Genomic DNA, 56906 nt, shown 5'->3' with positions numbered 1-56906 from the left:
TATAATTATATTTTCTTCTGCCCACTAAAACCCATCTCCTTTTTATATTCTCGCTATTTAGTGTATTCGGAGATATTAGATAAGCATAGACACATAAATTAGAACAAGTGCCTTTTTATGAAACAACTGATTTTTTTGTTTCATAAAAAGGCTTGATCCGTTCGTTGAATGGGTTTTCCAATGAATTAATAATTTAATTCATCATCTCTATACCATCCTCTTTTTAGGATAAATGTTTTCTCTGCTTCAGAATCTGGAATGTTAAAGCCAATTGGTTTTTTTATATCCGATTTCCTTTCCCATTAAGATACATTCATTACTCGAATTATTGAGTGCGAATAAAAAGAATCGTTCATCACGTTTACATTCTGCGTAGCTGCGATCTTATTCCTCTACGGTTGCATGTAACCCATTGTTCCTAATCACATCTTGATACCAGTAAAAACTATCCTTCTTAATCCGTCGCAATTCTTTGAGATCAAAATCATCTCTGTCAACATAAATCAAACCATAGCGTTTCATAAAGCCCTGGCGGGAGCTTAACAGATCCATTACTGACCATGGGCAATACCCAAACAGCTCTACACCATCGGAAATGGCATCATTACATGCCGCAATATGATCTTTCAAGTAGTTAATCCGGTAATCATCATGTATTTTACCATCTTCCGTTAACTGATCGCCGGTTCCCAAGCCGTTTTCTGTGATAATCATCGGTAATCGGTACTTTTCATAATAGTCATTGAGCAGGAGCCTTAAGCCTGTCGGATCTACTTGAATACCGTAATCTGTTACAACGAGATTTGGGTTTTTCTCGATTTTAAAGTATCCATATAAGTCGAAATCAATATCATTTACCTTTGTGCCGACTGGATGAGCTTCATCAGCAGGAAGGTAGCTGGCTACTAATGTACGATAGTAGTTTACGGCAATATAATCAGGTTTTGATGCTTTTAATATTTCTTCATCCTCTAGTTCTGTTTCTGGATAAATATCGCATTTCTTAAGGTACTCTTTATAATATCCTGGATATTCTCCAAAGCAATACATTTCTAAGGCATAATTTGTTTTAAAGTTATCATTCATTCTGGCTGCCCACACATCTTCCGGACGATTCGAGCTTGGATATGTCATTGTAGAAGAGACTGCCGGACCAATCTGGGCATCTGGAAGTATGTCGCGGCAGGCATTCGTAGCAAGTGCATGTGCTAAAAACATATGATAATCCATTTGTGCTCTTACTTTTTCTGCCTGTTCACCTGGTACGTCATACATATTCATTCGAATATCCACACGAATCATCAGGTTTTGTTCATTATGAACCTGCCAATGCTTTACGCGATCACCGAAAGCTTCAAAGCAGGTTTTTGCAAATTTTTCAAAAGCATAGGCACAATCACGATTTTCCCAGCCATTGTACTTATCGACAAGAGCAAATGGGAGATCAAAGTGGTACAGGGTCACAAACGGGATAATATCATTTTCTAATAAGAAGTCAATCACATTGTTGTAAAAATCAATACCCTTTTGATTTACTTCGCCATCCCCATCCGGAATAATTCTTGCCCAGGAAATCGAGAAACGGTAAGCTTTTAGGCCAAGTTCCTTCATTAAAAGAATATCTTCCTTGTAGTTATGATAGAAATCACTGGCAACTCTGGTGTCTGCTTGTACATCTGCTTTTTGGAAAGCATTGTAATCCGCTACTGTTTTACCTTTGCCATCTTCGTCCCATGCTCCCTCAATTTGGAAGGCGGAGGAGGAAGCTCCCCACCAGAAATCTTTGCTGAAATAATTTGTCATCATCGTCACTCCAATACATTTATTAAGATTAAGCAGTTCAATCTTTCTTACTTTCTACAATAGAAACACCTTGAAACTGCGAAGAATTGGTGATAACTATTGGGGTACAAAGATCATATCCTTTTGCTTCTATTTCTTCTATATTAAATGAGACAATTTTCGTCCCCTTGCTTATCTCATCTCCAGCACTTACATGGGCTTCAAATCCTTCTCTATTTAATTCTACGGTATTAAAGCCGATATGAATTAACAATTCAACGCCATTTTCCAGCTGTAAGCCGATAGCATGTAATGTCGGGTAAAGAACAGATACCTTACAATTGGCTGGTGCTGTCACTTCCCCGGCCGCCGGACAAACCGCAACTCCTGCTCCTAACGCGCCGGATGAGAATGCTTCATCCTTTACCTCAGACAATGGAATGAGCTTTCCCTGAATCGGTGAAGGAAGGCTTATTTCTGCGTCTGTTCCCGTGGCCGGAGTATCCTTGTTACTGTTTCCTAATCCTGCATCGGTAGCATCGTCTTCTTCAGGAATATCCTTAAAGCCCAATATCATTGTCATAGCTGCTGCTCCAAAGAAGGCAATGGCAATACCAATAATATAACATAGAAAAGCTTTTGTCCCGGCTTCGATATAGACCGGGATGGTTAAAAGTCCCTGGTTGGCAAAGGCTGTACCATAGGAGCCGCCCCAGCCCATCAGCCCGCCGCCTATCGCTCCGCTGATTACCGCATAAACCATCGGTCTTCTCAGGCGGAGGTTAACTCCATAAATAGCTGGTTCGGTAATGCCGAAAAGAGCTGTTACTGTTGCCGTTGCGGATAATGTTTTTAATTTCTTATTTTTTGTCTTTAAAAAGACACCCGCAGCTGCTCCCGCTTGAGAAAAGTTAGCTGCTCCTGCAAAGGCTAAAAGGTTTTGTTGACCTGTTTGTGCCACATCATTAATGCCGATTGGCACGATTGCTTTGTGAGCGCCAAAGATAACAAGCACACACCAGATGCCGCCAATGAAAGCTCCTAATAATGTTGGGCTGACATCCATAATGATATAATACAGCCAGTTAATAAAGTTACCTAAATGAATGCCGAGCGGTCCGAAAATAATTAAGGTCGCAGGTACCATCACTAACAGCGTAAAGGTTGGTACCATAATAATTTTCAGAACTTCAGGTGTTATACGCTCGAAAAAGCGCTGTGCGTATGCCATGAAAAAGACAGCAATAATAATTGGGATAACAGTGGATGTGTAATTTGCCAATGTTACGTTAATTCCCAAAAAGGTAACAGGTACATCACCTGTCATTAATGCAACCAGGTCAGGATAGCACAGGGTTGCTGCCAACACCATGGCAATTAATTCGTTTGCTTTAAACACTTTCGCCGCTACATAACCAATCATAATGGGGAAGAAATAAAATACAGCATTGGAAGTTGCATCTAATATACGATAGGTATTATATTCTTTAATATCCACATTCCAATAGTAAGCAGCAATCATGACAGCAAGAGCCAGGATTCCTTTTAACATTCCGGATGCAGCAATTGCCGGGATAATTGGGATAAATATAGATGTGAATGTATTTAAAATGCGGCTCCCGATCGACCCTTTATTCGTTTCTTTTTTATTTTCTTCATTGTTTAAATCACCTAAAAGCTTTTGAATCTGATCATGTACTGGCTTCACTTTATTCCCAATAACAACTTGAAATTGTCCGCCATTCTCCACAACGGAAATGACTTCATCCATGTTTTCTAAATGAGTCTTATTTGCTTTTTGGTTGTCATATAAAGTGAAACGCAAACGTGTATAGCAGTGAGTTAATTCGGAAACATTTTCTTTTCCGCCTACATTACTTAAGATGTCTTTTGCAGCTTGTTGATCGTTCATAATTTTTCCTCCATCGTTCATCGTTAAAAATTAATCTATGGGTCATCGGGATAAGAAAAAAACATCATAACACAAAAAAGACCAAACATACACCAAATATCCCTCCAGGAAAAATCGAAATTTCCTTTCCGCAGTTATTAAAGTGTACATTTGATCTTATCTGCATTCAGTAACAGGTCAAATGTATTCTGATATGAATCTTTGTGAACTCACTAACATGCTTTCATTTTTGAAGCAAGTGCTTTTTGGTTATTCGTAAAAAGCCATGCATAAATTAGGCCATTCATCAAAATCCATGGTTATCAATCTAGATTTAGATTGATAAGGGCAACCGCTACGGAAAGCGCCGTTTTTTCCTCTGGGAGCCTGGGACTGGGATTACTCGTCTCACCTAAACCTGTCGTTTGTTAGTCATCTCTATCATATTTATTCTAAGCATTGGACTCATCAATTAAAATAAACATTTTCACATTAAAACACACCCTGTACCAAAAACATATAAAACACCGTCCCGCCTGCAATAGACAGCAGCATACTCCGTTTCCAATAATGCAGGACAATAATTAATCCGATCGCCAGAAGCTCTGGCACAAAGCCATCCAAGGATGTGAGGCTTACATTCTTTAACGAATAAACAACCAATAATCCAAATACAGCCGGTGGTAAGACGTATCCTAAGTATTTAATGTATGATGGTGTCGGCTTATCCGGTTTAAATATCATAAACGGCAAGAATCTTGTTAATAGAGTGCCGATAACGACAGAAGCAATAATAATGATTTGCTGCGTTATTGTCATCATGATGAAATCACCTCGTTTTTGGTGATGAATTTTTTAATGAAGGTCAGAAAAATTAATATAATAAGCATGGCAGGAATAATAAAATGTTCTGTACCAAATATCATTAAACATAAAACGGAAGCCGCAATCCCGATCACGGAGCTGATATGATTACGCTCTTTTATCCATTGGTCTAAAAAGATCACCACAAACAGTGCTGTCATAACAAATTCCAGGCCATCCGTATTAAACGTAATCATCGAACCAAATAAACTGCCAATGGTCGTACCGCTGACCCAATAGATTTGATTTAACAAGGTAACATAGAACATAAACCAGCCCTTATTTATATTAGTGGGTATGCGGGAAGTATTATTAATAACAAATGACTCGTCACACATTCCATAGATGAGATAAACCTTTTTCTTGCCGCTTCCTTTGAATTTATCTAACATCGAGATACCATAGAAAAGATGTCTGGCATTTATCATTAAGGTTAATAGAAACGCACTTAACGGGTTAAATGCTCCTAATAATAAACTTCCAGCTACAAATTCCATCGAGCCGGCAAAGATGAGTATGCTCATTAAGATGGCATAGATTGGCTGAAACCCTAGGGAATGCATGTAAACGCCATAAGCAATGCCTAAAAAAGCGAACCCGGCCAAAATCGGCAGCGTTTTTGGGAAGGCATACTTCAATGTTAATAGATGATCGTCAAAAGACATTTTTCATTCACTCACTTTCAAACAATGGTAAATATTTATTTTGCATAGTAGATTAATACAAGAAGGTGAAGTACGTTGTCGCCGGTATTTCTATAAATATGTGTTTGATTTCCATCAAATATAATTGCTTCATCTTCAGCAATTGTTTCGACTGTACCGTCAATATCCATTTCTAATCGCCCTTTTTTGACAAATACATGCTCCTCGACACCAGGATTGTGCGGTGACGATTTGTGTTCATTTTTAGGGTCTATCTCGACCGCGAAAACTTCAAATTGCTTTTCAGGTGAAAACGGTACCACCGCATGCACCCTATAATGGTTTTCTTCTTCCGTAACCAGATGCCGGTCTTGCTTTGTGATCACTCTGATAGGATTTGTCTGTTGACTGATCAGGGATGAGAAGGATACTTTAAGGCCATTGGCAATTTTCCAGAGCGTTGTTACTGTTGGAACAGAGTCTCCTCTTTCTATTTGCGCGAGCATAGCTTTACTTACTTCCGTGATTTTCGCAGTTTTATCTAAACTCAAGCCTCGTTCTTTACGAATCGTTTGCAAGTTTTTACTGATATAATCAGTGATTTCTTTCATCGATTTTCCTCCAATATAACGATTATCCTTTCATTTAGGAATGCTATATTTGACAATATAACATATTTTTGTTTGTTATAACATACAAACGAAAAAATATCCAGGAAAATATATGAGTATCCCTAATAAATTATTGACCAAAGAATAGCTTATTTTCATAAAATCATGATAATCCTTTGTCAGATTCAACCCATTTTCTTACGTGATAAAATGATATGATATACAAAATGATATAAATATTTTTTAGCATATTCATCCATCCTACATTTTTCGTCATTATTTCCCCGGAAATATTTTTTATTAATGGAAGAACAGGAAAAAAAAGAAAGATTATTTCCCACTAGAACTTCTATTGATTCATCAATTTAGCAGTTTTAAAAAATTAAACAGGTTTAAATTGAGTATTTTGAATATTTGCTTATATTTCTCGAGTATACGTTGGATTCCTATTCCTTTTTAGTTGTAAAAAAACATCCTCTTTAAGAAAAATTTAAGAAATGCTTTAGAAATGGATAAGATATGCAAGGTAATCTTTTAATTATAGAAAAAATTACAGGAGCAGCGTATTTATATCTTATTCAGAAAGGAACAGATGAAAATGACAAATAATCAAGCAAAGCAACAAAATATAGCCCTTATTTTAGGTTTAGGAGCCTTAGCACTTATCAGACCACTAATGAAAATAACTGGATTCATTCATATCTTTGGCAATGAAGCCATTGGAAGCATTGCGATGACAGTATTGATTTCGATAGCCTGGATTCTGATAGTTATCTGGAAAAGGGTCCAAAATCCAATCAAAGTTTTAGTTTTTGCAGGTGTCAGCTATGCTGCTTTTGCTACTATCCTGAGCGGTATATTATCACCTATTCTCAATGGCAGTTTGCAAGGACCATTAACGAATCCTATGGCGCTCGTCAGTGTTTTTATGACCAATATCGTGTGGGGCTTGGTATTAGGCGCTATTGCTTTTGTGATACCTTATCAAAAGAATGTCAGCTGATAGCTGTTTGGAAGGGCGCTTTTTTTTCTGACTGGAGGAAAAGCGTCTTTTCATAGATTTGGGATATTTCGTCAAGACTGATAAGAACGAGCGGCTGTTTTTAAAAAGCATGGCTGTCTAAATTCTATTATAATGGAGAGGAAAGAAGGTGTATTAAGGTGTCTATCAGAAAACGGTTAATTTTATCCAATATAGCCATGATTCTTATCCCGGGTGCTTTATTATTGATAGCAGAGATTGTTTTGGGATATGTTTTATTTGTTATTTTTAATGGCAATCCGCAGGGGGAAGATTTAAGGATCTTTGTCCAATTTCGATTTATTGCGATAGCACTTATTTTAATACTGACCAATGGATTACTGACCTATTTTATGTCCAAAAGTATTATCAACCCTATTTCCAAATTATCTACGGCATCAAAGAAAATCAGTGAAGGCGATCTGGAATACAGCGTCCAGTCGGATAAAAAAGACGAGTTAGGTGAACTTGCTAATACATTTGAAACGATGCGCCTTAGATTAAAAGAAGCGGATAGGGAGCAAAAACGGTATGAACAGAATCGTCAGGAGTTGATTGCTAGCATTTCCCATGACTTAAAAACACCGCTGACCTCCATCAAAGGCTATGTGAAGGGGATTCAGGATGGTGTGGCGAATACGCCAGAGAAGCTGGACAGGTATATGGACACTATTTATAGAACAGCAAATGATATGGATGGTCTGATTGATGAATTATTTCTATATTCAAAGCTCGATTTAAAAAAAGAAGCCTTTCAGCTTGAAAAAGTAGATTTATACGCTTTTTTTGCTGACTTTATTGAAGAATTGGCATTTAATCTGGAAAAGGAACAAGGAAAAGCGATTTTATATGCTGACCAGGAGAAAGCCTATATTGTGGAGGTAGATCGGGAAAAATTAAGACGAGTTGTTATGAATATTATTCAAAACAGCCTAAAATATATGGATAAAGAACAAAAGGAAATCCAGGTGAATTTAACATCTGAGCCTGACAAAATAGTCGTGGAGATGAAGGACAATGGAAGCGGAATAAAGGCAGAAGATATTCCCTATATTTTCGAAAGCTTTTACCGGGCAGATGCTTCGAGAAACTCTGCGACAGGAGGAAGCGGTCTTGGGTTATCGATTGTTCAGAAAATCATTCAGGAGCATGGCGGGGAGATTTGGGCAGAGAGCCGGCCAAATCAAGGAACAAGTATCTATTTTACATTGAAGAAGGTGAAATAAATGCAGCGCATATTGATCATTGAAGATGAGAAGGATATTGCTGAATTGGAAAGGGACTATTTAGAGATTAATGGATTCCAAAGTGATATTGCTGCAACAGGAGAACAAGGATTAAAACTTGCAGCCGCGAATTCTTACAGTCTTATTTTAATAGACTTAATGCTGCCGGGGATAGATGGCTTTGATTTGTGTGAACAGCTGCGTGAGAAATTGGACGTGCCAATATTAATGGTGACGGCGAGAAAAGAAGATATCGACAAGATTCGCGGCTTCGGCAGAGGTGCAGATGATTATATCGTCAAGCCATTTAATCCGAATGAGCTGGTAGCAAGAGTAAAAGCGCATATGACAAGATACGACCGTTTAACCAATCGGAACAAGAAACCGAATGAGATTCATATAAAAAACCTGATGATGGACCATAATTCACGACGCGTTTTTATAAATCAGGAGGAAAAAATATTTACCGCAAAAGAATATGATTTATTGTATTTTTTGGCGTCTAATCCGAATATCGTATTTACGAAGGAGCATTTATTCGAGCAAATATGGGGATATGATGCGATTGGGGATAATACGACAGTGACGGTACATATTCGCAAAATTCGGGAGAAGATAGAGGAGAATCCTTCTTTGCCGCAATTTATTGAGACTGTTTGGGGTGTGGGGTATCGGTTTCGAGGGAGTTGAAACGGATAAGATGAGAGATTTGGCGTTTGGATGAATAGTGATACTCCGGAAATAAACATCCTTCACCATATGCTATACTAAGGTAAAATATATATTTATAACAAGGCAGGTGCAAAATATGCCCAAAAAACTGCTATTAACAGGGTTTGAACCTTTTCTCGATTTCTCTATTAATCCAACGATGAAAATCGCAGAAGAATTAAATGGTGCAACGATTGGCGAGTACAAGGTTATTTCCTATATCCTATCTGTAGATTTCCATAAGGCAGGAAAACAGCTCCTGCAATTAATAGACGAAACAAAACCGGATGCGATTATTTCTCTTGGACTCGCCGGCGGCAGATTCAAAATTAATCCGGAGCGTATTGCCATTAATGTGAATGATGGATCAAAGGATAACCAGGGGCACAAGCCGGATAATGAAGTGATTTGGAAGGATGGGGCAGACGGCATGTTCTCTACCTTGCCAATCAGCAGGATGGTCAAGCAATTGAAAGTACAGGGGCTTCCAGCAGAAATTTCTAACACAGCTGGAACATATTTATGTAATCATGTGATGTATCAGGCTTTATATTACACGAAAACGAATAATCTCCATCTTCCAGCTGGTTTTATCCATATCCCTGCATCACATGAGCTTGCCATCGAGCATGGAAAAATACCGAGCTGGAGTCATGATGATTTGAAGAGAGCTGTTACTATTTGTATTGAAATGTTGTCAGAAGCGGACAGCTGAAGCTTGATTTATCTTTCATATATTAGAGGGTGTATATCGTTTTGATAATGCTTGAGCAGTGGCAGAGTTTTCAAAGGAGGAAAAGCGATGAGCACTTGGATATACATGGTACGTCATGCAGAGTCTCCTTTTAAGTTTGGAGAAGAGAGGACGAGAAGGCTTTCTGCAGAAGGTGAAATAGATGCACAAAAAGTGTGCAACGTTTTACTAGACAAACAGGTTGATAGCATTGTTTCAAGCCCTTATACCAGAGCAGTTCAAACGGTACAAGTGCTGGCGGAACAAAAAGGTCTGGCTATAACAGAATATGAAGCATTGAAGGAAAGAGCTATTAAAGGATTGAATTATAAGCTGTCTGAACAGGAGCTTTTGAAAGCGGTTAAAAAATCCTTTGAGGATAAAAATTACTGCCTGTCAGGAGGAGAATCTACCTTTCAGGCGCAAAATCGTTCCATTCCAATTATCAAAAGGTTATTAGAGGATTATGCGGGAAAGCATATCGTTATTGGAACACATGGGAACATTATGACAATCATTATGAATTACTTTGATGATGCTTATGGCTATGATTTTTGGAAAAGTACCTCAAAGCCTGATATATACAGATTAGAGTTTGAAGGTGAACATCTAAAAGCAGTTGAAAGGCTGTGGCGTTCATAAGCAAGTATACTATTTAACATGAAGGAGATGGCTATGAAGCTTCGACAAATGGCAGTCGCTTTTCTTTTTAATGATAAGCAAGAGGTTTTACTTCTACAGAAAAAATCCAATAGCGCCTTTCTTTCTGGACGTAAGGTTCCGATTGGCGGGCATATGGAAGAGGCTGAAATAAATGCGCCCTATCATGCATGTATAAGAGAAATTGGAGAAGAAACGGGGCTTACAGCAGAACATTTAAATAATCTGACACTCCGCTATATTGTTCATAGAATCAGAAAAAACAGCGAGATTAGAATCCAATATGTCTATTTTGGTCATGTGTCAGCGGATTCCGGTCTGATTGAAAGTGATGAAGGGAAGTTGTCTTGGGTGGATCAGCAGGAGATAATCCACCAAGAGGTTACAGCTACAACGAAAGAAATGATGAAACATTATATTGAAACAGGCAGGTCAACAAATAAAATATATGTAGGCACTATGAAATCTTTGCGTGGAGAACCAGATATTACCTGGGGGGAATTAGAGGATTGGGAAGCATAACAGGAGCGGGATATAATAATAGCATGCATTATCTTAGCTCGATAACTTTTTAAGAAATGAGGAATAGTCCATGAAAAAAGCATTGATAAATATTGATTATACCATTGATTTTGTGGCAGATGACGGTGCTTTAACATGCGGTAAGCCCGGTCAGGATTTGGAAAATACGATTGTTTCGCTAACGGAGCAATTTATCAGGGCAGGCGATTATACAGTATTTGCTGTAGATGTTCATGATGAAGGTGATGCCTGCCATCCAGAATCGAAGCTGTTCCCACCTCATAATCTTCGCGGGACAAGCGGAAGAGATTTATATGGACGTTTGCAGGAAACATATGAAGAAAATAGCGACAAAGAAAACGTATATTACATGGATAAAACGAGATATTCCGCTTTTGCCGGAACAGATTTAGAAATAAAATTGCGGGAAAGAAATATTGAAGAAGTACATCTGGTTGGAGTATGTACAGATATTTGTGTGCTGCATACGGCGGTGGATGCCTATAATAAAGGATTTCGTATTGTTGTGTATAAAGATGCTGTTGCTTCGTTTAATCAGGCAGGTCATGATTGGGCGCTGGGGCATTTTGAAGGTTCACTGGGAGCGGCAGTGGAGAGGTTTGGGAATAAATAAAAATAGCCGCTATTTTCTCGGCATATTTGCGAAAGTATTGTTCACAATCCCTTTAATTCCCGTTAATAGCATAAGCAATGCTTTACAATTAAACAGTGATAGTATTTTTATTATAGATTCATATAATTAGGAAGATGCTCAAATATGCAAAATATTAATAAAATTACGGAGAGGGGAAAAGTTATGTATCAAAATATTCTGAGACACCCAGGTCCTACACCAATTCCTAAAAAAGTGGAATTGGCAATGGCGCAAAATATGATTAGCCATCGTTCAGAGGAATTTACCAGGCTATATCAGGAAACAACGGAACGTGTGAAAACCATATTCGGAACAAAGCAGGATATTATGCTTCTTCCTTCAGGCGGGACAGCAGCTTTAGAAGCGGCTGTAGCTAATACTGCTTCCGCTGGTGATGAAGTAGTCGTTGTCACGATAGGTGCTTTTGGGGATTATTTCGTTTCAATATGTGAAAAGCATGGGCTTAATGTTCATAAGCTTGAAAAAGGCTGGGGCGAAGCTTGTACAAAAGAAGAGCTCGCTGACTTTTTAAAACCCTTATCAAATATCAAGGCAGTTTTTGCTACCTATAATGAAACTTCTACGGGGATATTAAATCCGGTCGAGCAGTTGGCAGAGGCGGTACACGAGCACTCAGACGCTTTATTTATAGTTGATGGGGTAAGCTGTATTGGAGGAGCTCCTGCAGAGATGGACAAATGGGGTATCGATATTTTAGTAACAGGTTCACAAAAAGCACTCATGCTTCCTCCGGGACTTGCTTTAGCAGCTGTAAGTGAAAGGGCTTGGAGGGTCATCGAGGCAAACCGCACAACTGTCTATTATTTAGATTTATTAAGTTATCGTGAGTGGGCAGCAAAATCAATGACACCTAATACACCGGCAATTTCATTGATTATGGGATTATCTGCTGTGTGCGATTTAATTGAGGAGGAGGGTGGATTTTCGAAAACCGTAAAACGTCATGAAGTCATGAAAAATATGGTTCGGGAAGCCATGAAGGCTCTTTCCATTGAATTGTTGGCAGATGATGAGTATGCATCACCAACATTAACGACAATTCGTACCCCTAAGGGACTGGATCTGTCAGTCTTTTTAACACATTTAAAGAAGAAATATCACCTTGATTTTGCCGGTGGTCTTGGCCAGCTACAAGGCAAAGTTTTTAGATTTGGACATATGGGGTATTGCTTTCCAAGCGATATACTTCAGGCAGTTTCCCTCATGGAAGCAGGCTTGCAGGACTTTTCCTATCCATTTGAGAGTGGTGCTGGAGTAAAGGCAGCACAGAATGTTTTCTTGTCCTCAATACAAAAATAATATATTAATTGCAAATGAAAGAGTTCATTCTATAAATATGAAGGCTTCCCATAAGCTGAGTAAACTTGTGGGAAGCCTTCATATTTTTAACAAAAACAGGAGCACTCGTGATGTCAGTTGGAAATGATGTCTTCATCAAAGGAAAAATACGTTGGCTTCCAAAAATTGAAGCAAGGGTACCCTGGGCTGAAAAGATTTTATTTATGCACTGGATTCGTCTCCTTCACGTTCTCTTTGCACATCATGTCGTTCTTGTATTATTGCACATGATCCCATGATTCCTCCAGAGAAAGCGAGCAGTAGCGGGATAAAACTTCCGAGAAACAAAGATAAGATGATGGCAATAATGGCTACGGATAAAAGCGGTTTGATTAACATGATAATCCCGAGAAAAAAGACAACAATAGCTGTAAATATAACAATGGTGGTATATAGTATATATCCTGTATGAAAGAGTCCGCTTATGATATCAAAGAGTCCGAAAGTCACCTCAATGATTGGGAAGAACGGAAAAACAATTCCTATCCCGGTAAACTCATAACTATCTAAGCTGGAATAGATAAAAAAGAATTGAACAGCAGAGAAAAGACCTCCTAAAGAAATAAGTAATCCAGAAATCATTTTTAGTTTATGCATACGAAGAATCTCCTTTATTGCTTCTTCCTGATACTATCTGAATGAAAAGGAGAACCTTCCACCTCGTTTACTACACTAAAAGGATTTCCATCCAAATCAAAAAAGTCAAAGCATTTCATACCGCCAAAATCATCTATTTCGGTGGTTAGTACATTATTATTTTTAAAATGCTGATGGGTAGCTTCAATGTCATCAACAACAAAATTATAATAGGAATTCTTCTGGCGTTCTTTGGTAATAAACTCTGTAGGCTGCACGGATTCTACTCTTACTAGGGCTAATTGTGTTGAACCAATTGGTAAATAAAATCCCGCGCCATCTCCCCAACTATCAATTTTCTTTGCTCCAAGATATTTCTCATACCAAGCTGCAGCATTCTCAATATTGGTTACGGGGATAAAGATACTGCCGATTTTAAACATGTACATCTTCCTTTCTCTATAGCGAATTTTTTACTCAAAACGTATATAATTGTACTAAAATTATATCAAAAATGAAGAGTCCGTATATTATCAAGCGCTCTCCATTCAGAGGAGGAATTTCTATGACTTTTGATAAGGAATTAATGCATCATCATATAAATGTTTTATTTAAGCACGATATGGAAGATCGGATGACTTTTGTGAATGAGCCACCATATCATCCTGCGCCCAAGATTTTTATTGGAACTACTAAGAAAGGATGTGTCGTAAAATACGCAGATACATTGCCTGCCTCTTGTATAGCAAAACTGGAAAAGGCTATACAGAAAAGCTCCAGCATTGATTTAGCAGAGATCATCAAAATCTTTCAACAGAAATATGAAATAAACCAGCTATGGATGGGGCGGGCATATGTATTTCCTGATAAGGTGAAAATAGATTACCCGCAAGCCATACAAATAACACATGAAAATAAAGACATGTTAAAATCACAATTCCCGTATACCTTTGAGGATTTTACGTATAAACAGCCTTGTTTTGTAATAATAGAAGAAAATGTTATTGCCTCTATTTGCTGTGGTGCACGAAAAAGTATAAAAGCAGATGAGGCCAGCCTTTTCACAAATGAAGCTTATCGTGGAAAAGGTTATGGTGCAGCTGTGACAAAGGCATGGGCTCAGGAAGTGCAGAGGCAGGGGCGTATTGCATTATACAGTACATCCTGGGATAATTTGGGATCTCAATCTGTGGCAAGCAGGCTGAGTCTTTATTTGTATGGTACGGATATACATATAAGCTAATTGTGTTATTTTATACACAGGTAAATCTAATGCCTTCCTTATTAGTTATTTCTTCATAAGCGATAAGTGGAAAATAGAAAGGATGGACCATATGCAAGATAAATATTAGCTCATTAGACTTCCAGCACTTATGAATATGTATTTTAAGAAATCCTTGTTTTTTGATTACAAATTCACTTTCTCACTGTTCCTATCCGCTTCAGGCGGAGTTTTTTAGCAACGTTTACGTGGCAGGGATTCGTATCTTTCCAAAACAAGATGATTAATTATGACTGCAAAATATTAAATGTCATTTTGTTTAAGAATCCAATCTATGCAATATGAAAGGAAGTAATGGCTTAATAAAACCTTCTGGAGACAGTGTGCTTTTTTTCCATTCCACCGAGGCTCCATAAATGGTCCAGCTGAGGATTGCTGCCATTTTACGAAGGATGTCTTCTTCTTTGGCAGGAGTATCTTTCTGCAGCAGCGGATAGATAATAACGGACAGATGTTCTCTAATAATACGCGCAATAGTTTCCTCATACCCTTGATGGCAGCGTGAGGATAAAGTGTTTTGGAAGTCTGCCACGGCGGTAAATAGCTGGATAACAGCCTGATTTCCCCACGTCATTTGATTTAATGCTTTTTTGTCTAGATTAAAAAGCAGGACTTCAGACAAAACTTTTTCTAATAAATCGTATTTGTCTTCGTAGTGATAGTAGAAAGTGGCCCGATTGATCATCGCTTCTTCTGTAATATCAGTAATACGGATGTCGCTGAATTCTTTCTTTTCGGAAAGAGAAATAAATGCATCCATAATCAGCCTTCGGGTCCGCAATATTCTGAGATCTGTTTTTTCTTCTGTCATCGGAATCTCCTCCTGTTTTTCAACAGTTTTCGAAATTTGTTGTATATACTATAAATCATGAAGATTATTGGTTTTTAGGTTGTTGCTTATGTTCTATAATAGAATAATAATCAAGCAAACAAAAGAAATTACTATGGAATAGATAAAGCTTTAAAAAATTTATGAGAAGGAGAATGAAGAATGAGTCAAAAAAATAGGCTTTGTGATATAGAAACAGGGCTTTGCGGTGAAGCGGATGGGGAGGAAATGGAGGCTGTTCAATTTAATCAGCCAAAGAAAGAGATCGATATCTATTATGTGACCGATCCGATTTGTTCTCATTGCTGGGCGCTCGAGCCTGTATTACGACGTTTTCTGATCCAATTTGGACATTACTTTAAGCTCCATACCATGATGGGCGGACTTTTGGAAAAATGGAGCGATACCCCAGTAGACCCTGCCAATGGTATATCAGGTCCGGCTGATGTCGTAGAACACTGGAAAGAGGTTGGACAGCATTCGAGAATGCCGATTGATGGTTCATTAATGGCTGATGACTATGTCACGTCATCTTATCCGCCATCCCGTGTCTTTAAAGTAATTCAAAAAGAGTATAATGAAAATTTGGCATCTACGTTTTTGAGACAGGCACGGGAAGAATTATTTGCCTTTAATCGCAATATCTCAGACCCTAAAGTAATGATTGATATTATAGGGCAGCTCGGACTTGATGGAGAAAAAATTGTCCAGCAGGCAGATTCAGCGTTGGGTCATCAATTGCTGGAGGAAGATTTTAATTTGAAAGACAGTCTTGGTGTAAGAGGATTTCCATCGATTATTATGGTAAATCAGGAAGGGCAGGGAGTAAGAATTGTTGGTGCCCGTACGTTTGAGGATTATGTGAGAGGACTTCAGCAGGTACTTCCAGAAGAAAAACTGCAGCCAAAACAGACACCTGCTTTGGCAGATTTACTGAAACAGGAAAATCTTTTATTTTCCAAAGAAGTGGAAGCACTGTATGATGTAGAGCCCGTTCAAGTCCGTGACTTTGCAGAAAAAGAACTGGCTGCGGAAGATTATCAGGTTCACGAGCTTCTCGGAGAAAATTATTATACGCTTAAAAAATAAGAGAGGTGTATAAGGATGGCGCATATATTACAGATAGATTTTACAATGGAAGGGCCGTTTGGCGAAGAAATGGCATCTACATTCCATGACTTGGCAATGAGCATTCGTGAAGAAGAAGGATTCAAATGGAAAATATGGACGGAAAATCCGGATGCACATGAAGCCGGCGGTATTTATGCTTTTGAAACAAAAGAAGCTGCCGAAAAATATTTAGATATGCATACAAAGCGGTTGAAGCAATTTGGATTGACTAAGATCCGGGCGAAAGTGTTCGGGGTTAATGAGCCGCTTACGAAGGTTACAGCTGGTCCGGTTAATTAATAATCAAAAGGTTATGATTGTGAGAAGTTGACAGTCATGGCCTTTTTTACGTTAGCGTAAAATATAACATTTTAGCAACGGTTTTCATGGAGTGGGTAAGTGCAATGGTTTTCTGTGGGACGAATAATCAAAATCCCAAGTCTCTGTTTCACAGAAGAATTTCGCTGCAGAAAAGTGTTAAAGTGCCAAGTATAAGAAAAAAGTTGTAGAGAGTGACGAATATTATATGGGTGTTACTGATGGACGCTTGGCAGCAGGCAGCGTGTTGAACGACATCGGGTGGACATTTAAGCAAAGTGAGATGAAATAAAAAAGGGGGAGTAAGCAGTGGATTTAGCAATTAGAAAAAGTCGTTGTGTGTTTTTGTTGTAAATACAACAAAAATAAATTAAAATTTAAATATACGAAAAACACTAGAGGTGAGGGAATGGCTGAAATCCTGCGTGAAATTGGAATGATTGCGAGAGCGCTTGACTCTATCAGCAATGTTGAATTTAAAGAATATGATCTTACCAAAGGCCAATATTTATATCTGATCCGTATTTGTGAAAATCCCGGCATTATTCAAGAAAAGCTGGCTGAAATGATTAAAGTAGACCGGACCACAGCAGCTCGCGCTATCAAAAAGCTGGAAGCGAATGGTTTTATTCAAAAGGTGGCTGATGCAAATAACAGAAAGATAAAAAAGCTCATGCCAACCGAAAAAGGAGAAAGCATCTATCCGATGATAAAAAAGGAAAACGATTACTCCAATCAGGTTGCTCTGGAAGGGCTGACGGAAAAAGAGGCAGAGGCACTTGTTTATTTACTCGAAAAGGTTCGGAAAAATATTGAGGTGGACTGGGAGTTTGTGAAGAAAGGGAACAAGCGGAAGTATTAAATGGGATGAAGGGAAGATGAGGAAATGACAATCAAAATAGAAGTGTGCAGCCAGGATGATTTGCAGGCACTTCAAGAAATCAGTATCGAAACATTTCAGGAAACATTTCAGGAGCAGAATACACCAGAGAACATGCAAGCCTATCTGGAAGGTGCATATACATTAGGAAAGCTCCAAAAGGAAATGGCACATAAAAATTCGGCGTTCTTTTTCATCTATTACAAGAATCAGCTGGCTGGATATATGAAGGTGAACACAGATGATGCGCAATCAGAAGAGGTTGGAGAGGATGCACTGGAGATAGAACGGATTTATATTCGCAGCGGTTTCCAGCGAAAGGGTTTAGGAAAATGTTTGATGGACGAAGCAATCGAGATAGCAAAGGAAAAAAAGAAGGAGAAAATATGGCTTGGCGTTTGGGAACATAATGAGCAGGCGCTTCTTTTTTACAGAAAGAATGGTTTTGTACAGACGGGATCGCATTCTTTTTTTATGGGAGATGATGAGCAGACAGATTACATTATGATGAAAACATTGAAAATATACTCTTAAAGGGGGAAGACGATGTATGTACCTAAGCGTTTCAAAGTGACAGATACAAAAGAAATTTGGGAATTCGTTCATCAGCATTCTTTTGCGACACTGGTGACGACAGAAAATAATATACCTGTTGCAACACATTTGCCGGTAATGGTGAATAAACAAGCCGATGATTTTCTGATTACTGGTCATGTAGCTTATGCAAATCCACAGTGGAAAACGTTTGAAAAGGGAGCGGATGCACTGGTGATATTTCAAGGTCCACATGCCTATGTATCATCAACCTGGTATTCTCATGAGAATGTTCCAACATGGAATTATCAGGCTGTACATATGTATGGAACGCCACGAATATTGGAAAAGGATGAGCTTAAAGAATCGTTGAAAATACTGTCAGATAAGTATGAAAAGCACAGGGATCCTTCTTTTTCGATGGAGAATTTTACACCAAAACTGCTGGAGGCACAACTGAAAGCAATTGTTGGATTTGAAGTCAGAGTGACAGAGATTCAGGCTGCCTACAAATTAAGTCAAAATCGAAATGAAGCTGATTATAAAAGCGTTATTAAGCATTTAAAGGAGGAAGGGGATTTTGATTCCCGGCAAGTTGCGGAGCAGATGGAAAAGAGGCTTTAGCTGTGATTGGAATATCTGGTAGACTAAGAGCCTTTTATGTAGCACATTACTTTTTTTGGAAGTTTGAATCATCAAGTCCTTCAATTTATATAAACTCTTGATTTTTTAAGATATCCATTAGTGGGTATAGATTGAAAGAATATAAAAATACATCATAAATTAAAAAAGTGCATAGCAAAATAAGTCTTTAATTCAAGACTTTTTTGGATATATTGTAAATTATAAACACTAGATTTCTACACCTTTATCAGTTATTTGATAACCTAACGTTTCTAAATAACGAATGGTCAAATCTTCTGTAATTTGTGGTGAATAAGTCTGTTTTGGTTTGAAATCGATTTGATATAATTCTTCGTTAAATGGCTCATTCTGATTAAGCAATAACGGTCTATTTTAGTTTAGCAGTTACAGCCATTTAGTTGAACAAGAGGTTTCAAATTTTATGGAAACATATTGGCAATGTGTTAAAGGGGGAGAAAGATGAAGTTTTGTATGAATTTTGGTGATACAAATTTTATTGGAGTAGCAAATGCTGATACATACAAATCATTCGTAGACGAAGATTGGGAGTTGGATAATCTCTTGCAACATTTTGGAGACGAGATGAAGCGAGGGCATATTTTAGTTTTTCAAATGACCAACGAAGGAATTGAGTATTCCTCGAGAGTGGATGTTAGAGTGGGGGCAGAAGAATTTGTTCATACATGCTTTAGGAAAGCAGTAGGGTATATAGAAGTAACGGAAAGTCAACTATATTTAGTTGACTATGACTGCCTTACAATGGCTGCTCAGTTTGAAGATAACAAAGTCCCCGATCAAAATTGTTCCAAATATAAGATGGAGATAGAAAATGGATTTTATAAGGTTGAAATAGTTCAATATTATAACGTAGATAAAGATGAATATGTTGGAATGAGAGAGACTGACGTTTTGATGAATTTTATAAGGGCATCGGACATTGAAACAATTGCTGAAAGTGTTTTTTGGTGTACATATTAATTGATAATTGGGATGCTACCGGCTCATTTCTTCAACTAACGAGTGCGATTGTTTAATTAAGAACAGTTGTTTCTTATGTTAACCGAAGACTAGTATAGTAAGTAAATAATAAGGGTGGGTGATTTTAATGGGATTATTTATTCTTAATCGCTTTAATGGTATAGAAAAGTATAATATCTCTGAAGCAATAATTTATGCAGTAAAAAATTCCGAAAATAAAATAATGTTATGGTTAGAAGTAGAAACAAGGGAGGAACCAATTCAAACAGTACCCGATACAGCTGATCTTAACATGAATCCAAGTGGTGAAATAACTGTCTTCTTGGATAACTTAAATCTCAATAAATTTGGAGAAATGGAATTCTATATTTATAATGGTTACGATGAGGAAAGAAACGATTTACTTGCTAGAATTTATTATTTCGAACACCAAGAAGTTAACAGTAATAGATTGAAATTGAAATACAAAGGAGATGGAATTTTTGATATAAATTGGAGAGGAGTAACCACAGATATTTCATATTATGACGGAAGTAAACCAGATACTATTATAGAGGTAACTGGGGAATTTACTTTTGAAGAATATCTGGATTGGATGTAGTATTCTTTACTGATAAAAACTTTTATAGGCATTTAAAAAGATTGAAAAGTATTTATATATTTATCAAAGAGGGTGTATTAATGAGAAAGAAACCTAAGTTATTAATCTTCATTATCCTGTTCTGTATGAGTTTGATAATTAATGTCTATTTAGGAATTAATAGTTACATCAAGAGTACTTATACTCCTAATATAGATGATCAAGATTTCTTGGCGGAAATGACAAAAATGGTGCTCGATAGTAAGCAATATAAGGAAATTTCCTCCAAGGAACAAGTTTATGCGATTAAACAAGGCGTAAATCGTTTTAATGTTGTTGACCCATCTTCTGTTTTTCACTATGAGATTTATGTGAAAACTAATAAACAAAGCTATATCTTTTCGTGTAAAGATGAAGTATGTTCCGATGTAGAAAATAGTGGCACGATGTATTCAAGGTATAGTGATGAAGAGCCCATACTTCCTTTAGATAATTAAATCTATTAGATTTACAATCAGTATTCAGCAAACGGGTGCGATTGTTTAACAACAATGGTAGAAAATGATTAATCTTTTATATAAAAATTGTATAATACTTCACAAAGAATGAATCTGTTTTGATCAAATTTTATTTCAAAGCTACAAATATTGCAATAAAACATTGTTTCATAATAAGCGGGGCAATAATGAAAATACTTAAGAGAATAGCTACGATAATAAGGTTTGCAGAAGAATTGCTCTCAACAAGAACAATTCCTATGTAATCTCGAATAGCTGATATTTTTATTTGTGGATAAGGATTGATTGGATGCATGAGATAAATTGATGGAATGATGATAATACTTAGAAGATGTTTCATATATATTTATCAATATGCGGAAAGGAATGAATTAAGATAAGGAGAGTAAAATTAACAGAGGCAGGGTGGTATTGGTTTATAAAAAGAAACCCAGGCACGCCCAGATTTCTTTTTAACAATTTTCTTCACTTTATTCTGCAAATACCTTATGCCATTCTGCTTTATGCTCCAGCAGTTCTTTTGCCAATTCTTTGGCACCTTCTAAACTGTGGCTCGCAGCCCAGCCGCATTGAACTTCATTACATGCAGGAACCTCTTCTGCTTTCAGTACATCCTCTAATGTTTTTTCTACTGTTTCCAGAAGACTATCGTAATTGTCATCGTTTAAAATAGTTAAATAGAATCCAGTCTGGCAGCCCATTGGACTAAAATCTACTACTGTATCATGATGGTTTCTAATCAATTCAGCCATTAAATGCTCCAGCGAATGAAGTGCCGGCATCTCCATATGTGCCTTATTTGGCTGCTTCAAACGCAGGTCGTACTTATAAATAACATCGCCATTAGTTCCTTTAGTTGTTCCAGCCAAACGGATATAGGGTGCTTCTACTTTTGTATGATCCAGATTAAAACTTTCTACATTCATTGCTTTTACCATAATTGATACGCTCCTTCTTTTTTCTTTAGTTTAACATGTTCTACCTGATTTTTTTAGTTTCTACCTTTTTTAAATTTAGGAAAACCGATTAATATGGCGATGATACCACAAATTCCTAATGTCATCGGATAAACAGAATAAGCCATAATACTGACTGGTGAAATAGCTGCAAGACCGGCAGCTGCCAGCATTTGTCCGCCATAAGGAACAAGACCCTGCCAGCAGCTTGAAAAGATATCCAGCAGACTGGCTGACTTCCGGGGATCTACGTTATATTCATCTGCAATATTTTTGGCCAATGGCCCCGTCATAATAATGGAAATGGTATTGTTGGCTGTTGCAATGTCTGCTGTACTTACTAACCCGGCAATACCAAATTCTGCTCCTTTTTTTGTTTTAATTCTGCTGGTTACGGCATTTAGCAGCCATTGGATGCCACCGTTATGCTGGATAATACCAATCATTCCGCCAATAAAAATAGCGACTAGCGCAATATCCTGCATGTTTAAGACCCCTTGGGAAACAGCTTGGATAAGTCCTGTTCCGGTAAAAGAACCATTAAGCAATCCAATAATACCGGCCAGAATAGTTCCTCCGAAAAGAACAATAAGTACATTAATTCCAGCAAGAGCACAAACTAAAACAACAATATAAGGCAAAACCTGGATGAATTCATAAGGGTATTCCCCAAGCGTTTCGACTGAGTTTCCACGTGTAAGAAACCAAAGAATAATAGCTGTCACAATTGCACCTGGTAAAATGATAAAAAAGTTTGTCTTAAATTTATCGCTCATTTTTGTATGCTGTGTGCGGACCGCGGCAATCGTTGTATCTGAAATCATAGACAGGTTGTCCCCGAACATTGCTCCGCTTATTACTGTTCCCATCGCTAATGCCATTGGAATACCTGTCTGATCAGCAATCCCTATGCCAATAGGGGCAAGTGCAGCTACAGTTCCCATGGATGTCCCCATGGAAAGAGAGATAAAACAGCCGACAATAAACAAGCCGACCATTAAATAATTACTTGGAATAAATGACAGCCCCATATTAACTGTTGATTCAACTGCTCCCATTTCTGAAGCAGTCTGAGCAAATGCTCCAGCCAAAATAAAGATAACAACCATTAACATAATATTTGGATGCCCTGCGCCCTTGGTGAATATATCCAGCTTTGCAGTTAGTTTTTCTTTTCGGTTCATTGCTAATGCGACAGCTGATGCAATAATGATGGCAACATTAATTGGCATATTGGAAAAGTCTCCTGTAATTAATCCTGTGCCGATAAATAAAAGTACAAAAATAAGTAATGGTAAAAGCGCCAATAGGCTTCCTTTATTTTCTTGATTAGCCATGGAAATTTCCTCCTGATTTTTTATCTGCTTAAGATAATGAAATAAAAAAACGATTAGTTCATAGTCATACCACCGGTAACATTGATTCCCTGCCCTGTCATATAATCCGAATAAGCAGATGCCAGAAAGATAACAACATTGGCAATGTCCTGCGGCACGGCTGTTCTTCCTAAAGGAACCTGGGAATTATCTTCAAGTTCAATCGCTTTTGCATTGACTTTTCGAAGCTCTCCGCCGATGACTCTTTCTGTCCGTTTCATATCTGTTTCAACGATGCCTGGACAGACGGCATTTACATTAATTTTATCCTTTGCTAATTCCAAAGCAGCAACCTTTGTCATGCCAAGCACAGCATGTTTTGAGGCAACATAGCTTCCCATCAGCTGATAGCCGTTTTTGCCGGCCTGAGAAGAAATATTGATAATCTTTCCGCCTTCTCCCTGCTGTTTAAGAATATTCGCAGCTGCCTGCATGCAAAGATACACACCTTTTGCGTTCACATCCATGGTTTTATCCCAATCATTTTCCTTTATATCCACAAAATAATCCATTGTAGAGATCCCGGCATTATTTACTAAAATATCCAGTCTGCCAAAATGGTCTGTTACTTGCTTAACCATTTTGTCTACCTGATCGCTTTTGGATACATCTGCAGAAACATATAAAACGTTATCTGTTGAATTTGTTTGCATCTCTATTTTGTCAGCTACAGCAACTTTTGCACCACAATCCAGGAGCGCATTAACAATTGCTTTGCCAATTCCATTTGCTCCACCAGTTACAATCGCAATCTTTCCTGTTAAATCCATTGTATACATTATTGACCTTCCTCTCTCCGAAACAAAGCAAAATAAAAACCCCTTCTTAAGTCAAAAGAAGAGGTTAAATGAAATAAATTATTTTTCTCTTCTTATCTTTAAGCTTGCATGCTGCTGGAATTGGCACAGTACTGATATAGTCCGCTGCCGAGGCTTCAAAGGGCCAGTCCCTCCACCTCTCTGGATAAGAAATTATATACTTGTAGAATATGAAATTTCGCAGTTAATAGTAATAAGATACAAGAAATACATTTGAAAGTCAATATTTGCTTTTGCTTACTGAAAAATCTAATATCCTGGTTGTTACAATATATTTTATCAGCTAAAATTAGAAGCATGATAATAAGGAGCTGAGAAGCGATATGATTATTGGATTACAAATCGGCTTATGCCTGTGTGTGTTTGTTATATGTGCCGCTTTTGCCTGGTATGAAGGAAGCGGAATAATCCTCCATTCTGATGCGTGGAATACTTCTATGACAATGTTTAATTCGTTAAATGGAATAATTACAAAAGCAAGTGATTTGGTTGTGTGGGATTTCTTTGTTTATGCAGCAAAGTACTCACCAGCTTATCTAATTATCATGATAGTGGCAGGTTTATATTTACTGACCTTGACCGGATATCTGCTTTTCAATAAGCGGAATAGATTTCACCTTTATTTATGGGGCTTGTCAGCTATATTATTAATTTTTAGCACGTTATTTATTGGGGTAGAGGCGATCGATGGCAGGAGCTTTTTCTCTACATTTTTGCTAAGTGGAATTGCATGCTGTATTGGCGGATGGATTGTTAAAAATAAATCGGCTGTCCAGTCCTTGTTTGTGAAGACAAATATAAGCTGAATTTATTTTAACGCAGCCGATCATAGAGACAGCAGCCTGATGATTAAGCAGAAGGAAAAGCTATTATTTCTTGATTGGATAGTTGTTCCAGCCTGGGTATCATAAATAACCAAATATAATTTATCAAACATAAAGTGAGCAGCTCTTATATAGAGTTACTCACTTTTTTTGTCCTTCTGAACATCCCTATTAACAGCAGTTTAGATGCGGGTAGATCTGAAGGCTTAGATAAAGATATTTCTCAGGCTCATTACGGAAAAATGCCGGAACCGGTAAGATAAAGATACGATAACGAAAGGGGAAAACAAAATGAAAAAATTCATGTTGTTTATCGGAGGGCTTATTGCAATAGTTGTCCTTCTCGCAAATTTAGGTCCAATGGTATTACTGGCATTAAGCGTAGGGTTACTATATATATGCTTTAAAAAATTTATTCGTACCGATTCTACTGCTGCTAAAGTAGGATGGGTGATTCTTGGATTAATCGTATTAAGCATTACATTCTCTAACCTCTATGCCGTTTTAGGAGTTGCAGCAGCCTATGCACTTTACCTTATCTATAAAAACTGGAACACACCGGAAAACAATGTTGTCCACGAAATAAAGGAAGATGATGATCCATTTACGAACTTTGAAAAACAGTGGGCAGAGTTAAATAAATAAAACTTAAAGGAGAGATTAGTTATGTCAACAAATATTTTTACTCGAATAAAGGATTCTATTTCAGCAGATTTACACACCATGATGGATAAGAAAGAACAAAAAAATCCAATTGTTGCGCTTAATCATTATTTACGCCAAAGTGAACAGGAAAAAGAAAAAGTGAGAAAGCTGATTGACCGTCAATATAAATTAAAAGAAGAGTTTGCACGTGAGTATGTGAAAGCGCAGGAGCTTGCAGATAAACGCCTGAAACAGGCACAAATCGCAGAGCGTGCCCAGGAAGAGGAAATGCATGAGTTTGCTTTAAAAGAGCATGAAGAGTATCAAAGCCGTGCAGACCGCATGAAAGCATCCAGAGAAGAAGCTATTACCCAGCTGGAAAGTCTGGAGCAGAAATACGAAGAAATGAAGCATCGCTTAAAAGATATGCATCTGCGCCGGATGGAGTTAATGGGGCGTGAAAATATTGCCAAGGCGAATCACCAAATTAACCGTGTGGTGGATGAATCGCCGGAAAAGCCATTTTCCAAATTTGAAGAGATGGAGCAATATATTGAAAATCTGGAGTACAAAGTAAACAGTGCGTACTATCAAAGTACGTTTGACAGTAAAATTGCAGCAATCGAGAAGAAATTAGATGAAAAGGAAGTAAACCAGGATTAGCCGGGTAGAAGTGAATAATCATCACATTTCTCTTAACAGACTTAATTAATTTTAAAGACGAAACTCCTCTGCATTGCGTATTATAATGGGAGGAGTTGTGCGTTTTAAAAGATATATATAAGCCAATCAGAGTAGATTAATAGTGGATTTTTCATGCGAATATTGGTAAAATAAAGATAATTCTATAGAAAGGGAGTGCTTAATTGTTCACAGCACCTGTTATTCTAGAAGAAAAAGCAGACTACATGAAGCACGATCGCCTGTTTAAAAAGCTGATACAAGAGTTTTTTGAAGAGTTCATTGAAGGTTTTTTCCCCAATCTCCATCCCTGCATTGATTTCTCCAAAGTGACATTCCTCGAACAGGAAGTATACCTGGACTACATCAATGGCCGTAAGAAGGAAATAGACATTCTCGCTGAAGTAAAGTTGAACGACCAAGACAAAATCCTCCATATTCATACGGAAGCACAGGCCACCCACGAAGCGGATTTCCCTGAAAGAATGTTTCTCTACTTCAGTTATTTCTATGTAAAACACCGCAAACCCATTCAACCCATCGCCGTTTTGAGTTATAATAGGGAACAGGAAGAACCACCCCAACTCAGAATAGATACTCCCCAACAAAATGTACTTCAATTTAACTTTTTACAACTGCATCTAATCAAGGAAAAACTGGAAAAAGTATATTCAATCAGACAATCCCGCTGTAGCAGCATTGCTCAGTCAGATGGGCTATGAAGAGCATGAGCGTGTGCAGGTGAAGCTCGAGTTTCTGCGGATGATTAGCCGAATGAAAATCGACCCGGCTAAAATGGCATTCTTATATGGTTTTTTTGAGGCATATTTGAAACTAAATGAAAAGGAGGAGGAACAGGTGATGCAAAAAATCGATAACTTGCCGGAGGAGGAAAAAGAAGTGGTGCTGCAGCTGCCAAATTCATATTTTGATAAAGGAAAACAAGAAGGATTAGAAAAAGGAAGACAAGAAATAGCATTAAAATTGATAGCAAAAGGAATGCCAATCAGCCAAATAGCGGAAATTACAAACTTAAGCAAAGAAGAAATTGAAAAGCTTGCCGATGCATGACCACATATAGTGGAACTAGAAAAGTGAGTGAACGGATTTCTATACAAGAGGTGGCTCACTTTTCTTTTGTCTTATTGTTCCAACAACCTTTCATTTATATCTTCCTGCCTAAAAAAGTTAAATCGGCTTATTTCTTCAAACGCTTTTATCAAATCTTCATAAGTGTGTTCAAAATCACTATCGACCCATTTCATCAGAATATTCCACATTCCGCCTGCATTAAAGGCTAAGGCAAATTCCATATGTTCCTCACTGATAGAATAAGCAAACTGGCCTTTGGTCAGTCGGTGGATAGAAGGTAAGTGCTTGTTAAAAGTCTTCAATAGCAGGCTATCTAAATCGTTTGCTCGAGCCAGCCGAATAAAGTCTAAATGCTCTATCCAGAATGCGATGAAAATTTTAGCTACTTTCCCCATATCCATATTTTCTCCGGTATCCAGCCTTTGTAAGTATTCTTGCGCCAGCTGATCGAGGTGTCGTTCCAGTACGGCCTCTTTAGAAGTAAAATGGCGGTAAAAGGTACTCCGGTCTAATTCAGCTTTTTCAGCAATTTCCTTGATGGTGATTTTACGATAAGGTTTTTCTGCCATAAGGGATAAAAGTGCTTCCACCAGCCATCCCTGGGATCTGATGGCAGAGGGATTGTTGCCTGTGTGAGCCATCATTTTTCGCTCCTCTCTAAAGGTCCACATATCATAGTGGTTTGTAGGACTTATTCAAATTGTATTGCTAATTCGTTATGACTAGTATACGATAGCCTTAAAAATGCAACAAATGTTGTACTTGCTCCATGTAATGAACCGTTTTTCAAGGAAGAAGGCAGATTATTAAGGGAGGAGAATAGATATGGCGAAACTGGTCAATAAAGGTATCGTGAAAGCGGCGGGAATGATGAAGATGGATAATCGAATAAATTATTTTAAAGTGTCTCCAGCTGCATTGGAAACCATTATGGAGTCTGAGAAATATGTACGGAAAACCTCCATTGACAGAAAGCTGAAAGAGCTTATTAAAATTAGGGTGTCTCAAATTAATGGGTGTTCTTATTGCTTGAATATGCACACTAAAGCAGCCAAAAAGTTAAAAGTGTCTGATGAACAGATTAATGCTTTAGAGGATTGGAAAGCAGCGGGAATATTCCGTGAAGAAGAACAGGCAGCACTTGAATTAGCCGAAAATATGACCCTAATTGCTGAAAATGGTGTCAGCGATGCACTATATACACATGTGAGGGAATATTATAATGAAAAAGAATATGTGGAACTGGTAATGGTTATTTTGCAGATTAATACGTGGAACAGATTGTCCATTGCGATGGGAAATCATGCTGACGTATAACGTATAGCGAAGAATGCAGGTTGGTGCTCTAGATGGAATATGTGACAAAGAATCTATGCATTCCTCTGAATAATAGTTCCCTTTATTAGAAGCTATTTCTATAAAAGGAAACTTCCATCATCGGGGTGTGATAAAATGAAATGTAAAAAGGGGAGGGAAGTCAATGCATTTTCAGTTTGACCACCTTGTTCATTTTGTTGATAGTCCGGAAGAAGCCAGAGATGCGTTGCAGGAGCTTGGGTTCCATGCTGTTGATGGAGGAAAGCATGATAATGGCGGAACCTATAACGCACTCAGTTATTTTGATTTAAGCTATATCGAGCTGATTGGCGTATTTGATCAGCATCTAGCGGACCAGCCTGCTGAAGCATATAGCCTGAGAGATACATTTCAAAAAGATAATTATGCGTCAGGCTTATCACGAATTGCATTAAGGTCGTGTAATCTTGAGGAGGCTGCGAAACGTTTTAAATCACTCGGTCTGGAGGTAATTGGTCCCGTTCCTTTAGGCAGAAAAAGACCAGATGGCAGTATGATAAGCTGGAAGCTGTTATTTGCAGGGAATCCGGAAGAACAGCTGGACTTGCCATTCTTTATAGAATGGGAAGAAGCCGATGAAGAACGCAGGCAAGGCTTAAAAGAACAAGGGGCAATTACTGCTCATAACCGGGGAGCTGTTTCTCTGGAATCTGTCGGACTTGCTGTAGAGGATGCGAAAGCTGCCATAGAAAAGTGGGCCGCTTATTTGAATTTGGAGCAGGGGGAATCGTTCACCGATGAAGCTTTACATGCAACGGGATACCGCTTAAAGCTGGCTGGTGGAGACATTATCTTTTATGAACCGAATGGAGAAGGAATTGTTTCTGATACGCTGAAACAAAGAGGAGAGAAACCTTTTATCGTCAACTTCTCAGGAGGGAATAAAAAAGAACAATTTGAAGTAAAGCATGCTGTGTACCGATTTATGTAAAATGTTACTCATTTAGCATAAGTTATTTTTCTTCTATGTGTGTTTAACGAAGTATAACCCCTTTTAATCAGGGGTTATTTTTTATGGGACAGATATGATGAAAGGGTGATTTCTTGAACCTATTTTTCAGAGAAAGCTATCTGCAAAAACTTGATATATTTATTTCTGATCTATTTATATAGATAATTTTCTATTTCATTTCAGATCAGGAATAAATGCCGCTCTTTTTATCTGTTGAAAAGATCTGTTACATAATATTTTAGTATTTTTTTCTTTGAAATATGATACAGTAATATCAATGCTGTTTCTATGAAAAATCAATGTTTACAATTCCTAGTTGAAAGGTTATAATTGAGGCACTATTCAATGTATACGTGGGTTGTATGGATTTGTGATTAGGTATGCATAGCAAGGATTTGCTCTAATTGGTTCTGGTTTTTACTAGGTTTTCAAAATCTGTTTTCATTTTTTGTGAATAAAATTGAAACAGTATTATGATGGTGAATATGGGAAAGGCAGCTAGTTGAAGGATACATATAAAGGGGGCACAATCAGTGAAAAAGAATAAATGGTATAATAACCAGCTATTTCCTTGGTTATTGCCGATTGTTATTGTGATTTTATGGCAGGTGCTTGGCCAGCTTAATCTAATTAAGTCCACCATGCTGCCGACGCCAATCGAAGTCGTTGAAGCTGGAATCCGTTTATTCCAGACGGGAGAGCTGCAGGAGCATGTATACATTAGTACAGAACGCGCTGTTATTGGATTTGCAATTGGCGGTGCTGTCGGTTTTCTGCTTGGGTTATTTAATGGAACCGTTCTATTTTTTGAAAAATTGACGGATACATCTATTCAAATGATACGGACTATTCCCCATTTAGCGCTTATTCCACTCGTGATTTTATGGTTTGGAATTGGAGAGAGCGCCAAAATATTCCTTGTTGCAGTCGGGGTCATGTTCCCTATATATATCAATACGTTTAGCGGTATCAAGAATGTAGACCGCAAATTAATTGAGATGGGAAAAGTGTACGGCATGTCGAAGTGGCAATTATTCACCAATATCATTTTGCCGGGTGCGATGCCGAATATTTTAGTCGGGATTCGCTATGCACTGGGAGTGACATGGATTTCGTTAATTGTTGCGGAAACCATTGGCGCTGACGCAGGGATTGGATATATGGCAACGACAGCCCGCGAATTTATGCAGATGGATATTGTTGTATTAACGATTGTGCTTTATGCCATTTTAGGAAAGCTATCCGATTTTATTGCGAAGGTTTGTGAACGACGTTTCCTGAAATGGAATCCAGCTTACCGGAAGCATTAACTGCCAGGGTCAGACAGGAGGGGTTAGATGTTTGGTATTGAATTAAAAAAAGTAGGCAAAAGCTTTGGAGATAATGAGGTTTTACGGGATATTAATGTATCCATACCAAAAGGAAGCTTCACGGCAATAGTAGGAAAAAGCGGCTGTGGGAAAAGTACGCTGTTAAGAGTGATTGCCGGACTTGAGGATGTGACGAGTGGCTCTTTAGCTTACACGGATGGAGAAGCAAAAAAATCAAATATACGCATTATGTTCCAGGATGACCGTCTGATTCCCTGGAAAAGTATTTTAAAGAATGTCGCTATTGGTGGAGTGGATAAGAAGGAGGCAGAAGAAGCATTAGAAAAAGTAGGATTAAATGGCAAAAAAGATGCATGGCCCGATGAATTATCCGGCGGGCAGAAGCAGCGTGTAGCGCTTGCGAGAGCTTTAGCCAGTAAACCGGACGTTTTATTATTTGATGAACCTTTGGGGGCGCTGGATGCGTTAACACGGATGGAGATGCAGCATTTAATTGAAGAACTGTGGCAGGAACAAAATTTCACTTCTATTTTAGTGACGCATGATGTATCTGAGGCAGTACATTTAGCGGATCGTGTGATTGTACTTGATGAAGGCGGTATTCAATTAGATCAGGAGATTGATTTGCAGAGACCGCGCGAACGAGATGAAAGATTTACAAGCTATGAAAAGAAAATACTAGATAAAATCGTAGGGGGATGAAGAATGAAGAAATTACTCTTTGTACTTATTACATGTAGTTTAGTAGTTATATTGGCAGCCTGCAGCGGTAATTCAGATGCAGATGCGTCTGAAGATGGGGATACTATTCGCTTAGGTTATCAAAAAGGAAATACGATGAATCTGTTGAAGGCACGCGGAACTTTAGATGAGGCATTAAATGAGGCGGGCTATAACGTAGAGTGGAAAGAATTCTCGATGGGTGCACCGTTAATCGAGGCGTTAAATACAGATAATATTGATTTTGGCCATTCATCAGATGTGCACAGCGTTCTGATGCAATCCGGCGGACATAATGTCAATTATGTGGCTTCGGAATCACCTTATCCAGAGGGTGTTGCATTATTAGCGAGAGAAGGTTCAGGCATTGAAACATTAGAGGATGTAAAGGGGAAAGTGGTAGGTGTTACTAACGGGGGGAACCAGCACTACCTTCTATTAGAATCTTTAAAGCAGGCTGGTATTGGCTGGGACGAAGTAGATATGAAGTTTTATAAGGATGCCTCTGAAGGCTTAATGGCTTTTTCTAACGATGAATTTGAGGTATTTGGAACCTGGGATCCATTCTATGCAATTGTGGAAGATCAAAATGAAACACATATGATTCTGGATGGAACAGATTTAATTGAAAACCGTACTTTCTATTTGGCAAGAGATGGTTTTGCTGATGAACAGCGGGAAGCACTTACCATCATTTTAGAGGAACTAGAAAATATGGATCAATGGGCTAATGAAGAGAAGCGGGAAGCGGCTGAAATACTAGCTGATGAGTTAGGGCTCGAACCGGAACCGCTTGAGGTTGCACACGAACGTCGCCAGTTCGGCGTTCAAAAAATGACTGAAGAAATAATTGCCAATCAGCAGCAGCTGGCAGATACATTCTATGAAGCAGGGCTGATTGATCATGAAATCAGTGTGCAGGAAGCGGTAGATGCATATGATTTAGATGAATCTATCTTTCCGGATAATATTGAATAGGTTAGAAGAACAGCTTTAATGGGGAGAAAGGTAATAAAGTCAGGAAATAAAACTATTTTTTCTGTACTTAAATATGTCGAAAGAATAGTTTTATTCCCTGGTTCTCCTTACAAAAATTTCATAGGCCGGCTGCAAATAATTGGCATATTTCTACAAACTTCATGGCTGCTGGAGAGGGATAGGTGTTTCGTTTATGTGCAATCCCGACTGTTCGTGCATAATGCTTTGAAAAGCTTTTTTGAATCAGGTCTGCCGGCGCATGAAGTAATATGGATTTTGGAACGATCGAAATACCTAAATTTTCAGATACCATCGTTAAAATGGCTTGATCAACAGATAATTCATAGACCACATTTGGTTCGATTTTATGCTCTGATAAGATTCGTAATACATCACGATCAATATTTTGCTTCGGCATAATCCAGCGTTCATCCTTTAATTGGTTCAGCGTAAGATGCTCCACAGCGGCCAGAGGATGATTTTTTGCCATAATACACAGGAGCTCATCCTGAAAGATGCGGTCAAATACTAAATTTTCAGACACAGGCTTTGCGATAAAGCCAATATCAACTACACCATGCTGGAGCCAATTTTCAATTTGATCATAATCTCCTTCCATCAGACGGATAGTGACTTCTGGGTAATGCTGTTCAAAATAGGACAAAACCTTTGGAAGTAATACGAGTGAAATACTGGGAAGTACACCAACTGTAATCGTCCCGCCAATTAAATTCTTCAAGTTAGCAACCGTATTTTCAAGTTTTTGCTGTTCTTGCAGAATTTTCGAAACATGTTCATAGACCATTTTACCATTGCTTGTTAAAATAACATTATTCCTATTACGAATGATTAAGGAAAGATCCAGCTCTTTCTCTAAATTGTTCATTGCATGGGTAATGGATGATTGAGTCAGATTTAATTTTAGTCCCGTCTCTGTAAAATTTCCGGTTTCGATTAATGTGTGAAGAGCGATATATTGAGCTAATGTAGGCATAATCAAACTCCTTTTAACAAATTTTTTGGATGTATACTTTTATGAATTTTTTTCATGGTTCCATATTAAAATATTCATTCGATTTATAGTTTGTTTTATTTTATAATAGATTGAATACCAAGTAAACTAATAAGGATTTAAAGGAGATGGATAAGATGAGTGAAGAAAAGCTAATGATGAAAGCTTTATCAATGGATATTATTACGGCGAAAATGTTTACTGAACTTCATCTCTCGATTACGGAAGCATATGGTGAAGAGGAAGGACGTAAGCTGGTACAGCAAGGCTTGGAAGCATTCGGTCTGAAAGATGCAGAAACAATGGCGAAAAAAGCAACAGCAGAAGGACAAAATCACGCATTTTATGACTATTTACCACAGGTTGTTGAAGGAGAAGAAAAGTATGCGGACTTAACGACGTTTGCACGTTTTTCAAAAATGTTTGCTCAAATTGCAAAGCAGGTCGTGGATAAATATGATGAAGAGGGCGAAGATGTTATCAGACGTGCTGTTGAAAGATATGGCAGAAAACGCGGAGAGGGTATAGCCCAGCGTGCCCGTGCCAATGGCTTGGAAAATACATCTGATAATTATTTGAAAAACTATGATATGGCGCGCAGTGAACTGTTTGAAGTAGATACAGTGTATAAAGAAAATGAAGTAGAGCAAACCTTTACGTTTTGTCCGTTTGGTCAGCAGTGGGCAGATGATGACATGGGGAAATATGGCATTCTGTATTGCCAGGTGATCGATCCTTCTGTAGCGAAAGGATACAATAAGAATTTTGAAGTCATCCATGACCAATATGTTCTTCGTGAAGGACAATGTCATTTCCAGTTTCAGATGAAGGAGTAAGTATTGTAGTAAATGCCAGTTGGTTACTTACTTCAAAAATTAACTTACTAAAAACGTTGATTTTATGCTGATGAAGTTTGTTATTTTTGTAGGCAGAAATGCAATGCTCCTAAAAATAAGGATTTCAGATATTTGATAGGCTCTGAAATCCTTATTGAATTTCAAAGATGCTTTATAAATTATTTATCTCTTATTTGTTTTAATATTTCATAAATCTTGAACATGATGATTAATAATTCACAATAAACGCGTACTAAAAGGGTTCCGACAATAATAATGATAAGGCCTGTTAAAATAAGTAAAAATTCTTCCTCAACTATTCCCGAAAAAATAGTGGTTAGCCCAAATAGCACGGACGCAGCAAGTCCAACCCAAAATAATACTTTAATGATTATGGGCGTAATCATTTCTTCAAAACTGAAGAATTTGTTCATGAAAATTCCTCCTTTTCTCTTTTTTTACAGAATATACGAAAAACAGATAATTTTACAAGAGTATATAGATTCAGGGCGTAAATATCTGTTGATAGCATATAGAAGTTTAGTATAGTCTTTTTTATAGATCATTTAGCTATCAACCATTTTGATTTCTGGGAGTAAAGACCTGTTTTGGGAATACAATACTTCCAACCTATCTGTTATCATATACGCTGTTTATCTGTTTTTGTTTGAAAACAACCCACTTATATTATGTTCAACAGCAATAACCAGCCATTTCCATATCCTTTTCTACAAATTTTTTAATAATGCTATATCTGTATGTGGAGCTCTTCTAAAATGTATATTGTTGACAGACGGCAATACATGCTCTGTTAATAAAGCTTTAATTAATTTATTAAAATCTCGCATAAAGGTATTGTCATAAAATGTATAATGTTGTAACATTGTATTACAAGTTAAATTGAAAGCGCATACAAAGGGGTGTTTGAATGAAAGGGAAGCAATTTTTATTTGCAGTACTTATTTTTGCCTTTGTTTTATCCGGATGTAATTTTGAGAAAAAAGAAATTTATAACATAGCAACAGCCACGACAGGAGGTACATATTATCCGATAGGTGTTGGAATGGGGCAGCTTTGGACAGAGCATTACCGCAATCAAAACATTAAATTTAATGGACAGGCTTCAGCAGGGTCTGTAGAAAACATTGATTTACTCCGAAATGGAGAAGCTGATTTTGCTATACTTCAGGGGCTGATTTCGACACAGGCAGCGGAGGGAAGTGGTATTTATGAGGGAAATCAGTATGAGGAGCTCCGATCTGTAGGTATGATTTGGCCAAATGTAGAACACTTCGTATTAATGGAAAATTTTGTGGAGTCCGGAGATATCTCTGATATCGAGGGAAGATCCTTCTCGGTAGGTCCACAGGCGAGTGGAACCGAGCAATCTACAGTAACCATGATGGAAGGGATTGGACTTGGGAAAAGCGATATCAGGACAGAATATCTTGGCTATGATGATACTATTTCATCAATGAGAGATGGCCGGTTAAACGGCGGATCTCTGCCTGCGGGGGTACCCGTGTCTGCTATTACTGATATGTATGCAAGTGGATTAAATGCGGCTATTTTAGAGGTTACCGACGAACAAATGGATGATATTAATGATATTGTCAATACCTGGTACCGCTATACGATTGAAGCAGGCTCTTATCCAAGACAGGAAGAAGATATTGAGACGATTGCCCAGCCTAATATTTTAGTTACAACTTCAGATATGGATGAAGAAATGATTTATAACCTGACAAAAATCCTGTTTGAGAATCAAGAATATATGATTAATATTCATAACTCTGCCAGAGAAATGCAGGTGGAAACAGCATTGGAGGGCTTGAATACACCACTCCATGCTGGTGCTTACCGCTATTTTGAAGAACAGGGTGTAGAGATTGAAGATCATCTTAAACCAGAAGAGCTGAGAGAGGAGGAAAATTAATGGGAAACGCTCATGCAACGAAGATGGATTTAGAAAAAAATCCAAAAGATAATCCGGTTATAGACCGTAAATCAATGCGTAATAAAATCATTGCGGTTGTCGGGATTATTCTATCTGTCTTTGTTTTACTTACATCCAGCTATTTAAACATTCAGGAATTTTATAGAAATACAATCTTTTTAATTTTAATCTTTGTCATGGGATTTTTACTTCACCCGTCAAACAAAAATAAGGCCAGGAAAATATCATCGATTGATGTCATCATGATTTTTCTGTCGGTTATTTCCATCGGCTACATTACTGTGACATATACAAATCTGCATGTGGATCGCTTATCACAGGCGAATACAATAGATTATGTATTTGCTGTCTTATGTATTTTAGTATTGTTTGAGATAACGCGCCGATCTATTGGCTGGTTTATTCCTGTTTTGAGCGTAATAGCTTTACTTTATGGTATTTATGGTGCTTATTTCCCTATTGATTTTGCTCATTCTGGCTTCACATTCGAAAGACTGCTGTATCGGATTTACATGACGTCTGATGGAATATTTGGCAGTACGTTATCGATTGCTTCGACCTATATTGTATTGTTTATCTTATTTGGTTCATTCCTTACCGTGAGCGGTGCAAGTAATTTGTTTAATGATTTGGCTCTGGCGATTGCGGGGCAGCGTCGTGGAGGGCCTGCACAGGTTGCTGTTATTACAAGTGCGTTGACAGGGTCATTAAACGGGAGTGCCGTAGCGAATGTAGCGACAACTGGTGCATTTACCATCCCGCTGATGAAAAGTATCGGGCTCAAGCCGAGATTTGCAGGTGGAGTAGAAGCTGCTGCTTCGACTGGAGGCATGCTGATGCCGCCTATTATGGGTGCGGCAGCATTTATTATGGCAGGATTTTTGGGAATTCCTTATACGGCAATTGTTTTGGCCAGTATTCTGCCCTCCCTTCTGTACTTTATTGCCTTAGTGTTTGCCATTGATACAGAAGCGAAGAAGCTTGGATTGAAAGGTATCAGTAAAGAAAATATTCCAGATATCAAAAAAGTGTTATTGGAAAGAGGAGCATTACTTCTGCCGATTATTGTTGTCATGGGTGTACTTCTGTTAGGAAGAACAGCGATTTTTGCCGGGTTTGCCGGAATTATTGCTACAATTTTTACTTCTTATTTAACTAAAGATAAAACGAACCGGATTACCATCTCTAAGTTTTTTGAAGCACTTATTGATGGAGCAAGAAACTCGGTTCAGGTTGCTATTGCCTGTGCCTCTGTAGGAATTATTATTGCTGTTGTATCGATGAGCGGTGTAGGGTCAATGCTTGCATATAATGTAGCAGATCTTGCAGGTGGAAATTTATTTATTATATTGATGCTGGTTATGGTTACTTGTATTGTGCTCAGTCTGGGCCTTCCGTCAACGGCTTTATACATTGTGGTAGCGGTAACAGCTGCACCAGCTCTTGTTCAAGTAGGGGTTAACCCTTTAGCAGCTCACTTTTTTGTATTTTATTATGGTGCAATGTCTAATGTGACTCCACCTGTAGCTCTAGCAGCATATACCGGGGCAGGAATTGCCAAAGCAAACCCCATGCAAACTGCTTGGACGGCTTTACGGTTGGCATTGCCTGGTTTTATTATTCCGATCATTATTGCTTATGATCCAATCTTGCTGCTGCAGACGGATGAAGGTCCGATTAATTACTTTGTATTAGCACAAGCATTTATTTCAGCTGTTATTGGTGTCTATGCACTCGCGGTTGGATTCGGTAACTATATTCGAGTAAAATTAACTATAGTAGAAAGAATCTTAATAATCGGAGTGGCCTTCTTATTGATTTCAACGAATCAATTATTAGACATCATTGGTTTAGCATTATTTGCATTGATACTTATTTTCCATTTTATAAGAAGCAAGCGGCTCCTGGAGGCAGGATGATTGAATGAAACCGTTCAAAAAAGAAAAGTTATCTGATCTTATTTTTTCCCAGTTAGAAAATATGATTAAAACCGGCGAATACTCAGAAGGGCAAAAGCTTCCTTCTGAGAATGAGCTGGCAAAATATTTTGATGTCAGCAGAGTCCCGATTCGTGAAGCGATTAGTAAACTAGTTTCTGTAGGGTACGTCGAGTCGATACAGGGAAAAGGCAGTTATGTTAAACGCATGGATGCAGCAGATGAATTTAAGGCCTATACTTATGGCGAATTTACGAAAAAAGAGTTATTTGATCTTTTAGAGATGCGGGCACTGTTGGAAGTGGAAGCAGCAGGATTCAGTGCAGTGAGACGTACGCAGGAAGCACTTCTGGAAATTGAGCAGGCTCTGAAAGATTTTGAAGAAATCAGGAGTAATGAATATTCAATCGGGTTAAAGGCTGATTATAATTTTCATAAAGCAATTATACAATCGACAAAAAATAATTATATTATCCAAACCTTTCAAAATTTAGAGCGTGTACACAGAAATGCATTGGAGTATTCACTGAAACTGAATATAGGGAAGCCCAGAAAGAGAGAAGAGGTTTATAGTGAGCATGAACGAATTTATTTAGCAATAAAATCTCAAAATGCAGCTGAAGCAAAAGAAGCAATGCGATTACATCTGACAAACATGCGCAGGAAATTGGGTGACGACAGAAATTAGGTGAGTTTAATGTTAAAAGAAAAAATAATAGAAAAATTATCAGAAATCGTGGGAGAACGGTTATTAACAGATGTTGATGAGCGTGTTTCTTATGGCTATGATGCGTCCTTTGGCCAATATATGCCTGATTATGTTGTCCAAGTAATGTCGACGGAAGAAGTGCAAAAAATTGTGCAGCTGGCTAACATCTATGAAATTCCGATTTATCCAAGAGGGGCAAGCACGAGTCTTTCGGGAGGACCATTACCAGTACATGCTGGTATTGTGATGGATTTTTCCCAGTGGAATCAGTATTTGGAAATCTTCCCGGATGATTTATTAATTAAAGCAAGCCCTGGTGTGAAAACAGGAGATATTCATCAATTGGCAGAGGAGCATAATTTAATGTATGCGCCAGATCCTTCCTCCTCCTCTGTCTGTACTATTGGCGGAAATTTAGCGGAAAATGCAGGAGGACCCCGCGGAGTAAAGTATGGAGTTACAAAGGATTATGTATTAGGTCTGGAAGTGGTTACTGCTGAGGGAGAAATTATCCGCACTGGGGGAAATACCATTAAAAATGTAACCGGCTATGACTTAACGAAGCTTCTAATTGGTTCAGAGGGGACACTTGGCATTATTACAGAAGCAACATTAAGGCTGATTCCAAAGCCTATGGATACGAAAACAGCAATGGTTATATTTGATGACTTATACACAGCAGGGAAATCTATTTCCAGGATATTAACATCTGGGGTAAGACCATCTAAAATGGAAATCCTTGATCAGAATGCGATCAATAAAGTAGAAGACTATGCCGGGCTTGATTTACCAAGAACAGCTGCAGCGATTCTGCTGGTAGAAGTGGACGGAGATCCGGATGTGCTGACCAAAGAATTAAATGTCATTCAGCGTGCACTTTTAGAAATTGGTGTAGATAATGTACAAATCGCTAAAACGAAAGAGGAAGAAGCAAAACTGTGGCAAGTGAGAAAATTAGTTTCACCAGCAATTGTCCAAAGCGGTTATACCAAAATATCAGAGGATGCAACTGTACCGCTAAGCAAGATTCCAGACATGTTTCGGAAAATTGATGAAGTGAAGAAAAAGTATAATCTGAATATTGTTGTATTTGGTCATGCCGGCGATGGCAATCTTCATCCAACCATTAATACGAATATGCAGGATACAGATGAGGTTTCCCGGGTGGAGGATGCCGTGGAAGAAATTTTTCGTTATGCGATTGAATTAGGAGGTACGTTATCAGGGGAGCATGGAATCGGGACGATGAAAAAACCCTTCTTTCCCATAGAAGCAGGAGAAGCCGGTATGCTGTTCCAAAAAGCTATTAAACAAGCACTTGATCCGAAGAACATCTTGAATCCAGGAAAAATATTCCCGGAAGCGGGAGAGAAAAGGTTAGTGTTAAAAAATGACTGAATCATTAATGGAAAAATTAGATTATCAGGCAACCTTTGACTGTGTACAATGTGGCTACTGCTTACCTGCATGCCCGACCTATCTGGCTTTCAAAAAAGAAAAGCATTCTCCGAGAGGCCGTATCAATTTAGTGAAGATGGCGGCTGAAGGGAAAATTGATATAGAGGATATGCGGGAAGGTATTGATTTATGTCTGGGTTGCCGGGCATGTGAGACGGTCTGTCCAACCAATGTCCGTTATGGAGACATTCTAATGTCAGCAGTGGAAGTATTAAAAGATAATAAGAAGATGGGGCTGTTTGAAAAGGGTGTAAGGACGGCTACTTTTAAAGTGGTTCTGAAAAATAAACAGATTCTGAGACTTGTAAACAAAGGCATATATGCTTATCAAATTACAGGAGTGAAGCGTCTGATTAATCGTCGTAATCTTCTGAAGTCAATGAGGAAATATCATGATTTAAATCAAGCAATGCCGGAAGTCAGGTTAAGTAAGCGGCTGAAAAATCCGCGGAATCCTTTTAGGAAATCGGAAATCCATGTCGGCTTCTTTCAAGGGTGTATTATGGACGTTTTTTTCAGCCGGATTAATGATTTGGCTGTCAAAATATTAAGTAGGCATGGAATGGAAGTAGCGAACATTCCGTCGCAAACATGCTGTGGTGCTCTGCAGCATCATGCAGGAGAACACGATCAGACTGTAAAACTGGCGATGAAAAACATCGAAGCTTATGAAGCGTATGACTTTGATTATATTGTAAATACGATTGGCGGCTGTGGAGCGACCTTAAAAGAATATCCGAAGCTATTTAAAGAAGGAACAGAATGGCATCAGCGGGCAGTGGCATTTACAGCAAAGGTCCGAGATATCTCCGAGATGATGGCAATGGTTGATTTAAAATTTCAATATGAAGTTTCTAAGAACGCTGTATTTCAGCCATCCTGTCATTTGGAAAATGTCCAGAAGGTGTTTGAGGACCCCTTGAAAATAATTAAAAGTATTCCCGGTCTAAACTATATGGAATTAAAGGATAAAGCACTCTGCTGCGGGTCAGCAGGAGTTTATAATATCCTGCATTTCGAGGAATCGATGCAAATTTTAGACATGAAGATGAAAAACGTTAAAACAGCAAGACCGGAATTAATCATTACTTCCAATCCTGGTTGTCATATTCAAATGCAGTTAGGTGTAGAAAGAGAAGGCCTATCTGACGCGATTTCAGTGAAGCATATTGTGGAAGTAGTCGCAGAAGCCTGCGGTATTGAAATAAATTAAGAAGAGGCAGGAGGGGAGTACAGTGAAAGTAGATATACTAATTGTTGGAGCAGGGATTATTGGCTTAAGCACCGCTTACCAGCTATCAAAAGTGCATAAAGATAAAAAAATTGTAGTCGTAGATAAAGAGTCGGAGGTAGCGAAGCATCAGACAGGGCATAATAGCGGTGTGATTCATTCAGGCATCTATTATAAACCGGGATCCTACAAAGCAAGATTTGCCCGAAACGGCTCCAAATCCATGGTGGAATTCTGCGAGGAGCATCATATAGATTACAATCGATGTGGAAAAGTGATTGTGGCTACCAGCGAGTCCGAGCTTGCGAATATGAATAAGTTATATGAAAGAGGAATAGAAAATGATTTAGATGTAGAGCTCTTAACCGGTAATGAGGTTAAAGAAATAGAACCATTTGTAAATACAGTTGGCGGAATACATGTCAAAAATACCGGAATTGTTGATTTTAAAAAAGTTACCGAAAAGTATGGAGAGCTTTTCATAGAGAATGGCGGGGAGCTGCATTTACATAATGAAGTAAAAGATATACAAATTGAGAAAGAAAAAATAACTGTAGTGACCAGCCAGGAGAATTTTGAAGCAAATTATTTGATTAATTGCGCCGGACTATATAGTGATAAGCTGGCCCGCATGGCTAATATCAAAACAGATGTTCAAATTATTCCATTTCGAGGTGAATATTTTGAATTGGACGAGCGTATTGAACATTATGTAAAGACGCTCATTTATCCAGTACCCAACCCTGATTTGCCATTCTTGGGTGTGCATTTTACAAATATGATTGGCGGCGGTGTAGATGTAGGTCCCAATGCAGTGCTGGGATTTAAGAAAGAAGCGTACCAGAAAATCGGCTTTAATCTGAAAGAAACATCACAAATCCTAACCTTTCCTGGTCTTTATCGAATGGGCTTAAAAAATATTAAGGAAGCAATTGGTGAATATTACCGTTCATTTAATAAAAAAGCATTTGTTAAAGAAGCGCAAAAATTAATTCCTTCCTTAAATGCAGAGGATATCAAGCCGATGGAAGCCGGGGTACGTGCACAAGCGATGAAGCCGGACGGAACAATGCTGGATGATTTTTATTTTGAAGAAAATGCGTACAGCCTGCATGTATTGAATGCACCGTCTCCCGCTGCTACATGCTCGATTGAAATTGGGAAAGAAATAGCTAAGCGTTTTAATCAAAAAATAATAACTGTAACTTGATTAGAAAAAGCTAGTATCAAACTAAAATAATTTAGAATGTTTTTATATCTGCTCTTGTCTGTAAGTATATTCTAACAGGCAAGAGCATTTTTTGAGATTACTAAATAAAATCAAACAGCTGCCTATATTCCATTATCTCAGGGTAAATTCACATAAAAATAGGTTTTTATATCAAACCGAGTATGATGAGTGTACATAGTCTATAGAGAAGGCTGAAGAAAAAGAAGGGAGGTCCTTTACGATGAGAGGTAGTAAGCATCATCAAGGACAATTTAATCAAGGCTGGGGAAATCAACAGGTACAAGGAGCTTCTATGAATGGAAATTGCCATAATATGTCACATCAGATGCCAATGCAACAGATGCAGCCGGAATACTGTCCTCCGCAAGTATCGCCTACACAACAAGGTCCAACACAAGTATCGCCGACAAAGCAATTTGTAAAAACAAATATCTCCAATACCGAAGTAAAGCATATTCACCCCAGCCATACAACAAATGTTAATCAGCATATGACAACACACAAGCACTACTTCCCACATACAGAATCCGTTGTAAATAACATTCAAGAGCAGCATGTTATGTGCGGAAAGCCGCATCATCCTTGTCCGCCATGTCCTCCGAAAGGGCATTGCGGCTGTAGATAAAAAGTAGATTTAAAAAAACATCGATTCGCAGTATGTGATGCTGTGAGTTGATGTTTTTTACTTAGTCAGCAAATATATCTATTTTCATAAATAATGGCATGATTGCTATCAAAATATAAGGGATACTACGTTCATTTTAAAAGACATAAAACACAATTTTTGCTTACTTCCACTTAAAATGAACGTATTTTCACAAAATTTCTGCTTTATTCGTTGAAAAAATATCATGAAGATTGGTTTCTATAGAAAAAATCCGTTATAATAAGAAAAGGTTTATTTTTAAATTATTAGGCAGAGAGGAACGAGTATATATGAAGCAAGAAATTGGTGTTATTGGCTTAGCTGTAATGGGAAAAAATATCGCATTAAATATAGAGAGCCGGGGATTTGCGGTATCTGTTTTTAATCGTTCATATGAGAAGACAGAAGATTTTATGGCAAACGAGGCAAAAGGGAAAAATTTCTATGGTGCCAAAACGATAGAAGAATTTGTACAATCCCTTGAAAAGCCCCGCCGCATTATGCTTATGGTGAAAGCTGGTCCTGCGACAGATGCAACGATTGCTTCTCTGCAGCCATACTTAGAGGATGGCGATATCTTAATCGATGGTGGAAATACACTCTATGAAGATACGATGCGCCGTAATGAAGAATTAGATAAGACAGGTATTCATTTCATTGGAACGGGTGTATCCGGCGGGGAAGAAGGAGCTTTAAAAGGACCTTCTATGATGCCTGGCGGACAAAAAGAAGCATATGACCTTGTGGCACCAATCTTTGAAGCCATTTCTGCCAAAGTAGATGGTGATCCATGTGTTACTTATATTGGTCCAAATGGTGCCGGACATTTTGTCAAAATGGTCCATAATGGTATTGAGTATGGGGATATGCAGCTAATTGCAGAAGCATACGATTTAATGAAGAATGTTGTCGGCTTGGATGCAAAAGAATTGCATGAAGTATTTAAAGAATGGAATAAAGGAGAACTGGACAGCTTCCTGATTGAAATTACAGCAAATATTTTCACGAAAACAGATGATGAAACAGGCAAGCCATTAGTAGAAGTAATTCTTGATAAAGCAGGTCAAAAAGGTACTGGAAAATGGACAAGTAAAAATGCACTTGATTTAGGTGTGCCGCTTCCATTAATCACAGAGTCCGTATTTGCACGCTTTATTTCTTCCTTAAAAGAAGAGCGTGTGCAAGCAAGTAAGGTATTTTCAGGTCCTGCTCAAGCAGATGTCTCTGAGAGCAAAGAAGAGCTGATTGAAGCAATTCGCCAAGCGCTTTACATGAGTAAAATCGTCTCTTATGCACAAGGGTTTGCACAAATGCGTGCGGCATCTGAAGAAAATAACTGGAACTTGAAATATGGAGATATCGCCATGATCTGGCGCGGTGGATGTATTATCCGTGCAAACTTCCTGCAAAAAATTAAAGATGCGTATGATCGAGATGCAGATTTGCCAAATCTTATGCTGGACCCTTATTTCAAAGAGATTGTAGAAGGATATCAAGCGTCCCTTCGTAAGGTGGTTTCCTTAGCAGTGCAGCAGGGTGTGGCTGTTCCAACATTTGCAAGTGCAATTGCTTACTATGACAGCTACCGTTCAGAAAACCTGCCAGCTAACTTAATCCAGGCACAGCGTGATTATTTCGGTGCGCATACGTATGAGCGTAAGGATAAAGATGGTGTTTTCCACTCACAGTGGTTCTAATCGTGTTGTAAGGAAGATTTCTGTAATTAATAATAAAAAAATGTCCCGGGGTCAATGACTTTTGATTCTGGGGCTTTTTATTAGAATTCGGGACAATCAGCAATACCTATTGATAAAACAATCAGAAAAGTGTCAGAGGTGGAATCAAGTTGAGAAAAAGATTAGGGTGCTTGCACGCTCACTATTCAAATATAGAATATATCAATCGTGCATTCTCTGCATTTAACATGGAACTCATTCATTTTGTTGATCCAGCATTAATGTATCATGTTACCGCAGATGAAACATTCCAGGAATCAGATGCCAGACGTAAGGTGAAGGAGCAAATAGAGTGGATTGCTCAATGTGATGTGGATGCTATCCTTATTACTTGTACAAACTATATTGCCATACTGAACGAAGATCAGCTTTCACTGCCCGTACCAATTATTAAAATCGATGAACCTTTCTTTGATGCCATTTGCAATGTCCAGCGCCCTCAGTCGATTCTTTTTACAAATCCTGCAACAGTTGCTGGAACGATGGAGCGTCTTAAACAGCATGCTGCACATCATCAAAAATCCTTAAACTTAGAGGTAATTGTTGTGAATCATGCTTTTGAATTAATCATGCAAGGATTAAAAGAAGAATACGATAAAAAAATTTCTGCGTTTTTAAAGCAAATCATGAAAGATGAACATAAAGTTATTTCTGTTGCTCAATTATCTATGGTGGATGCATCGCAGCAAGTGGAGAATAAAACCTCTAAGCCGATTATAAATCCATTGAATACACTGGTTCCTTTTCTTGCCGATTTGTTAAAGTTAGAAAAGAAATTAATTAATGATGAGGAGTGAAAATCATGTCAATCGTCGATAAATTAAATCTCAAAAAATACACAAACATGGCTGTTCTCAATCAGCCGAGTGACTATGATGTATTCGCAGCACAAGTGCAATCGCTTCAGCAGGAGCATGACGCCATTTTTATTTTTGTAGAAACCCTGGATGAAATGGTTGCACATACGAATCAAATAATAGAACGTCAATTATTGCTTCCAAAAGGATACTTATTCTTTGCTTATCCCAAAAAAGGAAATACCCGATATAACACATATATCCATAGGGATGAGATTTTTCCAGCTATGGCAGTTGACGAAGAAGGTTATGTGGCAGGAAGTGATTTGAAGTTCTCTCGTATGGTACGAATGGATGACGTATTTACGGTTATTGGCTTAAAGCACGAGAAGCGGAAAGCCAAGAAAAAGTCTGTTTCAGCAAGTCAGCGTGTGGGTGATTATACTGATAATGTAAAAGATATTGAAGCATTATTAGCTGATGATCCAGAGGTGCTTGCATTTTACCAGAGCCTGACACCAGGTTATCAAAAAGATTGGGCGCGCTATCTTTTCTCTGCGAAACAGCAAAAGACACGTGACAAGCGTAAACAGCAAATGCTTGATATTCTGTCGCAAGGGTATAAATCGATGGATCTGTACCGGCAGCAGAAGAAATAAAATCGCTTTACCAAAAGAGGAGGATGGTTATGATTAAACAAATTCCAGTAACGAATGATGAAATTTATGAGTTATCCGCTTTTGCCTTTCAGGTTAAGCTAACTCCAGAACAAGTCGAGAAGAAAAAGAAAGAAAAGCAAAATGAAACAGTTTGGGGCTGGCTGGAAGGAGAAAATCTGGCTGCTAAGGTACATCTGATTCCACTGGAAACACGTATTCATGGTCAGGTTATGAAAATGGGAGGTATTGCCTCTGTTGCGACATGGCCGGAATACCGGCGGAATGGAGCTGTACGGCAGCTGCTTACCCATGCTATTGGCGAAATGAAAAAAGCAGGCTGCCTTATTTCGTATTTAGCACCATTTAGTGTACCGTTTTACCGGAAATTTGGCTGGGAAATGACCATCAATGAAATGCAGTTTACCATTCCAATGGAGCACATACCCAAATTTAAGGATGTAACAGGTTATGTGCGGCGCATGAAAAAGGATGAAGAAGCGATCTTAAAGGAGGTTTATCAGGCCTATACCGAGCAATATACAGGAATGCTTGTCCGTGATGATCATTGGTGGAAATATAAGGTTTTCAGTAAAGAAGAGCTCATTACAGTCATTAGTTATGATGATGGCGGGAATGCAGATGGGTATTTGCGTTATAAGGTAAAAGGCGGGAAGGTGGACATTGATGAATGGGCAGCGGTTACCCCGGATAGTAAAAAGCGTCTGCTGCAATTTATAGCGAACCATGATTCAATGGCAAAGGAAGTACACATGACACTCCCGGATGACGATTTACTTCCGCTCTTTTTGGAAGAGCCAAGCGTAAAGCAGGAGCAAAAGCCATATTTTATGACAAGAATTGTAGATGCAGAAGCCTTTTTGAAGGTATATCCATTCCAAATATTATCGGAAAAGGAAGAAACGTATATAATCAAAGTGGAAGATGCTGTTTTTGGAGAGAATAGCGGGGTTTATCATATTCATTTTCAAAACGGCTCACATCATGTGGAAAAAACAGCAGATATGGCAGGACAGAATGTGACTGCATCGTTGACGATTCAACAATTAGCAATGATTTTATTAGGAAAGCAAACGTTGGAGCAGCTCTACAGCCAAGCATTTATTTCCGGTGATTTAGAGAATATCGTGAAGCTGGATGCCTATATCCCTAAAAAAAGACATCCGTATCTTGCAGATTTTTTCTAAATAGTCTAACGGTAACAATTAAAAACCAAAGCCCTGTCTTCATATCAAGAAGGAAGGCTTTGGTTTATTAACCTTATTTTTCGTTAGCACTTGCTGTTTCTTTTCTTGCCGCTGTGGAATCATCTATTTTTTTCTGATGATACATACTGTTAAGCAGTGCCCCCACCAGAAGGATGACGCCAGTTAGGAAGAACCAGACCATCAGGATGATAATTCCGCCAAGGCTTCCATACGTCGCTGAATAATTGCCAAAGTTAGATACATAAATGGAGAAAGCAAACGAGCTTACCAGCCATAGAATACTTGCTGTTAGTGTCCCGGGCAGAATATGCTTGAAAGGGAGATGTTTGTTTGGGGCAAAACGATACAGCCCCAGTAAAATAATAGTAACAATAATAATGACCATCACTAAGCGTGATATTTGCAGGATAATTCCCGTGCCTTCACTGATGCCGGCAAAGGAAATTAAGAAACTGACAATTGTATCCCCAAATACAAGCAGAATAATCGATGAAATGGCAGCTAAAAGTACCCCAATCGTCAACAGGACAGCTATTCCGCGAGCCTTGATAAATGACCTTGTTTCTGCCACTTCAAAAGCCTGATTTGATACTTGAATAAATGCGTTAATCCCGTTTGAAGCAGACCAGATTGTCCCCAAAATTCCGACCGTTAACAGTCCGCCACGGGGCGTTTCAACCAGGTTGATGATATTTTCTTCAAAGGTCGTTGCAAGTTCCTGTGGTAAGATGGAACCGATAAACCCGACAGCATCATCCGGACTTATGTTAAAATAAGGAATAATTGCAAAGCCGACGATAAGAAGCGGGAAGACGGCTAATAGAAAATAATAAGCAAGTGCAGCTGCAAGTAATGTCGTATTATTTTCGGAAAAACGTTTCATAAAATCCTTAAAGAATTGTTTGATACCCATAGTCGCCTCCAATAAAAATTTTTGATACCTTTCCCATTTTAGAGAGAACTCCAAAAAAATGAAATAAATATACGGTATATGAACTCTTTACCCGAAAGTCAGAAGATATAATCTTGACTTATACATTCTTTCAGACTGCATAAGTATAACAAAGATATCAGTCAGTCAAGGTTTGGCGAATGTGAGGTTTTCCATTATTATAGAAAAGAAACGTTTTATTTATTTTATCAGGTGGTATAATATTGTTTATAGAGGCTGTTCAAAAAGTCCGGTTAAAAATGGATGTATGAAAGAGATGCGGGCAAATGCTTGAATGAAATGGCCAGTCCATTTTATCCTTTTGAACATGCAATGAAAAAGGAGGGATTTTTACATATGCCTATTATTTCCATAGGGATTTTACTTATTGCAATTGCGTTTGCTGTCGTTTGTTGTTATATAGCTTTTACGTTAAATCGGCTTACCTACAACATTCGTTCGCTTGGGCGGTCAGTCGTGAAAATGGAAGAAGACATGAACCATATCACACCAGAAATTTCGACATCCTTACAAGAGGTCGGTCATTTAATCGATGATACACAAGAGAAACTGCAAGCTACAGACAGTGTCTTCGGTTCTTTAGAAGACGTGGGTACCTCTGTCCAGAGCCTCCATGAAGCTTATAAAGTGAAGCGGCAGGCATTGGATGATGCCCAGCTGGAGAAAAAATTAAATCTGGCGATGAAAGGAATCACCTGGAGTGAAGCAGCGATACAAATTTATAAAACCTATCAGACAAGTAAAACAAATAAAGTCAGCGAGAAGGAGGAAGTAAAATGACATTAATCGGAATCGGCGTCATTATCATTGGAGTCGCATGCGTTATTTTAGCTATTTTCATTGGTCATTTATTAAATAACTTAGCAAGTGTATTAAGCGGCGTTGATAAGACTGTCCAGCAGTTACCAGAACAATTGGACGGGATTGTCAAAGAGACAACGAGTATTATTCATGAAAGTAATCAGGCTCTAGCAGATATAAATGATAAAATGGAGCAATTAAGCCCATTATTTTATATTGTTGGTGATGTTGGTAATGCAACAAGGAAGCTATCTTCTTCCTTAGTGGACGTAACGGATTCTGTGAAGACAAAAACAGAAGCCGGTCAGGAGATTTCCGGTAAAAATAACTTAGGCGGCGTATATGGTGGAGTGGCTCTTGGTTATTACTGGTTAAAGAAAAAGCGGGAGCTAAAACGTGAGAAACGAGCATACACCCATGAACAATAAAGGATATCAGACAGGGATTGTTATCAGTTCGATTGCTGGTGCAGTATTAGGCTGGGCAGCAAGCTCCTATGTGGAAAAGAAAAGAAATTTAGAAGAGAATACATCATTATTAACCCGTCTGCGTGATTTTGAACAGCGCCTTTATCAGGACGGCTTTCAAAAATCGACAGAGCTTCAGGAAATACGTCAGGAAGTTGAAAATAAAATAGCAGAAGAGCATTAAAAAAATCGCTTGGAATAAAAGTTCCAAGCGATTTTTTTAGGTCGGGTTTATTTTTTATTTCGTTTGACAAGGAAATAACCAATAGTTGCTAAGCCATAAATGCCCTGCAAATTTTTATTTGCTATTGTCATATTCGCTTCTTCGGTTGTCTCCTGTAATTGATTTGCTGTTTTAAGTACAGATGATGACATGTTATGGGTAGCTCGTCCTGCATCACCAATTAAATAGAATAAAGGAGATAATTCCTTCATTTGTTGATTCACCTGCTGTAATGTTTTATTCCCTGTTTGCAGGATATCTGTTATTTGCGAGGTGATGCCTTCTATCTGCTCGGGCAGCTGATCCGTTGTTTTTTGTGCACTGGCAATAAGCTTGCCTGCTCCTCCCAGCTTTACAAAAAGAAAAGCAGCTACTGCCAGTAAACCTACCCCGATCAGAACAGCGCCAATACCTAATAAAATTAATATCCAATCCGCCATAATAATACCTCCGAATGATTATTCCTAAATATACAATATCACATGAGAAATAGTTTAGAGGAAATTCAAAAAGCCCAACAAAAATGACACGGCGAATTTCTGCGTTGACGTCATTTTTCCGATACTCACGTATTTAAAACCATACGCTCCGTTCGTAAAAATGACGTCGCCTTGAACTTCTTGGTCCTTTTTATCGCCCTTTTTGAACACTCAATTTAAAACATTTATTTTTATTTTAGCATACTACAAAAGATAAGTCATAAACCTAGCAATGAGCCCATAAATTTTTAATAGAAGGCTTTTGCTGTTTATATTTTTTAGAGTTGTACATGCTGTAAGAAAAAGCTTTGTAATAAAAGGTGCTTTTGAGAGTCCGGCTCCAGCAGAAATAGGCACAATAAAAATATACCCCCTAAAGATGGGAACGAAAGGGACGAAGCGATATGTCAAAAAATAAGAAGCTGGCATTTTGGTTTCTTGGCTTGTTCATACTTATTTTCTTATTACAGTATCCCACGAAAGAAGCAATTAATTCTTCTAATTCTACTTGGTCGCTTCCATTAAACGGAAAAGTAATTGTGATTGATCCCGGACATGGCGGACCAGACGGTGGTGCAGTCGGTTCAGACGGCACCGTAGAAAAGGATATTGCGCTCTCTGTATCTAAAATGGTTCAATCATACTTGATGCAGCATGGGGCAATTGTTCATTTAACCCGTGAGGAGGATGTTGATTTAGCTGCAGAGGGGACAAGTGGTCTGGCTAATCGTAAATCTGAGGATATACGGAATCGATTAGCGTTTATTCATGAGAAAGAAGCTGAATTTTTTATCTCCATTCATTTAAATGCATTGCCTGATTCCAGGTGGCATGGCGCTCAGACCTTCTATTATCCGAAATTTAGGGAGGGAGAGCATCTGGCCACCATGATTCAGGAAGAAATTATTCGTAATCTGGAAAATACGGATAGACAACCGCTTGCTATTGATCAAATGTATTTGTTGAAGCATGCAGAGGTTCCTGGAGCATTAGTAGAGATTGGATTTTTATCGAATGAGACGGAGCGGGAGCTATTAAAGGATGATGCCTATCAGCGACAAATGGCAGCCAGCATATATGAAGGAATTTTGCGTTACGTTACAGAGGATTCGGAGGAAGAAGAAAGCGAGTAAAAAAGGTGCTGAATAGATAAGGGTTGCCAATTATTTTACAATGAAGAGGCTTGGCTGGTTCCAAGCCTTTTCTAATGGATAATCTTTGCTTTTTCGGGAATTGCCAGGTTGAAGCAAACCGCCTGAATGAAGTTTCGTTTTATCACAGCACGAGTGTCCGTAATTTCCCCAAGTAATAATGCAGAAGGATGTAAATAAGTATGGGGAAAAACGGTCACTACATCTCCTGATTAACTCAAGCTAACATTCAAACGGTTAAAGAGCAAACCACCTGAATGAAGTTTCGTTTTATGTTATACTTGGCATTGGACAGACTCATAAAGGATGGTGAAAACATGTTAGCACAAGAAGAGGTTATAGAGTTACTGAGCTCTGTGAAGGATCCTTTTTTACATAGAAACTTGCAGGAATTAGATGCGATTAAATCCGTTACCATTAAGGAAGAGAAAAAGCATATCAGTGTGAAGATTGGAATTTCCAAAATGAATACAGGCGAGCAGATGCAGATGCAGCAAGAGATTGTTGGCATTTTAAAACGTAATGGTGCCAATACAGTTGGATTGCGATTTGAACAGCTGCCGGAGGAGACAGTGAAGAAGTATCAGTCTGAAGCGGAAAAAGCAAAAGAAGAAACGTTAATCAGCGGTGCTTCCAATACGAAATTTATCGCCGTAGCCAGTGGAAAAGGCGGGGTTGGTAAATCAACTGTAACCGTTAACTTAGCGGTTTCCTTGATGCGCCTGGGTAAAAAAGTAGGCATTATCGATGCGGATATTTATGGTTTTAGTGTGCCGGATATGATGGGCATAGAAGAAAGACCAGTCGTTCGCGGGGAGAAAATTATTCCGGTTGAGCGCTTTGGTGTCAAAGTTGTTTCCATGGGATTCTTTGTGGAAGATAATTCGCCGATTATCTGGCGTGGACCAATGCTTGGCAAAATGTTAAACAGCTTTTTCACAGAAGTAGAATGGGGCGATTTAGATTATCTATTGCTTGATTTACCGCCAGGAACAGGTGATATTGCCATGGATGTGCATGAGCTCTTACCATCCTGTAAAGAGGTTATTGTGACAACACCGCATCCAACAGCAGCTTTTGTAGCAGCTCGTGCAGGACAAATGGCTCTAAAAACAGATCATGAGATTCTCGGTGTTGTGGAGAATATGGCGTACTTTGAAAGCAAGAAAACAGGTGAGAAGGAATATGTTTTCGGAAAAGGCGGCGGCAAGAAGCTTGCGGATGTGCTGAAAACAAAGGTTCTTGGTCAATTGTCACTTCAACAGCCGTATGAAGAAGAGGATGAATTTGCTCCATCTGTTTACCAGGAGGATCATCCAAATGGAAAAGAGTATCATAAGATTGCCGCAAAAATAGTGGCGAAATTAGAGGAATAGGATAGTAAACAAATAGGATGCTGTTTAAATGAACAGCATCCTATTTGTTTTAAAAAGACATGGTTCCTTATTGAGATGAGGATGAGTTTTCATTTTCGTTATTATTCGAGGAACCTTGGTTGCCTTCTCCATTGCCGCCGGATGAATTTTGCTTGGCAGCTTCTTTAAGAGCCTGGTCTATTTTTTCTTGAAATAGGGGAGACTGAAGTGTTTCTTGAATTGTTTTCTCTAGATGGGCACGAAATTTTTGGCTTGTCATAATCGAAAGGATCTGCTCATCCACTTCGGGGTTATTCAATATTTCAATCATTTGCTCTTGAAATTGGCTGTCCTTCATCAGGTCTTTCATCAAATCTTTTTGCTCTGTGGAAATAGACTGTGCATAAGTTTTTATGAACTCAGGGTCCTGGAACATTTTCTTCCAATTTTCTTTACTTTCTTCAGATGATAAAGCCTTCGTTACCGCATCTTTTACTTGATCAGATTCGATAATTACGAGCTCTTGTAACTCGTCATCAGCCAGTATATCCTTTAATGCTTTTTTACCCTCCTCTGTCTGGAGGATATCAACAACCATTTTTTTAGTGGTTTCATACTCTGCCTCGCGAGAATCGTTATTATTTCCGCAAGCAGAGATCAGAGTTATGGATAAGACTAGAAATATAATGAATAAGTGACGTTTCATACATACGCCCCCCTTTCTTAATGAAATCAGAAGTATACCTTTTTATTTTCAGGTTAAGGATAGAGTGGTTTGCCATATGCTTCCCAATGCAGCAGTTTCTTTTGTTAACATGGGTACTTTTCTCAGTAAAGATTGGTCCAAGTTTCTCTGTCTTTCTTACATGAAGAACATAATCTATACCCTTAATATGTTTGATAATTTAACAAAATATACACAGCAATGAAGAAAAATGGTGCGCTTCATGTTAAAATACGAATGGTTACTTCTTTAGGAGGTGAAGAATTTGAACACAAAAATATTAGTTAATTTCTTTTGGAAAGCATTCTGGCTCGGTGGTCTTGCTGGCTTAATTGCGAGTTTTTTTATACGGCCAGAGGAATATCTTACATATATGTCTCCTTTTGATTTGTTGGAGCTGCTCGGGGTATTTCTTTTCTTTTTAGTACTTGGTCTGACATTTGCAGCTATAAGCATGACAGGTTTTTTTGCGTATTTATTTGTGAATCGGATGGGGCTGAATTTATTTAAGGGGTACTGGCCTTTAGTCCAGGTTGGTCTGATTGTTTTTATCTTATTTGATCTTATCTACTTCCCATATCGTGCTGCAGGGGGAGATGTGGCGATATATTGGTTTATACTGATTGCTGCAGCGATGCTGGTTATTGGATGGATTGTTGCAAAGTTAAAAACAAAAGAGACCAATTCGACAGCTTTTATTCCAGCACTATTTTTCATGATTGTTTTTACAACTGTTGAATGGGTTCCCGGATTAATGGTAGATGGTACGGATTATGCCTGGTTAATGGTTATTCCATTATTGGTATGTAATACATATCAGATTTTAACACTTCATCGGCTGCCTTTTGTGGAAAAAGAACGGAAACAGGAACAAAAATCCGTATCAAAGTCGAGAAAGAAGCAAGCGAAAAAGGCATAAAGCAATCTGGTTTCTTTCTTAACATGGAAGTAATGCAGAGTCGGCTCTATCGGGTTTGATTTATTGTGAAGTTTTTTCAGTTCAGAGATAACTTCTTATATATTATAAACAGCGGGCATCACTCCACACTAGGAGAGATGCCCGCTGTTTATATTTGTGTGACCATCTATATTTAAAGGACTTAAGTCTAAGCTTGTGAATGAAGGTCTATTGAAAGAAAGAGCAGGATGAACAAATGGCGGTAAAGGTTAATCAATAAGCTCCGTATCTGCTTTTGCCTGATTAATCATTTCTGATATCGTAATCAGTCCATATCCTTTGTTTTTTAAACCGGGAAGAACCGTTTCTAAAGCTTCAGCAGTTTGTTTGGCACTATCAGAAGCGTGCAGCAGAATAATATCACCGTTTTCAGTCTGCTCCATTACCTCATCAACGATAGATTCTACACCAGGATTCTCCCAATCATCCGGGTTCACATTCCAATGCACAACCTGAAATTGCATATTTTCCGCCAGTTCAATAATTTCTTCGTTTAAATGACCGTGGGGTGTGCGAAGAAGTTGGATGTCTTCATATCCTAGCTTATTCATTACCTCCTGTGCTTTTAGCAAGTCCTTTCTTATTTGTTCCGGTTCTTGATCTAAATAACTTTTATAGCGGTAGCCAAGTAATCCAATTTCATGTGTTCCTTCAGAAATGGCTTCTAATAAATCTGGATGTCGTTCAGCCCACTCACCACTGACAAAAAATGTAGCTTGGACCTCTTCTTTTGCTAATACATCAAGAATACTCTCTACCCTCTCTTCTCCCCAGCTGATATTGAAGGTGACTGCAACATCTTCTAAATTTTCATTTCCCTTTGAAAGAGCGGCCGGCTCATCCTTTGTGAACATAGTTATCATAGATGGCGTTTGCGTCCAAATCAGAATGGCTGCTGTTAACATGATAGCTGCTGTTAATATCATTTTCTTCCGGTTCAAACGAATTGTATAGAAGTGATTCAATTTTGTTCCTCCTTTTTGGTGTAGTGAAATACATGGAAAGCATTATTAGTAGTGCGAGATAACTCGTTCCAGTATATATATATGTTGTATTTTCGGAGATATGTACAAGCTTTTATTATGCTATCGAGAAAATTGTTATCTCAGTGAAGGAAGCTGATGCATAAATAAAATAATATAGATGGAAGAATAACAGTATGTACAGTGGAAGAAAAGGAGGAGATAGAGATGGAATCTGAGTTAATGGGCTTACGATACATGCCTGTTTAAAATTAATTAAATGAGAAGCAGGAAGATCCAGACAACGTGTTTTTACGAATGAGCTCTCTCACGTAATGTGGTGACTTCTGTGTTGTTTAGTAGAATGTCATTAACTTACCACTTATCATTGGGGATTCTTAAACATTCTCTATAAAATAGTTTTAAATCCGGAGTCCGAAAAGGTATGAATTATCTATAATAGAACGAAGCAGAAAGCCGATATAATAGTGTTTTAGGATAGTTTATAAATGGAATGTAAAAAAAGTAATCTATTTCGTAATTTTTTTGTAAAAAAGTATTGCCCTTCTTAAATTTCTATGGTATATTAATTTTTGTTGTCGGAAGCAAACGAAATAAGACGAAATTGCTTCAAAAAACATTAAAAAAAGTGTTGACAACAAAGTGGAAATATGATAAATTATATCTTGTCGCTAAAAACGACGAAATTAAAAATTGCTCTTTGAAAACTGAACAAAACAA

Annotated in this window: 64 protein-coding genes and 1 riboswitch (1 of these 65 running past the window's edge); of the genes, 45 read left to right on the top strand and 19 right to left on the bottom strand. The window is 38.2% G+C overall.

Annotated elements, in window-relative coordinates:
• The 6 genes from FLK20_RS16550 to FLK20_RS16525 all read right to left on the bottom strand — a co-directional run.
• Positions 1–25: the 5' portion of a DUF1259 domain-containing protein gene (locus tag FLK20_RS16550; RefSeq protein WP_370453202.1), read on the bottom strand. 515 nt of this gene lie to the left of the window's left edge; 25 of the gene's 540 nt are visible here — the first part of the coding sequence; it begins with the start codon at positions 23–25; its stop codon lies beyond the left edge, outside the window.
• 359 nt (positions 26–384) lie between these two features.
• Entirely contained in the window at positions 385–1803 is a 1419-nt protein-coding gene (locus tag FLK20_RS16545; RefSeq protein ID WP_152657702.1) for a glycoside hydrolase family 1 protein, read from the bottom strand.
• A 37-nt stretch (positions 1804–1840) separates the two neighbouring features.
• Positions 1841–3694: a beta-glucoside-specific PTS transporter subunit IIABC gene (locus tag FLK20_RS16540; RefSeq protein ID WP_152657701.1), complete on the bottom strand. Its 1854-nt coding sequence runs from the start codon at positions 3692–3694 to the stop codon at positions 1841–1843.
• Between the two features lie 471 nt (positions 3695–4165).
• The gene (locus tag FLK20_RS16535; RefSeq protein WP_152657775.1) at positions 4166–4492 is read right to left on the bottom strand and encodes a branched-chain amino acid transporter permease; all 327 of its coding nucleotides are present in this window, start codon (positions 4490–4492) and stop codon (positions 4166–4168) included.
• Entirely contained in the window at positions 4492–5202 is a 711-nt protein-coding gene (locus FLK20_RS16530) for an AzlC family ABC transporter permease (RefSeq protein ID WP_152657700.1), read from the bottom strand. The genes FLK20_RS16535 and FLK20_RS16530 overlap by 1 nt, the downstream gene beginning before the upstream one ends.
• Before the next feature lie 35 nt (positions 5203–5237).
• The gene (locus tag FLK20_RS16525; RefSeq protein ID WP_152657699.1) at positions 5238–5792 is read right to left on the bottom strand and encodes a helix-turn-helix domain-containing protein; all 555 of its coding nucleotides are present in this window, start codon (positions 5790–5792) and stop codon (positions 5238–5240) included.
• Positions 5793–6390: 598 nt separating this feature from the next.
• Here FLK20_RS16525 and FLK20_RS16520 point away from each other — a divergent pair.
• The 8 genes from FLK20_RS16520 (at position 6391) to FLK20_RS16485 (ending at position 12640) form a co-directional block, all read left to right on the top strand.
• A complete protein-coding gene (locus FLK20_RS16520; protein ID WP_152657698.1) occupies positions 6391–6795 on the top strand; it encodes a hypothetical protein in 405 nt (134 codons plus the stop codon).
• A gap of 158 nt (positions 6796–6953) precedes the next feature.
• Positions 6954–8039, top strand: a complete 1086-nt coding sequence (locus FLK20_RS16515) for a sensor histidine kinase (protein ID WP_152657697.1) — start codon at positions 6954–6956, stop codon at positions 8037–8039.
• The gene (locus FLK20_RS16510) at positions 8040–8729 is read left to right on the top strand and encodes a response regulator transcription factor (protein ID WP_152657696.1); all 690 of its coding nucleotides are present in this window, start codon (positions 8040–8042) and stop codon (positions 8727–8729) included.
• A 118-nt stretch (positions 8730–8847) separates the two neighbouring features.
• Complete coding sequence (locus tag FLK20_RS16505) at positions 8848–9465, top strand: pyroglutamyl-peptidase I (RefSeq protein ID WP_152657695.1); 618 nt, start codon at positions 8848–8850, stop codon at positions 9463–9465.
• A gap of 87 nt (positions 9466–9552) precedes the next feature.
• Positions 9553–10125, top strand: coding sequence for a histidine phosphatase family protein (locus FLK20_RS16500; protein ID WP_152657694.1), 573 nt, complete (start codon positions 9553–9555; stop codon positions 10123–10125).
• Between the two features lie 33 nt (positions 10126–10158).
• Positions 10159–10665: an NUDIX domain-containing protein gene (locus FLK20_RS16495; protein ID WP_194165649.1), complete on the top strand. Its 507-nt coding sequence runs from the start codon at positions 10159–10161 to the stop codon at positions 10663–10665.
• Between the two features lie 70 nt (positions 10666–10735).
• A complete protein-coding gene (locus FLK20_RS16490) occupies positions 10736–11299 on the top strand; it encodes a cysteine hydrolase family protein (RefSeq protein ID WP_152657692.1) in 564 nt (187 codons plus the stop codon).
• Positions 11300–11482: 183 nt separating this feature from the next.
• The gene (locus FLK20_RS16485; protein WP_152657691.1) at positions 11483–12640 is read left to right on the top strand and encodes a pyridoxal-phosphate-dependent aminotransferase family protein; all 1158 of its coding nucleotides are present in this window, start codon (positions 11483–11485) and stop codon (positions 12638–12640) included.
• A 201-nt stretch (positions 12641–12841) separates the two neighbouring features.
• On the opposite strand, the gene FLK20_RS16480 is transcribed toward FLK20_RS16485, so the two are convergent.
• Positions 12842–13276, bottom strand: a complete 435-nt coding sequence (locus tag FLK20_RS16480; protein WP_152657690.1) for a hypothetical protein — start codon at positions 13274–13276, stop codon at positions 12842–12844.
• A gap of 14 nt (positions 13277–13290) precedes the next feature.
• Positions 13291–13698, bottom strand: coding sequence for a VOC family protein (locus FLK20_RS16475; protein ID WP_152657689.1), 408 nt, complete (start codon positions 13696–13698; stop codon positions 13291–13293).
• Between the two features lie 122 nt (positions 13699–13820).
• Here FLK20_RS16475 and FLK20_RS16470 point away from each other — a divergent pair, with 122 nt between their 5' ends.
• Positions 13821–14498, top strand: a complete 678-nt coding sequence (locus tag FLK20_RS16470; RefSeq protein ID WP_152657688.1) for a GNAT family N-acetyltransferase — start codon at positions 13821–13823, stop codon at positions 14496–14498.
• A gap of 298 nt (positions 14499–14796) precedes the next feature.
• Here the strand turns inward: FLK20_RS16470 and FLK20_RS16465 are convergent, their stop codons facing one another.
• A complete protein-coding gene (locus FLK20_RS16465; protein ID WP_152657687.1) occupies positions 14797–15348 on the bottom strand; it encodes a TetR/AcrR family transcriptional regulator in 552 nt (183 codons plus the stop codon).
• 180 nt (positions 15349–15528) lie between these two features.
• Between FLK20_RS16465 and FLK20_RS16460 the strand changes: the two genes are divergently transcribed.
• The 8 genes from FLK20_RS16460 (at position 15529) to FLK20_RS16425 (ending at position 20908) form a co-directional block, all read left to right on the top strand.
• On the top strand, positions 15529–16455 hold the full coding sequence (locus tag FLK20_RS16460; RefSeq protein ID WP_152657686.1) for a DsbA family protein: 927 nt from the start codon (positions 15529–15531) through the stop codon (positions 16453–16455).
• A gap of 15 nt (positions 16456–16470) precedes the next feature.
• Positions 16471–16776, top strand: a complete 306-nt coding sequence (locus FLK20_RS16455; protein ID WP_152657685.1) for a monooxygenase — start codon at positions 16471–16473, stop codon at positions 16774–16776.
• A gap of 427 nt (positions 16777–17203) precedes the next feature.
• On the top strand, positions 17204–17656 hold the full coding sequence (locus FLK20_RS16450) for a MarR family winged helix-turn-helix transcriptional regulator (RefSeq protein ID WP_152657684.1): 453 nt from the start codon (positions 17204–17206) through the stop codon (positions 17654–17656).
• 24 nt (positions 17657–17680) lie between these two features.
• Positions 17681–18208: a spermidine/spermine N(1)-acetyltransferase gene (paiA, locus tag FLK20_RS16445; RefSeq protein ID WP_152657683.1), complete on the top strand. Its 528-nt coding sequence runs from the start codon at positions 17681–17683 to the stop codon at positions 18206–18208.
• Positions 18209–18220: 12 nt separating this feature from the next.
• Positions 18221–18832, top strand: a complete 612-nt coding sequence (locus FLK20_RS16440) for an FMN-binding negative transcriptional regulator (protein ID WP_152657682.1) — start codon at positions 18221–18223, stop codon at positions 18830–18832.
• Between the two features lie 492 nt (positions 18833–19324).
• A complete protein-coding gene (locus FLK20_RS16435) occupies positions 19325–19831 on the top strand; it encodes a hypothetical protein (RefSeq protein WP_152657774.1) in 507 nt (168 codons plus the stop codon).
• Positions 19832–19958: 127 nt separating this feature from the next.
• Positions 19959–20432, top strand: coding sequence for a hypothetical protein (locus FLK20_RS16430; protein WP_152657681.1), 474 nt, complete (start codon positions 19959–19961; stop codon positions 20430–20432).
• Positions 20433–20512: 80 nt separating this feature from the next.
• Positions 20513–20908: a hypothetical protein gene (locus FLK20_RS16425; protein WP_152657680.1), complete on the top strand. Its 396-nt coding sequence runs from the start codon at positions 20513–20515 to the stop codon at positions 20906–20908.
• 491 nt (positions 20909–21399) lie between these two features.
• On the opposite strand, the gene FLK20_RS16420 is transcribed toward FLK20_RS16425, so the two are convergent.
• Genes FLK20_RS16420 through FLK20_RS16410 form a run of 3 tightly spaced genes read right to left on the bottom strand, consistent with a single transcriptional unit; the run spans position 21400 to position 24040 of the window.
• Positions 21400–21867 (bottom strand): S-ribosylhomocysteine lyase, encoded by a 468-nt coding sequence (locus tag FLK20_RS16420; RefSeq protein WP_152657679.1) that lies wholly within the window; start codon positions 21865–21867, stop codon positions 21400–21402.
• A 53-nt stretch (positions 21868–21920) separates the two neighbouring features.
• Positions 21921–23228, bottom strand: coding sequence for a Na+/H+ antiporter NhaC family protein (locus FLK20_RS16415; protein WP_255473841.1), 1308 nt, complete (start codon positions 23226–23228; stop codon positions 21921–21923).
• Positions 23229–23275: 47 nt separating this feature from the next.
• Positions 23276–24040 (bottom strand): SDR family NAD(P)-dependent oxidoreductase, encoded by a 765-nt coding sequence (locus FLK20_RS16410; protein ID WP_152657677.1) that lies wholly within the window; start codon positions 24038–24040, stop codon positions 23276–23278.
• 89 nt (positions 24041–24129) lie between these two features.
• Positions 24130–24231, bottom strand: a riboswitch (SAM riboswitch).
• Positions 24232–24402: 171 nt separating this feature from the next.
• On the opposite strand from FLK20_RS16410, the gene FLK20_RS16405 reads away from it, so the two are divergent.
• From FLK20_RS16405 to FLK20_RS22300, 5 genes are all read left to right on the top strand, one after another.
• Positions 24403–24885, top strand: coding sequence for a DUF4306 domain-containing protein (locus tag FLK20_RS16405; protein WP_152657676.1), 483 nt, complete (start codon positions 24403–24405; stop codon positions 24883–24885).
• A 309-nt stretch (positions 24886–25194) separates the two neighbouring features.
• Positions 25195–25548: a lmo0954 family membrane protein gene (locus tag FLK20_RS16400; RefSeq protein WP_152657675.1), complete on the top strand. Its 354-nt coding sequence runs from the start codon at positions 25195–25197 to the stop codon at positions 25546–25548.
• A 21-nt stretch (positions 25549–25569) separates the two neighbouring features.
• The gene (locus tag FLK20_RS16395; protein ID WP_152657674.1) at positions 25570–26211 is read left to right on the top strand and encodes a PspA/IM30 family protein; all 642 of its coding nucleotides are present in this window, start codon (positions 25570–25572) and stop codon (positions 26209–26211) included.
• 203 nt (positions 26212–26414) lie between these two features.
• On the top strand, positions 26415–26951 hold the full coding sequence (locus FLK20_RS22305) for an RpnC/YadD family protein (protein WP_370453201.1): 537 nt from the start codon (positions 26415–26417) through the stop codon (positions 26949–26951).
• Between the two features lie 19 nt (positions 26952–26970).
• The gene (locus FLK20_RS22300) at positions 26971–27300 is read left to right on the top strand and encodes a helix-turn-helix domain-containing protein (protein WP_370453200.1); all 330 of its coding nucleotides are present in this window, start codon (positions 26971–26973) and stop codon (positions 27298–27300) included.
• 71 nt (positions 27301–27371) lie between these two features.
• On the opposite strand, the gene FLK20_RS16385 is transcribed toward FLK20_RS22300, so the two are convergent.
• Entirely contained in the window at positions 27372–27962 is a 591-nt protein-coding gene (locus FLK20_RS16385; protein WP_194165648.1) for a TetR/AcrR family transcriptional regulator, read from the bottom strand.
• Between the two features lie 235 nt (positions 27963–28197).
• Between FLK20_RS16385 and FLK20_RS16380 the strand changes: the two genes are divergently transcribed.
• The 5 genes from FLK20_RS16380 to FLK20_RS16360 all read left to right on the top strand — a co-directional run bounded on the left by FLK20_RS16380 (position 28198) and on the right by FLK20_RS16360 (position 32658).
• On the top strand, positions 28198–28638 hold the full coding sequence (locus tag FLK20_RS16380) for a carboxymuconolactone decarboxylase family protein (protein ID WP_152657773.1): 441 nt from the start codon (positions 28198–28200) through the stop codon (positions 28636–28638).
• Positions 28639–28801: 163 nt separating this feature from the next.
• Entirely contained in the window at positions 28802–29608 is an 807-nt protein-coding gene (locus FLK20_RS16375) for a VOC family protein (protein ID WP_152657672.1), read from the top strand.
• A gap of 554 nt (positions 29609–30162) precedes the next feature.
• The gene (locus FLK20_RS16370; RefSeq protein WP_227995092.1) at positions 30163–30939 is read left to right on the top strand and encodes an ABC transporter permease subunit; all 777 of its coding nucleotides are present in this window, start codon (positions 30163–30165) and stop codon (positions 30937–30939) included.
• Positions 30940–30966: 27 nt separating this feature from the next.
• Complete coding sequence (locus FLK20_RS16365; RefSeq protein WP_152657671.1) at positions 30967–31662, top strand: ABC transporter ATP-binding protein; 696 nt, start codon at positions 30967–30969, stop codon at positions 31660–31662.
• 3 nt (positions 31663–31665) lie between these two features.
• Positions 31666–32658, top strand: coding sequence for an aliphatic sulfonate ABC transporter substrate-binding protein (locus tag FLK20_RS16360; RefSeq protein WP_152657670.1), 993 nt, complete (start codon positions 31666–31668; stop codon positions 32656–32658).
• Positions 32659–32776: 118 nt separating this feature from the next.
• On the opposite strand, the gene FLK20_RS16355 is transcribed toward FLK20_RS16360, so the two are convergent.
• On the bottom strand, positions 32777–33652 hold the full coding sequence (locus FLK20_RS16355; protein ID WP_152657669.1) for a LysR family transcriptional regulator: 876 nt from the start codon (positions 33650–33652) through the stop codon (positions 32777–32779).
• Between the two features lie 155 nt (positions 33653–33807).
• Between FLK20_RS16355 and FLK20_RS16350 the strand changes: the two genes are divergently transcribed.
• Positions 33808–34506 carry an L-2-amino-thiazoline-4-carboxylic acid hydrolase gene (locus tag FLK20_RS16350; RefSeq protein WP_152657668.1) on the top strand — a complete coding sequence of 233 codons (699 nt, stop codon included), beginning with the start codon at positions 33808–33810 and terminating at the stop codon, positions 34504–34506.
• Positions 34507–34685: 179 nt separating this feature from the next.
• Here FLK20_RS16350 and FLK20_RS16345 read toward each other — a convergent pair whose 3' ends face one another.
• Positions 34686–34940: a DUF4282 domain-containing protein gene (locus tag FLK20_RS16345; protein WP_152657667.1), complete on the bottom strand. Its 255-nt coding sequence runs from the start codon at positions 34938–34940 to the stop codon at positions 34686–34688.
• A gap of 494 nt (positions 34941–35434) precedes the next feature.
• Here FLK20_RS16345 and FLK20_RS16340 point away from each other — a divergent pair, with 494 nt between their 5' ends.
• The 11 genes from FLK20_RS16340 (at position 35435) to FLK20_RS16290 (ending at position 48072) form a co-directional block, all read left to right on the top strand.
• Positions 35435–36442 (top strand): TAXI family TRAP transporter solute-binding subunit, encoded by a 1008-nt coding sequence (locus FLK20_RS16340; protein WP_152657666.1) that lies wholly within the window; start codon positions 35435–35437, stop codon positions 36440–36442.
• Complete coding sequence (locus FLK20_RS16335; protein ID WP_152657665.1) at positions 36442–38382, top strand: TRAP transporter permease; 1941 nt, start codon at positions 36442–36444, stop codon at positions 38380–38382. The genes FLK20_RS16340 and FLK20_RS16335 overlap by 1 nt, the downstream gene beginning before the upstream one ends.
• Before the next feature lie 4 nt (positions 38383–38386).
• The gene (locus tag FLK20_RS16330; protein WP_152657664.1) at positions 38387–39088 is read left to right on the top strand and encodes a FadR/GntR family transcriptional regulator; all 702 of its coding nucleotides are present in this window, start codon (positions 38387–38389) and stop codon (positions 39086–39088) included.
• A gap of 9 nt (positions 39089–39097) precedes the next feature.
• The gene (locus FLK20_RS16325) at positions 39098–40507 is read left to right on the top strand and encodes an FAD-binding oxidoreductase (protein WP_152657663.1); all 1410 of its coding nucleotides are present in this window, start codon (positions 39098–39100) and stop codon (positions 40505–40507) included.
• On the top strand, positions 40500–41780 hold the full coding sequence (locus tag FLK20_RS16320; RefSeq protein WP_152657662.1) for a (Fe-S)-binding protein: 1281 nt from the start codon (positions 40500–40502) through the stop codon (positions 41778–41780). The genes FLK20_RS16325 and FLK20_RS16320 overlap by 8 nt, the downstream gene beginning before the upstream one ends.
• A gap of 22 nt (positions 41781–41802) precedes the next feature.
• Positions 41803–43008 (top strand): L-2-hydroxyglutarate oxidase, encoded by a 1206-nt coding sequence (lhgO, locus tag FLK20_RS16315; protein WP_152657661.1) that lies wholly within the window; start codon positions 41803–41805, stop codon positions 43006–43008.
• A gap of 241 nt (positions 43009–43249) precedes the next feature.
• Positions 43250–43654, top strand: a complete 405-nt coding sequence (locus FLK20_RS16310) for a CotD family spore coat protein (RefSeq protein ID WP_305080943.1) — start codon at positions 43250–43252, stop codon at positions 43652–43654.
• Between the two features lie 311 nt (positions 43655–43965).
• A complete protein-coding gene (gene gndA, locus FLK20_RS16305) occupies positions 43966–45372 on the top strand; it encodes an NADP-dependent phosphogluconate dehydrogenase (RefSeq protein WP_152657660.1) in 1407 nt (468 codons plus the stop codon).
• A gap of 143 nt (positions 45373–45515) precedes the next feature.
• Positions 45516–46208 carry an aspartate/glutamate racemase family protein gene (locus tag FLK20_RS16300; protein ID WP_152657659.1) on the top strand — a complete coding sequence of 231 codons (693 nt, stop codon included), beginning with the start codon at positions 45516–45518 and terminating at the stop codon, positions 46206–46208.
• Positions 46209–46213: 5 nt separating this feature from the next.
• Positions 46214–46867 (top strand): YdeI/OmpD-associated family protein, encoded by a 654-nt coding sequence (locus tag FLK20_RS16295; RefSeq protein WP_152657658.1) that lies wholly within the window; start codon positions 46214–46216, stop codon positions 46865–46867.
• Between the two features lie 29 nt (positions 46868–46896).
• Positions 46897–48072, top strand: a complete 1176-nt coding sequence (locus FLK20_RS16290) for a GNAT family N-acetyltransferase (protein WP_152657657.1) — start codon at positions 46897–46899, stop codon at positions 48070–48072.
• Between the two features lie 73 nt (positions 48073–48145).
• Here the strand turns inward: FLK20_RS16290 and FLK20_RS16285 are convergent, their stop codons facing one another.
• The gene (locus tag FLK20_RS16285) at positions 48146–49006 is read right to left on the bottom strand and encodes a YihY/virulence factor BrkB family protein (protein ID WP_152657656.1); all 861 of its coding nucleotides are present in this window, start codon (positions 49004–49006) and stop codon (positions 48146–48148) included.
• Positions 49007–49381: 375 nt separating this feature from the next.
• Here FLK20_RS16285 and FLK20_RS16280 point away from each other — a divergent pair, with 375 nt between their 5' ends.
• From FLK20_RS16280 to FLK20_RS16270, 3 genes are read left to right on the top strand one after another with little or no spacing between them, the layout of a single operon-like run.
• Positions 49382–49825: a DUF948 domain-containing protein gene (locus tag FLK20_RS16280; RefSeq protein WP_152657655.1), complete on the top strand. Its 444-nt coding sequence runs from the start codon at positions 49382–49384 to the stop codon at positions 49823–49825.
• Positions 49822–50274, top strand: a complete 453-nt coding sequence (locus FLK20_RS16275; RefSeq protein WP_152657654.1) for a DUF948 domain-containing protein — start codon at positions 49822–49824, stop codon at positions 50272–50274. The genes FLK20_RS16280 and FLK20_RS16275 overlap by 4 nt, the downstream gene beginning before the upstream one ends.
• The gene (locus tag FLK20_RS16270) at positions 50264–50497 is read left to right on the top strand and encodes a hypothetical protein (protein WP_152657770.1); all 234 of its coding nucleotides are present in this window, start codon (positions 50264–50266) and stop codon (positions 50495–50497) included. The genes FLK20_RS16275 and FLK20_RS16270 overlap by 11 nt, the downstream gene beginning before the upstream one ends.
• A gap of 47 nt (positions 50498–50544) precedes the next feature.
• On the opposite strand, the gene FLK20_RS16265 is transcribed toward FLK20_RS16270, so the two are convergent.
• Positions 50545–50976 (bottom strand): DUF948 domain-containing protein, encoded by a 432-nt coding sequence (locus FLK20_RS16265; RefSeq protein ID WP_152657653.1) that lies wholly within the window; start codon positions 50974–50976, stop codon positions 50545–50547.
• Between the two features lie 443 nt (positions 50977–51419).
• On the opposite strand from FLK20_RS16265, the gene cwlD reads away from it, so the two are divergent.
• Together cwlD and FLK20_RS16255 are read left to right on the top strand one after the other, a co-directional pair.
• On the top strand, positions 51420–52148 hold the full coding sequence (cwlD, locus tag FLK20_RS16260; RefSeq protein ID WP_152657652.1) for an N-acetylmuramoyl-L-alanine amidase CwlD: 729 nt from the start codon (positions 51420–51422) through the stop codon (positions 52146–52148).
• Positions 52149–52483: 335 nt separating this feature from the next.
• Positions 52484–53542 (top strand): Mrp/NBP35 family ATP-binding protein, encoded by a 1059-nt coding sequence (locus FLK20_RS16255; protein ID WP_152657651.1) that lies wholly within the window; start codon positions 52484–52486, stop codon positions 53540–53542.
• 67 nt (positions 53543–53609) lie between these two features.
• On the opposite strand, the gene gerD is transcribed toward FLK20_RS16255, so the two are convergent.
• Complete coding sequence (gerD, locus tag FLK20_RS16250; protein WP_152657650.1) at positions 53610–54227, bottom strand: spore germination lipoprotein GerD; 618 nt, start codon at positions 54225–54227, stop codon at positions 53610–53612.
• Positions 54228–54510: 283 nt separating this feature from the next.
• Between gerD and FLK20_RS16245 the strand changes: the two genes are divergently transcribed.
• Positions 54511–55164, top strand: coding sequence for a KinB-signaling pathway activation protein (locus tag FLK20_RS16245; protein WP_152657649.1), 654 nt, complete (start codon positions 54511–54513; stop codon positions 55162–55164).
• Between the two features lie 248 nt (positions 55165–55412).
• Here the strand turns inward: FLK20_RS16245 and pdaB are convergent, their stop codons facing one another.
• Positions 55413–56168: a polysaccharide deacetylase family sporulation protein PdaB gene (gene pdaB / locus FLK20_RS16240; protein ID WP_227995090.1), complete on the bottom strand. Its 756-nt coding sequence runs from the start codon at positions 56166–56168 to the stop codon at positions 55413–55415.
• Between the last annotated feature and the right edge of the window lie 738 nt (positions 56169–56906).

The sequence above is a fragment of the Oceanobacillus sp. CFH 90083 genome, from assembly GCF_009389585.1.
In the GTDB taxonomy this organism is placed as follows: Bacteria; Bacillota; Bacilli; order Bacillales; family Amphibacillaceae; genus Oceanobacillus.
Note: the sequence above shows the minus strand (reverse complement) of the source record. Positions and strands in the feature narration are given on the sequence as shown.

Bases quoted from the DNA above. Each gene is read 5' to 3' on its own strand.
- FLK20_RS16545 (WP_152657702.1), bottom strand. From the start codon at position 1,803: ATGACAAATTATTTCAGCAAAGATTTCTGGTGGGGAGCTTCCTCCTCC.
- FLK20_RS16540 (WP_152657701.1), bottom strand. From the start codon at position 3,694: ATGAACGATCAACAAGCTGCAAAAGACATCTTAAGTAATGTAGGCGGA.
- FLK20_RS16535 (WP_152657775.1), bottom strand. From the start codon at position 4,492: ATGACAATAACGCAGCAAATCATTATTATTGCTTCTGTCGTTATCGGC.
- FLK20_RS16530 (WP_152657700.1), bottom strand. From the start codon at position 5,202: ATGTCTTTTGACGATCATCTATTAACATTGAAGTATGCCTTCCCAAAA.
- FLK20_RS16525 (WP_152657699.1), bottom strand. From the start codon at position 5,792: ATGAAAGAAATCACTGATTATATCAGTAAAAACTTGCAAACGATTCGT.
- FLK20_RS16520 (WP_152657698.1), top strand. From the start codon at position 6,391: ATGACAAATAATCAAGCAAAGCAACAAAATATAGCCCTTATTTTAGGT.
- FLK20_RS16510 (WP_152657696.1), top strand. From the start codon at position 8,040: ATGCAGCGCATATTGATCATTGAAGATGAGAAGGATATTGCTGAATTG.
- FLK20_RS16505 (WP_152657695.1), top strand. From the start codon at position 8,848: ATGCCCAAAAAACTGCTATTAACAGGGTTTGAACCTTTTCTCGATTTC.
- FLK20_RS16500 (WP_152657694.1), top strand. From the start codon at position 9,553: ATGAGCACTTGGATATACATGGTACGTCATGCAGAGTCTCCTTTTAAG.
- FLK20_RS16495 (WP_194165649.1), top strand. From the start codon at position 10,159: ATGAAGCTTCGACAAATGGCAGTCGCTTTTCTTTTTAATGATAAGCAA.
- FLK20_RS16490 (WP_152657692.1), top strand. From the start codon at position 10,736: ATGAAAAAAGCATTGATAAATATTGATTATACCATTGATTTTGTGGCA.
- FLK20_RS16485 (WP_152657691.1), top strand. From the start codon at position 11,483: ATGTATCAAAATATTCTGAGACACCCAGGTCCTACACCAATTCCTAAA.
- FLK20_RS16480 (WP_152657690.1), bottom strand. From the start codon at position 13,276: ATGCATAAACTAAAAATGATTTCTGGATTACTTATTTCTTTAGGAGGT.
- FLK20_RS16475 (WP_152657689.1), bottom strand. From the start codon at position 13,698: ATGTTTAAAATCGGCAGTATCTTTATCCCCGTAACCAATATTGAGAAT.
- FLK20_RS16470 (WP_152657688.1), top strand. From the start codon at position 13,821: ATGACTTTTGATAAGGAATTAATGCATCATCATATAAATGTTTTATTT.
- FLK20_RS16465 (WP_152657687.1), bottom strand. From the start codon at position 15,348: ATGACAGAAGAAAAAACAGATCTCAGAATATTGCGGACCCGAAGGCTG.
- FLK20_RS16460 (WP_152657686.1), top strand. From the start codon at position 15,529: ATGAGTCAAAAAAATAGGCTTTGTGATATAGAAACAGGGCTTTGCGGT.
- FLK20_RS16455 (WP_152657685.1), top strand. From the start codon at position 16,471: ATGGCGCATATATTACAGATAGATTTTACAATGGAAGGGCCGTTTGGC.
- FLK20_RS16450 (WP_152657684.1), top strand. From the start codon at position 17,204: ATGGCTGAAATCCTGCGTGAAATTGGAATGATTGCGAGAGCGCTTGAC.
- paiA (WP_152657683.1), top strand. From the start codon at position 17,681: ATGACAATCAAAATAGAAGTGTGCAGCCAGGATGATTTGCAGGCACTT.
- FLK20_RS16440 (WP_152657682.1), top strand. From the start codon at position 18,221: ATGTATGTACCTAAGCGTTTCAAAGTGACAGATACAAAAGAAATTTGG.
- FLK20_RS16435 (WP_152657774.1), top strand. From the start codon at position 19,325: ATGAATTTTGGTGATACAAATTTTATTGGAGTAGCAAATGCTGATACA.
- FLK20_RS16430 (WP_152657681.1), top strand. From the start codon at position 19,959: ATGGGATTATTTATTCTTAATCGCTTTAATGGTATAGAAAAGTATAAT.
- FLK20_RS16425 (WP_152657680.1), top strand. From the start codon at position 20,513: ATGAGAAAGAAACCTAAGTTATTAATCTTCATTATCCTGTTCTGTATG.
- FLK20_RS16420 (WP_152657679.1), bottom strand. From the start codon at position 21,867: ATGGTAAAAGCAATGAATGTAGAAAGTTTTAATCTGGATCATACAAAA.
- FLK20_RS16410 (WP_152657677.1), bottom strand. From the start codon at position 24,040: ATGTATACAATGGATTTAACAGGAAAGATTGCGATTGTAACTGGTGGA.
- FLK20_RS16405 (WP_152657676.1), top strand. From the start codon at position 24,403: ATGATTATTGGATTACAAATCGGCTTATGCCTGTGTGTGTTTGTTATA.
- FLK20_RS16400 (WP_152657675.1), top strand. From the start codon at position 25,195: ATGAAAAAATTCATGTTGTTTATCGGAGGGCTTATTGCAATAGTTGTC.
- FLK20_RS16395 (WP_152657674.1), top strand. From the start codon at position 25,570: ATGTCAACAAATATTTTTACTCGAATAAAGGATTCTATTTCAGCAGAT.
- FLK20_RS16385 (WP_194165648.1), bottom strand. From the start codon at position 27,962: ATGGCTCACACAGGCAACAATCCCTCTGCCATCAGATCCCAGGGATGG.
- FLK20_RS16380 (WP_152657773.1), top strand. From the start codon at position 28,198: ATGGATAATCGAATAAATTATTTTAAAGTGTCTCCAGCTGCATTGGAA.
- FLK20_RS16375 (WP_152657672.1), top strand. From the start codon at position 28,802: ATGCATTTTCAGTTTGACCACCTTGTTCATTTTGTTGATAGTCCGGAA.
- FLK20_RS16365 (WP_152657671.1), top strand. From the start codon at position 30,967: ATGTTTGGTATTGAATTAAAAAAAGTAGGCAAAAGCTTTGGAGATAAT.
- FLK20_RS16360 (WP_152657670.1), top strand. From the start codon at position 31,666: ATGAAGAAATTACTCTTTGTACTTATTACATGTAGTTTAGTAGTTATA.
- FLK20_RS16355 (WP_152657669.1), bottom strand. From the start codon at position 33,652: ATGCCTACATTAGCTCAATATATCGCTCTTCACACATTAATCGAAACC.
- FLK20_RS16350 (WP_152657668.1), top strand. From the start codon at position 33,808: ATGAGTGAAGAAAAGCTAATGATGAAAGCTTTATCAATGGATATTATT.
- FLK20_RS16345 (WP_152657667.1), bottom strand. From the start codon at position 34,940: ATGAACAAATTCTTCAGTTTTGAAGAAATGATTACGCCCATAATCATT.
- FLK20_RS16340 (WP_152657666.1), top strand. From the start codon at position 35,435: ATGAAAGGGAAGCAATTTTTATTTGCAGTACTTATTTTTGCCTTTGTT.
- FLK20_RS16335 (WP_152657665.1), top strand. From the start codon at position 36,442: ATGGGAAACGCTCATGCAACGAAGATGGATTTAGAAAAAAATCCAAAA.
- FLK20_RS16330 (WP_152657664.1), top strand. From the start codon at position 38,387: ATGAAACCGTTCAAAAAAGAAAAGTTATCTGATCTTATTTTTTCCCAG.
- FLK20_RS16325 (WP_152657663.1), top strand. From the start codon at position 39,098: ATGTTAAAAGAAAAAATAATAGAAAAATTATCAGAAATCGTGGGAGAA.
- FLK20_RS16320 (WP_152657662.1), top strand. From the start codon at position 40,500: ATGACTGAATCATTAATGGAAAAATTAGATTATCAGGCAACCTTTGAC.
- FLK20_RS16310 (WP_305080943.1), top strand. From the start codon at position 43,250: ATGAGAGGTAGTAAGCATCATCAAGGACAATTTAATCAAGGCTGGGGA.
- gndA (WP_152657660.1), top strand. From the start codon at position 43,966: ATGAAGCAAGAAATTGGTGTTATTGGCTTAGCTGTAATGGGAAAAAAT.
- FLK20_RS16295 (WP_152657658.1), top strand. From the start codon at position 46,214: ATGTCAATCGTCGATAAATTAAATCTCAAAAAATACACAAACATGGCT.
- FLK20_RS16290 (WP_152657657.1), top strand. From the start codon at position 46,897: ATGATTAAACAAATTCCAGTAACGAATGATGAAATTTATGAGTTATCC.
- FLK20_RS16285 (WP_152657656.1), bottom strand. From the start codon at position 49,006: ATGGGTATCAAACAATTCTTTAAGGATTTTATGAAACGTTTTTCCGAA.
- FLK20_RS16280 (WP_152657655.1), top strand. From the start codon at position 49,382: ATGCCTATTATTTCCATAGGGATTTTACTTATTGCAATTGCGTTTGCT.
- FLK20_RS16275 (WP_152657654.1), top strand. From the start codon at position 49,822: ATGACATTAATCGGAATCGGCGTCATTATCATTGGAGTCGCATGCGTT.
- FLK20_RS16270 (WP_152657770.1), top strand. From the start codon at position 50,264: ATGAACAATAAAGGATATCAGACAGGGATTGTTATCAGTTCGATTGCT.
- FLK20_RS16265 (WP_152657653.1), bottom strand. From the start codon at position 50,976: ATGGCGGATTGGATATTAATTTTATTAGGTATTGGCGCTGTTCTGATC.
- cwlD (WP_152657652.1), top strand. From the start codon at position 51,420: ATGTCAAAAAATAAGAAGCTGGCATTTTGGTTTCTTGGCTTGTTCATA.
- FLK20_RS16255 (WP_152657651.1), top strand. From the start codon at position 52,484: ATGTTAGCACAAGAAGAGGTTATAGAGTTACTGAGCTCTGTGAAGGAT.
- gerD (WP_152657650.1), bottom strand. From the start codon at position 54,227: ATGAAACGTCACTTATTCATTATATTTCTAGTCTTATCCATAACTCTG.